We start from the raw sequence: 57,671 nt of genomic DNA on the forward strand, positions 1-57,671 counted from the left end.
TGGAAGACTATTCAAACGGACTAACGAATCCGTATAAACGTTCGTTTGCTGAGCAGCAGCCGGTAATCCAGCTAAAGCTTCATCCAGCGGAAAAACACAGAGAACAAATGCAGCAATCCAATTAGCACCCCAATGACCGCCAAAACGGTAGGATCCCCAGACTACTAATGAAATAATAACCAGGAGAATTAACATTTGGAGAACGAAGTCACGGAAATTATTGAAGCGGTGCATCTTTTGTTGCGAATTCAGCAGCTTTTTTTCGTCATTATCATGCCGTTGAAGATACTTACTAGAATTCCCTGAAAGCACCCAATCTGTAATTCCCATCACATTATCAGTTAAATCGGAATAAAGCTTGTTAGTTGCTTCCTTTTCCTGTTCTTGACGTGCCCCATTAACTAAGATTGACCAAACCGGGATTCCAAAAATAATTAACCCAAATAAGATTAACATTAACAATCCCATCCATGGTGTTAAGGCCCCCAATGCAATTACAATAATAAGGTAAAGACCACAAGCAACCAACATTGGAAAAATAGTTCTCAAGTATAGGTTTTGAATATGGGCAACGTCTTCGGAAAGCAACCCTAAGATATCACCAATCCGGTATTTACTATTGAAAAATACTGCATCCTTCTCCAACGAGTCATAGAGTCGCTTACGAAACATTGAGGTCATCTTAAAAACCCAATTATGGCTCGTTAACCGTTCAGCATAGTGAAGGACGGGACGAAAAATTCCGAAAGCCCGCGTTAATACTATTGGAACATAAACAAGTAAGATGTTAAACGGCATCGTTGCACACTTACTGATTAGGTAACCAGCAGTGAACATTAACCCCCCAGCACAAACAAAGGTTAAAATTCCCAATGAAATAGCCAGCACTAGTGTCCAGCGATATTTTTTGAGAAATGGGCGAACCCACCGGTCATGACGGAGGGCTTTCAATAATGGAATTTTATTCATTAATCTTCCCCCTTCGAACGGTCAAACACCAAATCTGTAAAATATCCTGGTTTAGCCATTAATTGATCATAGGTTCCCTGTTCGACAATCTTACCGTGGCGCATCACAATAATGTAATCCATCTGTCGCATCCAGTGCAACCGGTGAGTAGCGAACAAGACAAGGTGATCCTTCATAATTGGAATCATCCGTTCCTTCAACTCTAACTCGGTTTCAATATCTAAGTGAGCAGTTGGTTCATCTAAAATCAAAATTCGCCGCGACTGATCTAGGAAGGCGCGAGCAAGCGCTATTCGTTGTGCCTGACCACCACTTAATTGCCGGTGTCCCTTACCAATCATTGTGTCAAGTCCATCCGGCAATTCAGCAACCAGTGATGTAAGGCCCATCATTTCAATCGCTTTATCAATTTGTTCTTGGCTGACATCCGGCGTATAGAAACAAATATTATTTCGTAAAGTATCATCAAAAATATATGGATCCTGGAGAATATAGATAATCTGTTTTTGCCAATCTTCAATATTTAAGGTCTTAACAGTTTGTCCCTGAATCTTTATTGTCCCGGATGTGGGATGGAGAAAGCCACCTAAAAGATTAATTAAAGTGGTTTTCCCAGCACCACTCATTCCCACAATTCCTACTTTCTGGAAGCCATGAAGATTGATGTTAACTGGTGCTAATTGACTTCCGTGCTCATATTGAAACTCCACATTATTTAACTCCAACTTACTATCCGCTTGCCATTTTTTGAGATCGACATGGGGTTCGGGCGGAACTTCTTCTTGCAAAATTTTCTCCACTGCATGAAATGAGTTCTTCCCGTTAAGTGTTGCGTGATAGTCATTAGCGAAATTACGAATCGGCATGAAATATTCTGGAGCTAAAATTAGGATTCCTAATGCTGGGAATAGTAATAGGTGGCCTTCAATCAACCGCAAGCCCAAGAAAACCGCTAAAACCGCAATTGACAGAGTAGTGAAGAAATCGAGAGCGAACGTAGATAGCATTGCCACCCGAATAACACTCATCGTCGACTTTCGGAAACGTTCGCTTGAACGAAAAATACTCTTAGAATATCGTTTGCTTAGGCCAAAATACTTTAACGTGTCAATTCCCCGCAACGAATCAATAAAGTGATTTGACAGAACTTGAAAGTTAGCATATTGACGATCAGCTTTAGCCTTAGCAGCGTAACCAAGAATAATCATAAAAAGAATTATTAACGGGTAAACAAGTAGCATTACCAGGCCAGAAATCCAGTCTAACCAAAAGCAGACAATAAGAAGCATCACTGGAATAATCATCATGCTGACAAACTTACTAAACAAAAGATTAATGTAGTTTTCCACTTCAGAAATCCCATCTAAAGTCAACGTAACAATATTCCCCGTTCCTTGTTGTTGAACTAGTTGCGGGCCAAGCTTAAATAGTTTAGCTAGTAATTCTTGCCGCAAATGCTGTGCAGTTTTCCGAGCATAGTTATCAAGCAATACAGTATCAAGCCAATTAATAATGTGACGACCAATGAAACAGCTAATAAATCCGACTAGCCAGCCCCATTCACTTGCCAGGGAATGACCAGCCCAAAGATTTGTTAATAGTGAAGCTAGCGAGATTGCTTGACCAATGATAAGAAAAGCTTGCAGGACATAAAACCCTACAAGCTTTATCATGATCTGTTTGCTCCCCTTAAGCGTGAAGAGTAATCGATCAATCATAATGCTTACTTAGCCTCCGTAACAACTGGCATTGCAATCCGCTTACGGAAGATCCAGTATGCCCAGATCGTGTAAGCAAGGACAAATGGCAATAAGCAGCATGTAGCAATTGTCATTACTGTCAATGTGTACTGAGTTGATGATGCATTCTGAATCAACAAGTCATACCGTGGGCTAATTGAACTGATTAGTACCCGTGGGAATAGACCGACAAACAGAAGAACGACCAATGCAACTAAAGTTAAACCACTAGCAATAAAGGCGGTTAATTCCTTTCCTTTAATAGCAGCTACTTGAGCAATGATGGTTAAGATAACCATTACGACTAACATTGTAATCGTTGCAACTGGGTGAACCTTCATGAAGTCGGTCATAAAGATTAGCATCAGTGCGAAGACAACTAAGCCAACATAAAGAACCCAGTAGAGGAACTGAGCAACATTGTTTGCCCGTTGACGAATATCCCCAGCAGTCTTTAATGCAATGTAGTTGAGCCCGTGAAGATATGTTAAAAGGGTTAAAGCAACCCCACCAACAACGGAGAACCAGTTAATGTAATCAAAGAAAGTAGCGTGGAAGTTACCATTAGCGTCAATTGGCATTCCTTGAATCATGCTGATAAACATAACACCCAGGAAGAATGGTGCCATAAAACTTCCGATACCGAGTGCCCAATCCCAAATCCGCTTTCGTGGCATTGGTGACTTTGCACGGAATTCAAAAGAAACCCCACGAATAATCAAGCCAACCAGAACTAACATCAAAATAATGTAGTAACCGCTAAATAAACTTGCGTACCAGTATGGGAAAGAGGCAAACATTGCCCCACCGGCAGTAATTAGCCAAACTTCATTTCCGTCCCAAACAGGTCCAATCGTCCGAACCATTTGATCACGTTCTGCTTCGTCATTACTTAACGTAACGGTTGCCATCCCAACACCGTAATCAAATCCATCAAGAAAGAAGAAGCCGGCAAAGAGGACACCAATCAAAATAAACCATAATAATTGGAGAAAACTCATTTAGAACGCCTCCTTATCAAATGGATCAAGAACCTTCTTGAACTTTGGCTCGATCGCCTGAGTTGGATCCTTCTTTAATTCGTGAACAATCAAGCCGATCAACGTAATTGCAAGAGCTGTGAACAATACAAAGTAAACAATGTTAGAAGTTAGCAGCGAAGCAACAGAAACGTTTGGCGAAACACTTTGTTGGATAGTAAAGAGTCCATAAACAGTCCATGGAACACGACCAAATTCTGTTACAAACCAACCAGCAGTATTACCAATAAATGGCAAGAAGGTGGTTAGTGCCAAAATCCAAAGTGCCCACTTATGCTTGTATAGGTATCCCGACTTCTTACGACTCATAATCAAGCCAACGAATGAAACTAGAATAATCCAAGCAGAAATTGCACACATAATCCGGAAACTATAGAATAGTGTATTTACTGGTGGATAATAATCAATATTCTTGCCATACTTCTTCTTGTATTGTGCATTCAGTTCATTCATCCCGGTAACGGCTCCGGTTGTCTTGTGATAAGACAAAATACTTAACATATCTGGAATATCAATGTTATTTTGAACCTTATGTTCTTTTGTGTTAGCGATTCCGACAACAGTCCATGGAGCATGTTCACCAGTTGTGGTGTAAACATCTTCAGTAGCAGCAAACTTCATTGGCTGTTCCTTAACAAGATATTGCATTTGCATATCACCAAGAACAAGACCAAAGATTGCAAAAATTAGTGACATCCACAAACTAAGGCGCATCGTCTTCTTGTAAATAGTTCGTGCTTCATTGGAAATTTCACGCTTCTTCAATAATTGAAATGCGGTTAATCCAGCAAAGATTACCCCACCCATCATAATTGCGTTCAAGATAACGTGACCAAATTCAAACCACAATTGAGGGTTTTTCAATAGAGCACCGAAATCAACCATTACTGCACGACCACCACGAATGGCGTAACCAACCGGGTGCTGCATAAATGAGTTTGCGGTAAGAATCCAAAGAGCAGAAGTAAGTGAACCAAAGCTGATCATCCAAATAAAGAAAGCATGGAGTCCTGGTTTTACCTTATCCCAAGTAAACACCCAGAGACCAATAAATGTAGATTCAATGAAGAATGATAGCAAAGCTTCCAAAGCTAATGGAGCACCAAAGATGTCCCCCATGAACCGTGAATAATCAGACCAGTTCATCCCAAACTGAAATTCTTGAATAATACCTGTAACAACACCAACAGCAAAGCTCAGCAGGAAAATATTTCCCCAAAACTTTGTCATCTTTTTATATGATTCATTCTTAGTATGAACATACATTGATTCCATAATTGCAACAATGAAGGCTGTTCCGATAGTAAATGGAACAAAGAAAAAGTGGTAGACAGTCGTCATTGCAAATTGAAACCGAGCAAGACTAAGAATACTCATAATAAAGGCCTCCCTCCGAAAAAGAAATAAACGTGAAACCGTTACCGTGTTTCATTCACCTTTAATCATAATACTGTTGATAAATAATTACAATTTTTATTCCAAATTATTTTAATCTTTTTTCAAATCTAATCGCTTGACTTAGCTGTATTTTTCATCTTATCAAATGATATGCAATTCATAAAAATAAAGAATTGAAATTTGAACTAGGCGACCTGTTCTTCTGCCTATTCTGTAAGGGTAGCTTAATTAGTCAATCGCTAATTTCAGGTATAACAAAACCCCATAATTAGATTTTTTCATCCAACTATGGGGCCTTACATTATAAATAATAATTTAAGCATCCTGAAGTGAAGCTAAACGATCCTTAGCAGCATCAAGTTTTTGTTGCCATTCTTTAGCCTTGGTTCGTTCTTCTTCCACAACTTTTTCTGGTGCGTTCTTAACAAAGTTCTCGTTACCTAACTTCTTCTCTGAACGCTGAACTTCTTTTTCTAAGTTAGCAATTTCTTTCTTCATCCGTGCCCGTTCTTCATCCAAGTCAACCAATTCCGCCATTGGAATGTCAACTTCTGCTCCGGTCAAAATCCCGGACAAGGCAAGCTTAGGTGTTTCAACGTCAGTTCCAATAATTAATTTTTCTGGATGACAGAAGCGGTCAATGTAATCCTTGTTTGCTTCAAACATCTCAGCAAGGTGATCATTTTCAACTTTGATGATCAGATCTACTGGCTTCGACATCGGAGCATTTGCTTGGTTCCGAATATTCCGAACTGCAGTAATCAATTCAATTAAGTGACTCATTTGTTCAGTTGCGGTATCATCATCAAATTCATCATGAGCAACTGGATATTTAGCAACCATAATTGACTTGCCATCATGTGGCATTGATTGCCAAAGCTTTTCTGTAACAAATGGCATGATCGGGTGCATTAACTTCAGAATTTGGTCTAAAACATAGCCAAGGATATTCTTCGTGTTAGCCTGTTCCTCGGCAGTCCCATTATTGAGCTTTTCCTTGGTCATTTCAATGTACCAGTCACAGAAGTCATTCCAAATGAAATTGTAAAGTGCTCGACCTGCTTCACCAAATTCAAACTTCTCAAACTGAGCATTAACTTGCTTAACAGTCGCGTTTAACCGACTTAAAATCCAACGATCTGCCAGATCCCACTTACTCTTCTCTGGAAGAACAGGAGCCGGCATGTCGCCAAGGTTCATAATAACGTAACGACTGGCATTCCAAATCTTGTTAATGAAGTTCCAGGCCGCATCCATCTTGGTATAGCTAAAACGAATATCCTTTCCAGGAGTTGAACCGGTAATTAAGAACCACCGTAAAGCATCGACACCATACTTTTTGATTACGTCCATTGGATCGATTCCGTTACCGAGAGACTTACTCATCTTCCGTCCCTGTTCATCACGAATTAGTCCGTGAAGAAGAACGTTTCTAAATGGTGCCTTACCAGTAAATTCAAGTGATTGGAAAATCATCCGGGAAACCCAGAAGAAGATGATATCGTAACCAGTTACCAAAGTGTTGGTTGGGAAGTAACGCTTGAAATCCGCAGAATCAGTGTCTGGCCAACCCATTGTCGAGAATGGCCAAAGAGCGCTTGAGAACCAGGTATCAAGAACATCCTTATCTTGTTCCCAATTCTCAGCATCTTTAGGTGCTTCCATCCCAACATAAACTTCGCCAGTCTTCTTGTTATACCAGGCTGGAATCCGGTGTCCCCACCATAGTTGACGAGAAATAACCCAATCATGAATGTTTTCCATCCATTGTGTAAAGGTATGTTCAAAACGTCCAGGAATAAAGTTAACGCGATCGTCAGTTTCCTGGTTCTTTAAGGCAGATTCTGCTAATGGCTTCATCTTAACAAACCATTGAGTCGAAAGCCGTGCTTCAACCTGAACCCCAGTCCGTTCTGAGTGACCAACTGAGTGAACAATTGGATCAACTTTAAGCATGTAGCCTTGATCTTCCAAATCCTTAACCATCGCTTTTCGAGCTTCAAACCGGTCCATTCCTTCGTATTTCCCGGCATTTTCGTTCATTGAAGCATCTTCATTCATGGTATTTAGTTCAGGAAGATTATGACGCTTACCAACCTTGAAGTCGTTTGGATCGTGTGCTGGAGTAATCTTTACCATCCCAGTACCAAAGTCAGGAGTTACATAATCATCCGCAATGATTTCAATCTCCCGGTCAACTAACGGAACACGCACATGCTTACCAACTAAGTCCTTGTACCGTTCATCATGCGGGTTAACGGCAACTGCTTCATCACCAAACATCGTTTCCGGACGAGTAGTAGCAATTTCAATGTAATCCTTACCGTTAAACTTAGTTCCATCAGTAAATGGGTATTTAACGTGATAGAATGCCCCTTTATCGTCTTTGTGGATCACTTCAATATCTGACAATGCGGTCCGTGCTTGTGGATCCCAGTTAATAATGTAAGTTCCTCGGTAAATCAATCCCTTATTGTAAAGATCAACAAAGACTTTCCGAACAGCCTCGTTCAGCCCTTTATCAAGGGTAAACCGTTCCCGATCATAGTCAACGGAAATCCCCATTTTGGCCCACTGCTTATGAATAATGTCAGCATATTCATCTTTCCAGTCCCAAACTTGTTGAACAAATTTTTCGCGACCTAAATCGTAACGTGAAATTCCTTGTTTGCGTAGCCGTGCTTCAACCTTTGCCTGAGTAGCGATTCCGGCATGATCCATCCCCGGAAGCCAAAGAACATCGTATCCCTGCATCCGCTTTTGACGAATAATCATATCCTGTAATGTTGTATCCCATGCGTGACCCAAATGAAGCTTCCCGGTAACATTTGGTGGTGGAATAACAATTGAATATGGATGTGCCTTTTTATCTCCACTAGGCTTAAATAAGCCTTGATCAATCCACCATTGATAACGACCAGCTTCGACAGCTGTTGGGTCATACTTAGTGGACATATCTTTTTCAGTACTCATTATGAGTCCTCCTCTAAGTAGTTAATTAACAAGTATTTTACGTTGAAAAAATAAAAAAACTCGCCCTAGCATATAGGACGAGTTCCGCGGTACCACCTATTTTAGACTATCTAGTTATAGTCTCACTCATTCATTTTATAACGGTAAAATGAACCGTTCTAACCTACTATTATTTCAGTTAGAGTGCTACCAAACTACTTTCAATAACTATTTTCTAGGAATATCCCATCAACTATTCCCTTTCTGCAAAGAAAATAGCTACCTACTCTTTTGATCAACGCATTTACTATTTGTTTGTAATAATAGCCAATTTAAAAACGATCGTCAAGCAGAAGTTTAAAGAAGTTCTGCAAAAACGTCCTCATTCTGGTTTAAGAAATCCTCGCCAGAATGAATTTCAGTAATTTCAATCCCGTCTAACGCCCGTTTGATTAAGCCGTCAATATCCAAACGTTCTTCGTATTTCCGTGTTTTTTCAAGATCAGGTTTAGTCTTTGGCGAAGGTGGTGTGAAGACGGTACAGCAATCTTCATATGGCAAAATCGAAAGATCGTAAGTGTCAATTTTCTTCGCTACATCAATAATTTCGGTCTTGTCATAGGAAAGAACCGGTCGCAATACTGGAAGGCTAGTAACATCATTAATTACTAACATACTTTCCATCGTTTGCGATGCCACTTGTCCTAAAGATTCACCATTAAAGATTGCTAAGCCATGACGTTTCATCGTTAGCGCGGCAGCTAATCGCAGCATCATCCGTCGCTGAACAGTCATTAGATAGCCTTCAGGGACCTTTTCCTTGACGGTTTCCTGAATTTCAGCAAATGGTACCTGAATAAACTTAATACTCCCACTATACTTCGCAAGCTTTTCTGTCAATTGCTTTGCCTTAGCAAGGGCTTGAGGACTGGTATACGGCGGGCTGAAGAAGTGAACCATTTCCATGGAAACGCCCCGCTTCATCCCCAGATAAGCAGCAACCGGCGAATCAATTCCACCTGAAAGCATCATCATCCCTTTACCAGCGGTGCCGACGGGGAGACCACCAGCGCCCTTAATGGTTTCACTTGAAAGAAAGATTCCATTTAAACGAATTTCCACCCGAAGTGTTAAGTCTGGATGGTGAACATCGACCTTCAAGAGATCTGGAAACTTCTTCAAAAGGTAACCACCCAGCTGATCATTCATTTCAAAGGTATCAATTGGAAATTTATGATCGGAACGACGGGTATTAATTTTAAATGTAATTGGAGACTTAACCTGTTCACGAATCATTTGTTCAGCAGCCTTAGCAGTTGCTTCAAAACTTTTCTCAACCCTAACTGATGGCGAGAAATTTTGAATTCCAAAAACATCCTGCAATCGTTCCATTACTTGATTGTAATTAGCCCCATTTAATTCGACGTGAAGACGATCCCGCTGAGCATGAACTTTAACCTGTTCAAAGCGATGAAGCGCCTTCCGCACATTAGTACCAAGGCGGTCAATGAAGTTTTTCTTGTTATGGCCCTTGGTTGATAATTCACCATACCGAACCATAATCTCAGTATAATCCACTAGTATCGCTCCCTCCTATTCAATAATTTTCTTAAATCCTGCATAGAGCTTATCAAAGGTTTTATTAAACTGATCTGCTTCTTCCAGCGTATTCTGATCACCTAAACTAATCCGGACCGCACTCGTTGCTTCGTTTTCTGGAACTTTCATTGCGGCTAGTGTTCCTGCTTCAGCATGTTTCTTTGATGAGCAAGCACTAGTCGTTGAAATGTAAATTCCTTGATCCTCAAACGCGTGAACAATTGTTTCACCACGAACACCAACAATTGCAAAGCAAAGGATGTGCGGGGCAAATCCCTGATCACGTCCCGAAAAGATCTTAACGTGGTCAAACTGCTTAATGTGATCATAGATTCGTTCCTTAATGGCTTGCTCACGCTTGACAGCATCAGCCTCGCCCTCTTTAACTAACCGAATTGCCCGGGCCATTGCAACGTCACCAGGAGTATTTTCAGTTCCGCTCCGTAATCCTCGTTCCTGACCACCACCAGCTACTAGCGGTGCTAACTTTCGACCAGCCTTAACATAAACAAAGCCGGTTCCTCGAGGGGCATGAAACTTATGTCCAGAGAATGTAGCAAAGTCAACCCGATCACTAAAAACAGCGTCATCAATTCCCTTGCCAATTGCTTGAACCGCATCAACATGAAAATGGATATTTGGATAATCCTTTAATATTTCACCAACTTCTTTAATCGGTTGGATTGTCCCAATTTCATTATTCACTGCCATAATTGAAACCAAAATTGTGTCTGGACGAATAGCAGCTTTTAAATCTGCTGGATTAATTCGTCCTTCCTTATCAACGGGAAGATAAGTCACATCAAAACCAAGTTCCTTTAGCTGTTCCGTTGGGTTACGAACAGCGGCATGTTCAACTGAAGTCGTAATAATGTGCTTACCAAAGCGTTGTTTTGCCATCGCAGTTCCTTTAACTACCCAGTTATCTCCTTCAGAACCACCACTGGTAAAAATTATTTCGCCTGGATTAACGTGAAATAAGTTAGCAATTTGTTGTCGTGCTTGTTCCAACAGGTTCCAAGCTTCTTCACCAAAATTATGAAGGCTGCTTGGGTTACCCCAAATTTTTTGGCTAACCGTATTATAGGTTTGGAGAACTTCAGGTGCTACCTGAGTTGTCGCACTATTATCAAAATAGATCATGCTTATTTTCCTTTCATCAAACAAAGCTTGATTATAAATATTATTAATGCGCTAAAAATTGGATAGATGTTTTGGTTGCGACGCCAATAAACCAGTTTTTTATTATAGCAGATAATAATTAAGAGGGTGAGAAAAACATCTGCTTTTTCTTACCCTCTTAATTATTGTTACTTTTCATTATAGTAGCTATCTTCAATCCGCTTATAACTACCAGGTTCAGCCTCTTCCAGAGCCGTTGCGATTGTTTCCAAACTTGTTGTGTAATTAAACTTATTAAACTCTTCCTGGGACTTTGCCGCTGCAGCAGCGATTTTCGGATCATCACTAAAGCGATTAGCATATTGTTGAAGTCGCTCGGTTAACTCAACACTATCACGAATATCATTAGTCTTTTCGCCTAGAGTTTCTAAGTCTGATTCAACAATGATAAGTTGTTTAGTAACTTCATCCATATTAACTTTGTATTTTTGCAGTTCATCCGCCAACCGCTTAATTTCATCACTAACCCCAAAGAAGTAGTTTAGATAATCCTTTGGCAATCCCGGCAAGTTCAGCTGCTCAACTTGTCGCCGCGTTGTCCGCAGTTTTGTTGAGTACTTTTGCAGCATCTGTTCAGCCCGTTGCTGATCGCCTTGCAGCTTAGCAACCTCATCATTAATCTCTGCCTGCTGCTTTTCGATTTCAGTTAAGGAACGTTCATTTTTATTTTGCCGTGCAAGAACTTGACTATAAATTGCACGATGATCATTGATCGCAGCTTGGTCGTCCTTATATTCCTTCTCAATATTAATAATCTGTTCATTTAATGAACGCGCGGTTTCAATTTCGTGGTTATTCAACGTGTAATTAACGCTTAGCCGCTCAAGTTCATTACTCAACTCGTTATTTTGGATTGCAGCATGGTTAATAAACTTCCCTAAGACTTTCATCAGATGTTCAACTTGTGGTCGAGCATCAATTTCACTTTGCATTGTTGCATATAAATCATCAATCTGATCAGCAATGTCTTTAATCGAATCCTCAACCCCATCAAGCTGAAGGCTATTAATCTGTTTGAGATCTTCTTGGCATAACTGCCGAAGCTGATTAACCTTTTCAGGAATGTTATCCATAGTAAAACGATAATTTTGCTTAGTTAGCTGTTTATAGCCGCTTGCTAATTCATTTAACTGAGTAGGAAATTCAGCAATCAATGGTTTATAAAGCTTAGGAACTTGTTCAATCAAGTCTGCTAACTTTTGATTGTTCTGCTTTAAATCAGTTAATACTTGTTGTGCAGCATCAAAGTCTCCCGTCTGACTTAGCTTAGAAAACTGATCATATTCATGTTCAAGCTCATCAAGACGATCATTAAGCATTTTAATGCTATCACCATATTCAAAACTCTTTTCATCAAGGACGTGATGAAAATGACGATAACGTTGCTTGATCTGATCAATTGCTCGCTTATGAGACTGATGTAGCTCTTCTAAATGCTGAAGTGAAGAGTTTATCTGTAAACACTGATCATTTAATTGCTGAACTGCTAGTTCCAAATCACTCAACCGCTTAGAAAGAGAGAGTGCCTTAATTGTATGAACTAGTGATTTAATTGTCTCTAACTCGTCCACTAGTTTCTTTTCTTGAGGAACAACCTTATCTTGATAGTTCTTTTTAAGCTTCTCTAATTGCTCCTGAGAATCACCAGTTGTTTTCAATTGCTCAACTTTTTTAAAATGTTGAGCAATTTTCATTTCTTGTAACTGCTTAACTTGCGCATTAATCTGCTCATACTGACGAATTAACCGTTTTTGGTAGTAATATAATGCCGCCAAGATAATTGCAAGAACAATTAAAATTCCAATTATTATTTGAAAAACCAATTTATCCACCTACATTTTTAAGCCGTCATTGACAAATTATATCTATCGGCTCTAAAATTCTATGAAAATTATACCATAATGGGCTACCATTACTGGAGTCAATTTAATACTTAGAAGAAAGAAGGAACAATTATGACGGAATTATCCCTACTAAATGAACAGCTTTCCGCACTGTTAACTAACGAACATTCAGCAATTGCTAACTTAGCAAACGCAAGTGCATTAATTAATGAAAGCATAGATAATCTAAATTGGGCTGGCTTTTATCTTTACAACTCTAAAAATAATCAGCTTGATCTTGGACCATTTCAAGGTAAGGTTGCTTGCATGCATATTGAACTCGGCAAGGGAGTGTGTGGGGTCGCTGCCTCAACTAAAAGAACCCAAATTGTAGATGATGTTTCTAAGTTTTCTTCATATATTGCCTGTGATAGTGCTGCTAAGTCAGAACTTGTTGTCCCAATGTTAAAGCAGGATGGCTCACTCTATGGTGTCCTTGATTTAGATGCGCCAATCCTCAATCGGTTTAATCAGTCATTTGCTAACGAAATGGAAGAATTTGCTAGTCGGCTCATGGTGACTATTGACGAATAAGGAAGAATTGTTGTATATTATTCTTTGTGTAAAATAATGCAGCAGTGAGGGGCAAGCTCGTCAACAGACTGGTGCCATAAGGTGTTTTTAGTAACCCAGCTGCAAGGGTGAACAATTCAGATCAGCCTGCACGAATGTCAATCTCACATCGGATTATTTTACTCCAACAAAAATATTGGAGGATTTTATTTATGTCACGTTATACAGGTCCTAGCTGGCGTCTTTCACGCCGCTTAGGTGTTTCACTTTCTGGTACTGGTAAGGAATTAGCTCGTCGGGCTTACGCTCCTGGTGATCATGGTCGTGATCGTCATGGCAAGCTTTCTGAATACGGTACTCAACTTCGTGAAAAGCAAAAGCTTCGTTTCATGTACGGAATGACTGAACGTCAATTCTCAAACCTTTTCGTACGTGCCGGTAAGATTAAGGAAGGTACTCACGGTGCCAACTTTATGGCCTTACTTGAACGTCGTCTTGACAACATGGTTTACCGTCTTGGTTTGGCTACTACTCGTCGTCAAGCTCGTCAATTGGTTAACCATGGTCACATTACCGTTGATGGTAAGCGTGTTGACATTCCTTCATACGAAGTTAGTGTTGGTCAAGTTATCGCTGTTCGTGATAAGTCAAAGAACCTTGATGTTATCAAGAACGCTGTTGAAGCAGTTGTTTCTCGTCCATCATACGTTGACTTCGATGCTGACAAGCTTGAAGGTAAGTTAAACCGGATCCCTGCCCGTGAAGACATGGATGCTGATATCGACGAATCACTTATCGTTGAATTCTACAACAAGTAATCTTTAAGATTGCTAAGTTCAAAAAGAGAGTCGGAATTTCCGGCTCTCTTTTTGTTTAAACTATCCTCTTTTCTAGTTACGAAAAGGATACTTCCTGGTGAACTATCGATTGATACTAAAGATCTGAATCTACCGATTGTTTTATTTGATTAAATATTAAAAATATTATATATTCATAACTGTAAATAGTAATTATTATTTATATTTGATTAACGTAAGTGGATTATCAATATAATCTGTTATTTTCGCCTAGAAGCCGCTGCTTTTTCCATCCTTCTACCGTTCAGATTATATTGAACTAATTAAAATACTCATGTTCTAAAATTACTTCACGATCTTGTAGGTTACCTTCAGATACTAAAATGGCAGGTTCCTGCTTAACTGCTTTTTAAGGTCCTCAAGTTAATTAAAGGACAACTAATTATTTATTATGCTGATTTTGGAGTGTGTCGTGTCCAGCAGTTTATTGATGATCTAAAACGTGGTATTCAAAATTAAACAATCTAAATTAATTGAACATAAGAATAATACATTAAGAAATTAGAGATTATCTCACTAGTGAAAAAGTACATTGAATCTGGTACTATTTCAATTTAACCTACTTTCCCTTCCCACAATTATTAAGTACAGGTTCATGACTACTAATCTTTAAATCGAAGGCCGCAAGTTTGACGACGTCAAACTTGCGGCCTTCATTTTGTTATTAACTCATTTTTTATGCTTCTGAAGTTCAAAATAAAACTTTTCAGTTGTAGAAAGATCTGCGCGAAACTGATATCCACCAACAGAAAACTCTTTTAGCTCATTCGCCCTAGTTGCGCCAGTTTCTGCTAAAAAGCGAACCATATTTCCCCGAGCCATTTTTGCCAAGGTCGCTTTTTGCTTAATCTTACCGTTAACTTCTTCACCAAAGATGCAGGTTATCATTCGATCTTGCGACTGTAAGAACGGTTTAATTGCCTTTGAATATTCGTTCGAAGCAAGGTTAATCACTAATTGATTATCTCGAAATAGCTCCTGGTATAAACGGTCACCCCAAAATTCATATAAATTCTTAGTATGATTAACCGTTGCTCGATCACCCATTCCCAGACGGTATTGAGAAATTCCATCAAACGGTTTAAGAATTCCATAGAACCCTGATAAAATTCGTAAATGTTCTTGAAGATAATCTAACTGACGATCGGTCATTACTCCTGCACCAATGTACTGATATTGAAGTCCCTGAAAGGCTAAGACCGCTGGCGTAAGATTATCAGTGAGGTTCATTTCTTTAACGCGTCGATAATTAGTTTGCGCAAGCTGCTCACTACAATTCCACCATAACTGGTGTAATTGCTTAAATGTTAATTTCTTTAACCACTTCAATATTTCCTGGCTCTGTTCCAAGTATTGAGGTAAGGCGTCATACGGTAAAGAATCAGGATCGCTTTTCATTCTTCGTGCTGGTGAAATAATAATTTTCATTATCTGCCTCCTTCTAATCAAAATAACTGAAAATTTTTTTATTTGCAATTTTTGTTTTTAAAATCACTTATATGTTAACCGGTTAACATATAATTTAATAAATTTATTTATAAAGGACTAATATGTCGTAATTGCACTATTGACAACCCTTTCAGAAGGTTGTAAATTTATTTTCCGTAATAAGCGTGAATATTTTCACGATTGTAAGTTTACAGATCAAAGGAGCATAATTATGAACGATGATATTCCGACACAAGGACAAGTACAGCAGCGGACGATTTCTCTGGCCGCTAGTTGGGCTTTCTTTGCTTTCTCAATTGTAATCAACTCAATGGGGAACGTTCTGACTCTAGTAACTAGTTCACACATTCATCCCCAATTTCTTGGTTCAGCATATTGGACAGCTGCCGAAAATAACCTTGGGATTGCTGTTCTTGGAAACAAGCCGACTACTCTTTTCTGGGCATTTATGGTACTAGGAATGTTAACTTCCGTCCTTAATGCTATTTTGATGCATAAATGGGATTGGCGACGGATCAGTGGTAACTTTATCTTCATGTTGCCATTCTCACTGTTTATCCAATGGTTTTCAAATATTTTCAATCGGATTATGCCTGATGCAACCACCCTACCAATGATTATTCTTTACGTATTCATTAACTTTTTGGGGGTTGCCTTTATCGGGACAGCCATTTCAATCTATCAACGGGCCAACTTAGTTCTGCACCCAGCCGATGACCTTTTCCAAATTATCCGTTTCCGTTACTGCAAGGGAAATGCAACGGTTGCGATGTGGTTATCATACATTCCACCGACAATCATGGCAATCATTGCCGCTGTTATGCAAGGTGGAATCTACAACTTTGGTCTGGGAACCTTGTTTGCCCTTGCTTTCCAAGGAGCAATTACTGGCTGGGCCGATGAGAAGATTTTCCCTAAACTAAAGCACCAAGCTCTCGATATTGGTAATTAATTACTGATTAGACTGAGAAAAACGAATTGTTTTTCTCAGTCTTTTACTATTACTAGTAATTTCCAAAATTACCGAGTCTAATCGCGCAAATCAAGCTTCGTCCTTCAGTTAATGCTCTTCTCTACCACCGGCTAGCCATTATTGGTATAATAGTTAAATACATCATCAACGGGAGGTTAAGCCATGGCAGAAGATAAATCAGCAATGGAACAACGGATTGATAACGCGATTTATGGTCCACCAAAAATCAAACCAGACGAACAACGAAAATATCTTGGTACTTTTCGTGAACGGGTCTGCCTCACAATTAGTGTTGCCGAGCTACAAGAACGGAACTGGTCATTTGCCGTCTCTAAAGAATTACAGCGAGGGATTGGTACCCAAGTTTTTCTTAATGGTAACCTTCCCCATGCTGAGTTACGCGATTACATTAAAAGCGCTACTGCTGCTAATGCTAACTTTACATTAAAAACCGAACCAGAATTTCGAACTGAACCAGATTCATTAGCTGTTGTTGTAGCTGCTAAAACAGCGGTTTATCAGTCACCAGTAGATGTCAAAAAGAGATATCCTAACCTCCAAGCTCGACCATTGACAAACCAGGAACCGATAAAAAAGCATTTTTGGCAAAAATTATTTAAAAGGAAGGACGAATAGCTTTGCAACCGTTGGCATATCGAATGCGACCACGAAATCTTAGTGAGGTCGTTGGCCAGCAACACCTCGTTGGCCCTAATAAAATTATTTCCCGAATGGTCAAAGCAAAAATGTTGTCATCACTAATTCTTTATGGGCCGCCTGGCACTGGAAAAACAAGTATTGCTAGCGCAATTGCTGGTTCAACCAAGTATGCATTCCGTAAACTAAACGCGGCAACGGATACAAAGAAAGACCTCCAAGTAGTCGCTGAAGAAGCAAAAATGAGCGGAACAGTAATCCTCTTGCTTGATGAAATTCATCGTTTAGATAAAGGTAAACAGGATTTCTTACTTCCTCATTTAGAGAGTGGTCGAATTATCCTTATTGGGGCTACAACTGAAAATCCTTATATTAGTATTAATCCGGCAATTCGAAGTCGAACCCAAATTTTCCCGGTACATCCCTTAAGTATTGATGAGATGAAAGTCGCGGTTAATCGCGCCCTCACTGATTCAGAACGTGGGTTAGGTAAAATACCAATTAAATTAGATCCCGCTGCCGAAGAACAACTATTAACCGCAACAAATGGTGACTTACGAAGTGCTCTAAACGGCCTCGAATTAGCAGCTAAGTCAACTGATCCAGATAAGGACGGAATAATCCACCTAACCCTCCCAGTAATCGAAGAAAGCGTACAAAAGAAAGCAATTGCTAGTGATCGAGATGGGGATGCTCACTATGATGTGATTTCCGCATTTCAAAAGTCAATCCGCGGTTCTGATACCGACGCCGCTCTCCACTATCTTGCCAGACTCATTGAAGCTGGGGACCTAATTAGCATTTGTCGGCGACTAGTTGTTATTGCTTATGAGGATATTGGTCTCGCTAACATGCCAGCTGTCCAGCGAGCCGTTACCGCTGTTCAAGCTGCCCAACAAATTGGCTTCCCTGAAGCACGAATTCCCTTAGCTGACGTTGTAATTGAACTTTGTCTTTCACCAAAATCAAATTCGGGAATTAGTGCCATCGACAGTGCGTTAGAACAAGTCCGGGCTGGCGGAACTGGCGAAGTCCCTGATCACTTGAAAGATGCTCATTATAAAGGTGCTAGTAAACTTGGTCATGGTAATCACTACCTTTTCCCTCATGATTACCCTCAAGATTGGGTTGCCCAACAATACCTTCCAAAAAGAATTCAAAACGCCCAATACTTCCACCCGAAGAAGAATGGACGCTTTGAACAAGCACTTGGCAATCAATATTGGCAACTTAAAAATGCCCAAAAGAATGGGCTTCGTCAGCATTCACAACGCCCTTAATTAATTGCTAATTCAAGTAGATCATGCTAATATAAATGGTGAAAATTCTGTGGTGTACGCGTTGTCTAAACGCAGGTTTGCCTTACAGTCTTATAAAATTGGGACTAGTGCTTCGTTAGTTGGCCAGTATGCCTTTTCACTTGGTAACTGAATAGCTAACAGTCGTGTCCCACCTGTCTTAAACACAGGTCAACACTGAATGACAATTAACGGCACTAACGGAGTTTTCGTACATAATTGTCAACTGGGCGTCAATGTTCGTGAAAGGGAACGTTGACGCCCATTGATATCTTATTAAAAATACGAGGTTTATCTATGCTATTATCAATTTTAATGACGCTTTTTGGCTTAATTGCAGCGTTTGAAGGTTGTTTCTTTCTTACCCATCTCCACAAGCCATTTCTAATCTTTCATCCTGACCGGCAAGCTCCCCTCTCCAAAGCGTTAATTGTCTGGGGGATCCTGCTATTAATCATCGGTGTTTTAGCGATGATCGCAGCCTGGACTGACTCAATTCTCTTTATCGTTACAATGGTCGTTATCGGTTGCGTTGGTGAGACTTTAATGGCTTATTCATTAATGGGCTATTTTCAGGCAGAACAACGAAAAAACTAGACGCTTGAGTCTTTACTGTCATTTTTGTTTCAGTGTATAATAGAGGTAAATAATTAAGGAGGCACCACAATATGGCTCAACAATACAAACATATTTTGGTTCCAGTTGACGGTTCTGAAGAAGCTGAATTAGCTTTTAAGAAGGCTGTTGCTGTTGCTAAGCGGAACGGTGAAGAAACAGAATTACGGTTATTACACGTTGTTGATACCCGGGCATTCCAAAACATCTCCAGTTTCGATAGTTCAATGGTTGAACAAGTTACTGAGACCGCAAAGAAGACTCTTGATAAGTATATTGATTATGCTAAAGACAAGGGCGTTAAGAATGTCAACTACTCAATTGAATATGGTGCACCTAAGACAATTATTGCCCGGGATGTGCCAAAGGAAATGAACGCCGACCTAATTATGATCGGTGCTACAGGGTTAAATGCTGTTGAACGGATCCTAATTGGTTCTGTTACCGAATATGTTACCCGGACAGCGATCTGTGATGTATTAGTTGTTCGGACCGACTTGGATAACAAGCCAATTGAAGTTGACAAAAAGAAAAAGAAGTAACTCTAATTAAAACTAACAGGAACTCCGTAATTATTAATACTAGTTATGGGGTTTTTAGTTTATAGCTAAAGATAGGAGCATTGATATATTTTCTGGTATTGACGAGAAATCAATACCAGTTTTTTACATAAAAAGTGTAACTTCCAGATATCCCAAAATAATTTACACCTATATCTTCTTGGAATTGAAGACCAGAATATTAAAGTTCTTAATATTAAATCTATTCTTAAACCTAACAAACAGATCAAATTAATCCAGGCTACGTTATCTTATCCGATTATCCGATGATACACTGTAAAAAAACAGTCATTCATACATGCTACCAAGTATGAATTTCCAACGGCCTCCTAGAAGGAATTAACTGTAAAATTAAAACACTCAAACGAACCTGTACGAGTTTACCAATCAAGAATTTTTCTTTTTAAGAATTGATTATCTATTTACATAAAAATGCCACCCACATTTCTGTGAGTGGCATCAATATCCGTCAATACTAGTTGACAGATACTCTTTTTTAATTCAATTTTTCTAATTCAGCAGCAATTTCATCCTTAACGAAGGATTCACGACGCGCTACGCTAATACTTCGGGCAATTTCCAAAGTTTCCTTTGCCTGTTTATCGTCACCCAATGCTAGTTCATCTTTTCCTCGAATAAGGTATAATTCGTCCAAAATGAAAAGTGAATCATGCTCACGACAAAGTTCAATTCCACGTTCAACAATGTCTTTTGAATCCTTATAGTTACCTAAGTTACTATAAAGTTCACCAAGTTGGCAGTAAATTGATGCCCATTGGCGTAAGCTCCCGATCAATTTCTTATTATCAATCAATCGTACTGCCCGATCAGTTAACCTTGCTGCCCGTTCTGGATCATCACGTTTATAGTATGCCAACGCCATTCCCGCAGTAGTCATTGCAAGGTAGATGTTAGCACTTGTTGTCGCAAACTGGGTTAACACCAATTCAAAGTTGAAGATTGCTTCATCAATCTTATTAGAGTTAACCTGAACCATTCCTAATAGGTAATAGTACCGTTGCTTATCAAAATCACTCTCCAGCTTCTTTACTGGAATCTTATTTAATGCTTCTGTAGCGGTTTCAAATTTACCCGCAACCAAATCATTTACAATTGTATTAAATTGGTCATTAATGCCGCTTCCACTATTCTCCACAATTCGTTCTGTGGGAATATTTAGCCGTTCACAAATTGCAGTCAGAATATTCATTTTGGGCAACCGGTTCTGTTTTTCCATTAAACTAATCGTTGCCTGGGTACAGATACCTTCTGCTAATGCTGTCTGTGATAACCCTCTTTTGCGGCGAATTTTCTTTAAGACGTCTCCTCGGAGTTTCATTTTCTTCCCTTCCTCAACTTATTAATAATATGACTAAAATTATTAGAAAGATCAAATGATCTACAAACCATAGTTGAAAATATCCTTATGCATTATAGCACTAATCATGGCTTTATGCGAAGAAATCTGGAACAAAAAAGACTGGTAAGACTTATTTTGACCAGTCTTTATTTTCTTATTCTTTTTTCATAAATTAAATAGACATTTTAAATAAAAATGAATATAAAGTGAATGCTCTAATCTTCATTGTATTTTTTAGTGCCGACTTTTTCTTCACCGAGTTTACGGAAATCATACTTAATCTTACTATTCCGATCAAATTCTTCTAACCCAAGTTGGATTAAGCGGTCAATCAAATCGGAATAACCGATTCCTGAAACTTCCCACATTTGTGGATACAAACTAATATTAGTGAATCCTGGTAAGGTATTTGGTTCACCAAGGTATGGTACATTATTTGAATCAACCAAGAAATCAATCCGTGCCATTCCCTTCATGCCGAGAACCTTGTACGCTTTTAAAGCCATTGAAGTAATTTCTTCAGTTAAGTATTCTGGTAACTTTACTGGTAATTCAAAAACAACCCCACTAGCATCCACAAATTTATTTTCATAGTTGTAGAAAGAATCGCCTTCAGGAACACGAACAGCACCAAGCTTAGAAGCAACTGGATGCTCATTCCCAAGAATCGAGATTTCAACTTCTTGTGGATGATCAATTCCTTGTTCTACAAGAATCTTGTAGTCATATTTAAAGGCATCATCTAACGCCTTTTCGTACTCTTCAGCGTTTGTTACCTTATGGATTCCAACAGAAGATCCTTGCTTGGCTGGTTTTACGAATGCCAAGTCGCCAATCTTTTCCTCAACCTTAGCCCATGGATAATCTGCCCGGTTTTCAGGTGTAACCACTACGTAAGGAGTATTTCGAATCCCAGCTTCTGTAAGGATCTTCTTTGTTAAATCTTTATCGAATGCCATCGCACTAGCCGCAATATTAGAACCAACATATGGTTTCTTCAGGAGCTTAAAAAGTCCCTGAACGGTCCCATCTTCTCCAAGGTTACCATGAATTACCGGGAAGAAGAGATCAACAGCCTTCATCTCGTTTAATGCCATAATTGGTGCTAACGGTTGATTCAGATCCATCTTTTGGTATTCTTCTTGAACAACTTGATCTTCATCATCACCATTAAAGATTCGCTGTGATGCACTATTACCGAGAAGAACCCCATCCTTGGTGAACATAAATAAGCTAACATTATACTTATCTTTATCAAGGGCATCATAGATATTATGCGCCGAACGTTTTGAAACATCATGTTCAGATGAATTGCCACCAAACAGCAATGCGATGTTTAACTTTTTAGTCATTGCGTGTACCACCTTATTTAGTTTAATTTTATTTATTACCGTTTTCCTAGAATCTTTAGTATATCATGAATTAGTTCAGCTTACTAGATTTGAGCACGAATGACTTAAATTAACATCCCCCGTACTTTGCGTTATAATAAAAAACACTTTTTCGCATTTTGCAAGTTTAAATCAAAGGAGTTATCGTATGGCAGAAAAGAGAATCCCAATTTGGCAACGAAACTTACGTGTTCTTGCAATTGCCGTCTTTATTGCCGGAATTGCCTTTTCCGAAGTAATGCCATTCTTGCCACTCTATATTAACACCCTGGGACATTTTTCCCACCAACAATTAAATATGTGGGCTGGATTAGTTTTTTCAGGAATTTATTTTGTCTCTGCTTTTGTTTCTCCTTGGTGGGGAAAATTAGCAGATCAAAAAGGACGAAAACTAATGATCCTTCGTGCATCCCTCGGCATGGCAATCGTCTTAGCAGCAATGGGACTTGTCACTAATGTTTGGCAATTGTTTATACTCCGAATGACTCAAGGTTTCTTTGCCGGCTTCGTTTCTAACTCCAATGCCCTAATCGCAACAGAAACGCCAAAAGAAAAATCAGGTCAGGCACTGGGAACCATGGCTTCCTCATTTACGGCCGGCAATCTTCTCGGTCCCTTTATCGGTGGCGCCCTTGCTTCGTTATTTAGTTACCGGGTTACTTTTTTTATTACTGGTCTTTTACTTCTGATTGCTTTCTTCTTAGCCCTCTTTTTTGTTCATGAAGACGATTTTCAACCGATAACCAATAAGAAGCTTGGAAGCTCACGTGGCGTGATTGCTGCACTTAAGAATCCACGATTGATCTTTGGTCTTCTCCTCACTACCCTAATCATTCAAGCAGCCAATAATTCGATTAACCCGATTGTCTCCCTCTACGTTAACCAGCTAATGCATCACCAGGGAAACGTTGTCTTCGTTTCTGGAGTAATTGCAGCCCTCCCTGGAATTGCCACTTTTCTTGCTGCTTCACGGTTTGGTGCAATTGGTGACCGTGTTGGTACCCAAAAAGTTATCATCGCTGGCTTTGTTGGCGCAATTATTCTCTTCTTTCTGACTGCCTTTGTCCAAAACTCGTTTGAACTTGGTATTCTTCGCTTTCTGGTTGGCTTTACGGATGCCTGTCTTTTTCCTCAAGTGCAAACCCTTCTTACCAAGAACACTTCTTCCATGATCACTGGACGAATCTTTTCCTGGAACCAAAGTGCAATGTACATCGGGAATATTTTTGGCCCATTACTTGGATCTACCATTGCTGGAGTTTCAAGTTATAATATGGTATTTATCATTACGGCTGTAATTGTTACTCTTAACCTCCTCCTCTTCAAATTCAATGTTGTTAATTCACTGGATTAAAATTTAAAATATTAATAGCTCCAAGCTTTCGGTAAAGCCGAATTCTTGGAGCTATTTATTTATATTGAAACGATTATTCTTTTAGTGATTAACCTTTATTTACCATTAGGGTAAACCGCAACGACACCACCGTTGTAGTGCTTATTAATCCATTGTTGAGTTGACTTAGATTGAAGAGCCTTAACCAACTTCTTAATTGCTGGATTATTCTTGTTCTTCTTTTGCACTGCAATTAAGTTAGCGTAAGGTGAAGTGTTCTTTTCAAGAGCGATTGAATCCTTCTTTGGATTTAGTCCTGCTTGAACAGCATAGTTGGCATTGATAACAACTGCGTCACCTTCACCACGCTTGTAGAATTGGGTCATGAGTTTTGGTTCAAGGTCTGTCTTGAACTTCAAATTCTTCTTGTTAGTTTGGATATCATTGAAATTAGCTGATTCAATCTTGGTTCCTGGCTTCAATGTAATTAAACCAGCATCCTTTAAGATTTGCAGAACCCGACCATAGTCCGCAACGTTATTTGAAACCAGAATCGTTGCCCCATCAGGCAAATCAGATAACTTCTTGTACTTCTTAGAGTAGAAGCCAATTGGTTCCAAGTGAACATTTCCGACACTAATCAAGGTTCCATGATTCTTCTTGTTCCAGTTATCCAAGAATGGCTTGTGTTGGAAGTAGTTAGCATCCAAGTCACCACTTGCTAGCTCCTTGTTTGGCAATACATAATCTTGGAATGTCTTAATTTGAAGGTTAACCCCTTCCTTTTTTAATTGGGGTTGAACATGCTTCAAAATTTCAGCGTGAGGAGTTGAAGAAGCCCCCACAGTCAAAGTTGTTTCCTTTTGCTTTCCGCATCCGGTAAGGACTAATGCCCCTAATGCTAATGTTGCAATTGCTGCTAACCATTTTTTCTTCATAAGTATTCCCTCCGTTTTCTAATTAACGCTTATCAATTTGCTTAACAACTGTGTCACCCAAGAATTGGAAGACAAAAACAATTATGACAATAATAATCGTGGCCATCATTGTAACGGCATTGTTGCTTGCCTGGAAACCATCTAAGTAAGCAAGGTTCCCTAAACCACCGGCACCAATTGCTCCGGCCATTGCAGTGTAACCAATCAATGAAATGGTAGTAACCGTAATTCCCGAAACTAAGGCTGGCGAACTTTCTGGAATTAAAACCTTAGTAACAATCTGCCACCGAGTAGCTCCCATCGCTTTAGCAGCCTCGATAACACCATGATCCAAATCATCAAAGGCAATTTGAACTAATCGGGCATAGAATGGTGCGGCTGAGATAATCAGTGACGGTAGGGCAGCCCGTGGTCCCATAATCGTTCCAACAAGTGCTTGAGTTGCTGGGAGCAACAGAACGATCAAAATAATGAATGGAATTGACCGGAAGATATTTACCAGCGCTGCAACTACCCAGTTAACAATCTTGGCAACAATTGAGTTACTATTCTGGGTTTCAAACAAAATCAATCCAAGAATAATCCCCAAAATTGCTACCGCAACCATAGAGACAACCGTCATCCAAATGGTCTCCCAAGTTGCTTGACCCATCTTTGTCCAATCAACATTATTAAATTCAAAGAATGAAGCAAATCCACTATTGTTCACGGTTAATCACCTCTGTTTCTACTCTCATTGTCTTCAGATAATCTAAGGCGCCCTTAATTTGATCCTGGTTGTCGTTATCAACAGTTAATTGAATATACAATGAACCAATTGATCCTTCTTGTGTTTGGTGAATATTCCCTTCAATAATACTCATATTTGTTTCGGGGAATTGGCGTAACATTTCAGAAACGATTGGCAATTTTGCCTGGTCACCGTGGAAGGTTAATTTAACAATTACCCCATCAGGATGGGATTCCAATAATTGCTTAACGACAACTTGGGTATCATCGGCAGAACCAGTAGATGTTTCTTGGTTAACAAACCGTTTCGTAATTGCTTGTTGTGGGTGCTTAAAGACATCCAAAACCGGGCCTTCTTCAACAATCGTTCCAGCATCCAGTACCGCAACATGATCACAAATCTTCCGAATAACATGCATTTCGTGAGTAATTACAACAATTGTTAATCCTAAACGACGATTAATATCAACAAGAAGATCCAAAACCTCATCCGTGGTCTTTGGATCCAAAGCACTTGTCGCTTCATCAGACAACAAAATCTTAGGATCATTAGCAAGGGCGCGGGCAATCCCAACCCGTTGTTTTTGCCCACCAGATAATTCTGAAGGATAGGCATTTTCTTTTCCTTGAAGACCGACCAGTTTAATTAGTTCTTCCGCTTTTTGCTGGCGTTCTGCCTTATTTCCCTTTTTAGAAATTTCTAACGGAAATTCAACATTTTCCTGAACGGTTCGTGACCACAACAAATCGAAGTGTTGGAAAATCATGCCAATTTTTAATCTGGCTTCCCGGAGAGCCTCTCCTTTTAGTTGACTAATTTCTTGACCATTAACGGTTACAGAACCAGTAGTTGGCGTTTCCAAACCATTAATCATTCGGATTAGAGTACTTTTCCCAGCACCTGAATAACCAACGATCCCATAAATTTTTCCATCAGGGATTGTCAGGTTAACGTCTTTAATTGCCTTTACCGGGCCTTCTTTACCGTCATATGTTTTTGAGACATCCTTAAACCGAATCAATTACTCTTCCTCCTTTTCAATAAAAAAGCCTTTCGTTCGTTCAATAAACAAATTATTAAACGGACGAAAGGCTTCGTGGTACCACCGCAGTTTATGATCACTTCACAATGATCACCTCAATAAGTGTCAGTAAACACTCACCTGCGATAATGGGCAGTAACCAATATTAGCTTATCATCAGACTCACTAACACACTTTAATCAAAGACCATCTTCGGTACCATCAACCAATTCTCTTTCACCAATCAAGAACTCTCTGAGTGATTAATTAGCATCTACTCATCTTTTCAAATAGTATTCTAATATTTCGATTGATATTATAATACTAAGTTCACTTTTTATTGTCAATACCTAATTCAAATTAATTTTAAAAATGAAAAAGGCTCGGTCTCCCTAAGCCTCTTACTATATAGCATTAGAATGTTATGCCTTAACTTCAACAATCCAATTATCATTTTTGTCACTTGAACCAAGTAATTCCGGTTGATCAATTACTTTTTGGTTTACCGCAACAATTTCACCGTCAATTGGACTATCGATATCAGTTACTGCCTTTTCAGCTTCAACAGCAACAAACTTGCCACCATTAGTTAATTTTGTTCCTACGGCAGGAACATCAATAAAACTAACTTGGCCAAGGTCATCACGACCGTTATCATTTAATCCTAAACGTGTATTACCGTTATCTTGTTTTTCTGTCCAAAAATAACTTTCAGTAGCCATCTTCAACTACACCCCATCTATCTAAATTCTTTGTTATTACTAAACATGTAAGAGTGATGGTGATATCTCATCGACATTACCATCCCGATTCCGATCAGGTTACCAATCAGGGACGAACCACCAGCACTAATAAATGGTAATGGGATACCAGTAAGTGGTAGCAATCCAATGTTCATTCCAATATTTTCAAAAACGTGGAATAAAATCATCATAATTACACCTGTTGAAATATATGCATAGAATTCATTCCTGGTATCAAAAGTTACCCGGATCATTAAATAGATTAATAACAGGTAGAGAAGAATCAGTAGGGCACTTCCTATAAAGCCAAAGTTCTCACCAATAACTGAGAAAACCATATCTGACTCACGAACGGGGACGTATACTTTAGAGTTATCAAAGCCAGTTCCGGTAATTCCTCCCGAACCCACTGCTTTGATACTTTGCCACAATTGATAGCCCTGGTTACTCGTATCTTGTTCCGGATGAAGCCAAGTATCAACTCGGTCAAACTGATACGCTTGAAAACCGATATGCTCTAAAATCGTTCGGCCAACAGAACTTGTTACCATTGCCAGTGCTGAGCCACCAACAACGATTAGTCCAATTGCGGTTGGCGCAATAATCCGCCAAGTAACTCCGGAAACTAGGATCATTCCACAAAAGATTGCAAAGAAAACCAGTCCTGTCCCAAAGTCATTTTGTAACTTTAATGAAATTAAAATTGGTAATAACCATAAAAACATTGTCCCAATTAATCGCCAATCAGACTTAACCGTATGAACATTATAATGGTTATTATGAGTTGTAATCACCCGGCCCATCATCAAAATATAAGCCGGCTTCATAATTTCTGATGGTTGGAAAGTGAATGGTCCAATTGCAAACCAACTCTTGGCCCCTGTGTTAGCATAATATGCTCGGCTATAAAATACTAGGATCGCAAACATTAAAAATATTCCAACCCAGTAAACAAGCGGGGCAACCTTCCACAGTTGTTCTGAGTCGAACTGCATGATTATGATTACCAGGATTGTCCCGACAATATACCAAACCAGTTGACTTACTACTTGACGCATCACACTAGTTGATCCACCAGTATCATGAACAGCCGCAACATAAATCGATGCTAAACCGATTAAAGCTAACAGTAAAACACAGAAAATGATTCCCCAGTCAATTCGACTCTCATCATCACTTTGAGAACGTTGCATTCTTGAGCTCCTTTTTTGAGATTTTTAGCAACGCTGCTGCATCGCATTATCCTTGATGTAAATGGTATTGTTGGAGGACAACCTCTAGTCCTTCTTCTTGAGAACGAACATAAAACTCGCTTTCGTCAGCGGTTAGCAAGGCTTTGAATCGATTGCCGTCCGCTAATACTTCACCAATCAGCCGCTTGCCAATGAAAACTTGCTGAACTGGTTGATGACGACGTTCAATATCCTTTACATTAACTTCAATTTTTTTATCTTTTTTTGCCACTTTTTCACCTTTATTATTTTATAACTCGATGGAAAGTAAATTTTGCTGGAACTGGATCGTAACCACCACGGGCAAAAGGCTGACACCGCAGTATCCGAACTATTCCAAGCAGTATTCCCTTTATTCCAAAGCGCTGAATTGCTTCTAACGTATACTGAGAACAAGAGGGATAGTACCGACAAGCTCTAAATGATCGCTTTGCCGATATGTTTCGTTGATACCACCGAATCAGTCGACACGCGAAATCACTCACTAGTCCTTACCTTTTTTGCTATTTTCGGTCTTTTGCATCCGTTCTAGCATTTCACCAGCACCTTTAGCAACATTATCAAGCGGATCCTGAGAAACAACAACAGGAACCTTTAACTGGTCGCTAAAGAGTTGATCAATTCCCTTAAGAAGTGAAGTTCCTCCAGTAAGCATAATTCCCCGATCAATAATATCGCTTGCTAACTCAGGCGGGATAGTTTCAAGAACACCAATCGTTGCCTTAACGATTTGATCGAGAGTACCGTGAATTGCCTCTTCAATTTCATTTTCATCAGTTGTGATTTGCTTTGGCATTCCAGTAGCAACATCACGACCACGAACATCCATCTTCTTAGGTTCATCAACTGGCAATGCAGTTCCGATCTCCATCTTAATTTGTTCAGCGGTATGTTCACCGATAATTAAGCCATGACGATCTTTGATATATGCAGTAATATCATTATTTAACTTATCACCAGCCATCCGAATTGATTGACTAGCAACAATATCACCTAGTGAAAGGATAGCAATATCACTAGTACCGCCACCCATATCAATAACCATGCTACCACGTGGCTTAAAGATATCGAGACCTGCACCGATCGCAGCAACCTTAGGCTCGTATTCAAGGTAAACCTTACCCCCGCCTGATTGCTCAGCTGCTTGAATAATCGCCTTTCGTTCAATTTCAGTAATATTAGTTGGGGCACAGATCATGATGTCTGGCTTTGACATAAAGCCCTTAACACTCAATTTGCCGATAAAGTATGAAAGCATTTCTTGAGTAACATCGAAGTCGGAAATAACACCATTCTTCAATGGACGAATAGCGCGAATATTACTTGGTGTCCGTCCCACCATTCGATATGCTTCTGAACCCACAGCTAATACTTTATTAGTTTGTGTATCAATTGCAACAACTGAAGGTTCATTCAAGACAATTCCTTTGCCCTGAACATAAATTAGAACGTTTGCGGTTCCTAAATCGATTCCGATATCCTTTGCCATTTATGTAATTTCTCCTTCCGGCCAATTCTTTATAATAACGTTGGTAATTATACCACATAATTGAAAAATACTAACCACGTTCAGGATGGTTAACCGCTTCAGTAGACGCTAACTCAATTTGGTCATCAATATTAACCCGATCAATCTGGGCACCAAGCCGCGCCAACTTTTGATGGAGGTGATAGTATCCACGGTCAAGATACTTTAAATTACGAACTTGAGTAATCCCTTGAGCAACCAATCCGGCAATGACCAAAGCTGCACCAGCACGCAAATCGGTAGCAGCAACTTCCGCCCCACTAAACTTTGCTGGCCCACTCAGTACAGCTGTTGAATTTTTAATTTGGTACTCTGCATTCATTCGTCGTAATTCTTCAAGGTGCATAAAGCGCTTTTCAAAGACAGTTTCATTCATCATGCTTGTACCATTTGCTAACAACTGTAAAACCGTCATTTGTGGTTGTAAATCAGTTGGAAAACCAGGATATGGTGCTGTTTGGACAGTGGATGGCAACAAAACTGATGTTCCTAATACCCGAATTCCATCATCCTGATCAATCACTGTAACACCCATATCCTGTAGCTTGGCAATTAACGGTTCATTATACTTGCTCTCAGCGTTTTCAATAACAACATCACCGTTAGTTGCGGCAGCAGCAATCATAAAGGTTCCTGCTTCGATTCGATCAGACATTACCCGGTAGTCACAGCCATGTAAGAAGTTAACTCCCTGGATACGGATGACGTCAGTTCCAGCCCCATGCACTCGTGCACCCATTTTATTTAAGGCGTTTGCTAGATCAACAATCTCTGGTTCACGTGCGCAGTTTTCGATTGTCGTAATTCCCTCAGCCAATGTTGCTGCCATCATAATATTCTGGGTAGCACCAACACTTGGAAAGTCTAAATAAATATTCGTACCAACCAATCGATCAGCACGTGCTTCAATGTAACCATCATGCTGTTCAATAACTGCGCCTAGCTGGCGAAGACCTTTAAGATGAAGGTCAATTGGCCGAGACCCGATTGCACAGCCACCTGGAAGAGCAATCTTAGCATAACCAGTTCTTGCCAATAATGGGCCCATGACTACCATCGAAGCACGCATTTTACTTACATACTGGAATGGCGCTTCCGATGAAATCTTTTGACTAGCATTCAAATCAATAACGTGATTCTCCTGATTAAATTGAACCCGAATATTTAAAAATTTTAATAATTCATTCATCATTAGGACATCTGATAATACCGGAACATTAGTTAAGTGGAGAGTTCCGGTAGAGGCAAGGATTCCTGCTGCCTGAAGCGGTAAAACAGCATTCTTTGCTCCCTCAACGGCAATGCGCCCAAATAAACGATGACCACCCTTAATAATTATCTTTTCCATAATTTAACTCCTTATTAAGTCAACGCAATAAACCGGGTAGTTGGCTAACTGCATTAATGAACCCGATGAAAAAACTGGCGCATAAGTAACCGATCGCTGTAGAAAATAAGACAATCGCTAACGGTAGTGTCTTCGGGGGATGACGAAAAAGACGTTCAAGTCGAAATCCCTGAATTGCGGTAAAGGTTAGCCAGATCATTCCGAGTTGGATAACTATTTCTACTAAAGCTTTAATTCCTGTTATCTGCACCTTTTCACCCTCTTTAAAACCAACTACAATTTTATCATACCAACTAATGAGTGATCAGTCATCATTAACAACCTTTAGACTAAGTTAATAATCAAAAAAGGACATTTAACGAGTCTTTTACTCATTAAATGTCCTTTTATATTGTTAAAAGTAAAGTTACTTTTGCTTAAACTTAGAAACCTTAAGACGGTTAACAGCACGCTTTAAATGAACCTCAGCACGAGCAAGGTCGTTTTGGCGGTGTGCTTCCTTCGCTTTCTTAATTGCTTCTTCAGCGCGTTGCTTAGCTTCTTCAGCACGAGCAACATCAATCTTTTCGGGCATTTCAGCACTATCTGCAGTAATTAAGGCAGTCTCACCATCAAATTGCATGATTCCACCGTTAACAGCAGCAATCTCATCAGTACCCTGATCATGTTTAATTCGTAACTCACTAATTGTTAATGATGCTAATACAGGTACGTGTTTAGCCATGATCCCCATTTGACCACCAGAAGTGTTCATAATAACCATCGTGGCATTATCATTATCATAAACCGTACCATCAGGAGTGATAATGGTGACTTTAAACTTAGTATCAGCCATAATTATCCCTCCTACTCTGCAGTTTCTTTAGCAGCATCAGCCTTCATTTTCTTAGCTTTTTCAACAGCATCATCGATTGTACCAACTAACCGGAATGCTTCTTCTGGCAAGTCATCATACTTTCCTTCAAGAATACCCTTAAATCCTTTAATAGTATCCTTCAATGGAACATACTTACCTGGCGTACCGGTAAACTGTTCGGCAACACTGAAACTTTGTGATAAGAAGTTTTGAATCCGCCGAGCACGAGCAACAATTACCTTTTCATCGTCAGACAATTCATCCATCCCTAAGATAGAAATAATATCTTGCAATTCATGGTAACGTTGCAAAACGTGTTGAACTTCAGTAGCAACTTCATAGTGTTCCTTACCTACAATTTCAGGAGTTAACGCTGTTGAAGTTGATGCTAATGGATCAACGGCAGGGTAAATACCAATTTGAGTCAACCGCCGCTCCAAGTTAGTGGTGGCATCCAAGTGAGCAAATGTTGTAGCTGGAGCAGGGTCGGTATAGTCATCGGCTGGAACATAAACGGCCTGGATCGAGGTAATTGAACCCTTCTTAGTAGAAGTAATCCGTTCCTGTAACTGACCCATTTCAGTAGCCAATGTTGGCTGATAACCAACGGCAGAAGGAATCCGGCCTAACAAGGCAGAAACTTCTGACCCAGCCTGGGTAAACCGGAAGATGTTATCAATGAATAGCAAAACATCTTGACCCTTTACATCACGAAAGTATTCCGCAATGGTAAGCCCGGTTAAGGCAACCCGCATCCGGGCACCAGGGGGTTCGTTCATCTGACCATAAACCATGGCAGTCTTTTCAAGAACTCCTGAAGCCTTCATTTCGTAGTACATATCGTTACCTTCACGGGTCCGTTCACCAACACCCGTAAAGACAGAAATACCATTATGCCCTTGTGCAATATTGTGGATCAATTCCTGAATCAAAACGGTCTTACCAACACCGGCACCACCGAATAACCCAATCTTACCACCACGAACATATGGGGCTAACAAGTCAATAACCTTAATCCCAGTTTCAAGGATTTCAGTATTGTTGTTTAATTCATCATACTTAGGTGCATCACGGTGAATAGGCATCCGCTTTGCATCTGGTCCAAACTTAGGGCCGTTATCAACTGGTTCACCCAAAACGTTGAAAACACGTCCCAGAGTATCGTCACCAACCGGCACACTAATAGGTGCTCCGGTATTTTCGACTTCCATTCCCCGTTGAAGACCATCGGTACCGTCCATGGCAATTGTCCGCACTACTCCATCACCCAATTCAAGGGCAACCTCAGTAGTTAAGATTTTGTCATCACTTTCCTTAATCTTTAACGCGTCATTAATCTCTGGTAGCTTTTCATCTAAGGGGAACTCAATATCAACAACTGGTCCGACAACTTGAACAACTTTACCAGAACTCATGTTGTTTCCTCCTCAGTTAAATTTTATTCTTGTGCTGTCATACCACCGGTAATTTCAGTAATTTCAGTGGTAATGGCAGCTTGACGAGCACGGTTATATTGCAACTCCAATGATGAAATGATGTCATCTGCATTATCAGTGGCAGACCGCATTGCGTTTGCACTTGATGAGTGTTCTGACGTCTTTGCATCAAGGATGGCTCCATACAATAAGCTTTCGGCATATTGTGAAACAAGTCCAGCAATAATTTCCGTATCCGAAGGTTCAAATTCATATTCAGCCGTAATCGGTGACTCATCTTGAGTGGATTCTGCGGATTTTTCCTCATCCTCCATCAATGATTCAGCCGTAATTGGTAATACATCATGAACCCGAACTCGGGACGTAATCCGATTAACGTAATGGCTGTATGCCAAGTACATTTCATCGAATACGGCATCGTCATACATCTGAACAGCAGTCTTTACAATTTGATGAACTTCACGGAATGTTGGTACATCGCTAATTCCTGAATACTCGTAGACGACGTTCATCCCACGTTTCTTAAAGAATTCAGTCCCGGTCTTACCAACAGTTAAGAATACTGTATTTTCTGCAGTTAAATTCTTGTCCTTCATTAACTGTAAAGTTTGCTTGATAATATTGTTATTATAACTACCAACCAAGCCACGATCAGATGTAATAACTAAAATTCCAGTCTTTTTAACTGGACGCTTCTCAAACAACGCAGCATAAGCGTCATGACTGGCGCTAGCTGCAGATGCGTTGTGAGATTTAACCAGATCGGACAACATCTTCTTAACCTTCTCAGCATATACTTCATATGACTGAGTATGGTGTTGAATTTGATTCAATTTTGCAGTTGAAACCATTTGCATGGCAGCAGTAATCTGGCGCGTGCTCTTTGTGGATTCAATCTTATGCTTAACAGCAGCAAGTGAAGCTGGCACTAAATCTCACCGTCCTTTCGACTAGTCATTATTAATTTTTTTGTGCGGCTTTTTTCTTGTCATCACTGGTTTGGAAAGATTTCGTGAACTCAGCAACAGCATTCATTAAGTCGTCACCTTCTGGTAACTTACCAGTTGACTTAATCGTGTCATAAAGGTCTTGGTGATTAGCATGCATAAATGAAGCAAGTTCGCTTTCATAACGTGGAACATCATCTACCGGAATTTTATCAACAAAACCGTTTGACAGAGCAAACAACGTTACAACTTGTTGTTCAACAGGCTGTGGTTGGTGCAATCCTTGCTTCAAAAGTTCCATAGTGTGCTTACCACGTGATAACTTGGCTTGAGTTGCTTCATCCAGATCAGAACCAAATTGAGCAAATGAAGCTAATTCATTATATGATGCAATATCCAAACGCAATGTCCCGGCAACTTTCTTCATTGCCTTAACCTGGGCATCACCACCAACACGAGAAACTGACGTACCAGCATCAATAGCTGGCCGTTGACCTGCATAGAATTCATCAGAGTTCAAGAAGATCTGTCCATCAGTAATTGAAATAACGTTGGTTGGAATGTAGGCAGAAACATCACCGGCTTGGGTTTGAATAATTGGTAATGCAGTCATTGACCCACCACCAAGGTCATCAGATAACCGTGCAGCACGTTCTAGTAACCGTGAGTGGGTATAGAAAATATCACCAGGATAAGCTTCACGACCAGGAGGCCGCCGAAGAATCAATGAAAGTTCACGGTATGCATCGGCCTGCTTTGAAAGGTCATCATAAACAATCAAAACATCTTTACCACCGTACATGAACTCTTCACCCATTGCGGCACCAGCATAAGGGGCAATGTAAAGCATTGGTGCAGGGTTAGAAGCACTAGCTGAAACAATAATTGTGTAGTCTAATGCTCCGTAACGCCGCAAGGTTTCAACGTTTGCCCGAACAGTTGATTCCTTTTGTCCAATGGCAACGTAAATACAAATTACGTCCTTGCCCTTTTGGTTAATGATGGTGTCCAATGCAATGGCAGTCTTACCGGTCTTCCGGTCACCAATGATCAACTCACGCTGACCACGGCCAATTGGTACTAAGGCATCAATAACCTTAATACCTGTTTGCAATGGTTCACTAACACTCTTCCGCTCCATAACACCTGGAGCTTTCTTTTCAATTGGACGTGTCTTGTCAGTCTTGATTTCACCAAGTCCATCAATTGGTCGACCTAATGAATCTACTACCCGTCCTAACAATGCTTCACCGACGGGAACTTCCATGATTCGACCCGTCCGCTTAACGGTATCACCTTCACGGATGCCAGAAAAGTCTCCCAAAATAACGATACCAACATCGTTACTTTCGAGGTTTTGTGCCATTCCGTAAACACCGTTACTAAATTCGAGCAACTCACCAGCCATGGCATTTTCCAAGCCGTCGGCACGAGCAACACCATCACCAACGTAGGTAACAGTACCCGTTTCCTCGACAGATACTTTGTCTTGGTAGTTGGCAAGTTGTTTCTTGATGAGTGAACTGATTTCCTCAGTTTTAATGCTCATAAAGGTCTCACCTCTTCGAAATAAGATAATTTATCTAACTAGTAAACGACGAATCTGCTTAATCTTTGAACTTAAGCTACCATCCAATGTCTTATTATTAAGATGAACGATAACTCCGCCCAAAATTTCGGGATCAACTTGTTCGTGAAGAACAACTTCCTTAGCGCCAAATCGTTGGGCCAGGTTAGCCTTAAGTTGATCACGTTGTTGTTTATCAAGTTGGATCGCTGTAACAACGTCGGCATGAACACGTTTCATCTTAGCGTCATACCGTCGCTCAAACTCATCAATGATTGCAACTAGATCGTTAATCCGGCCATAATCAAAAGTCATTTGAATTAAATTTGAAACTGGTTGAGAAAAACCTTTCTTCAAATCATCAATAAGGGACTTCTTTTCACTGAGTGATAATTGAACTCCTGATAAAACAGGAGCCAGTGCAGCGTTGTCCTCAAAGACTTGACGTAGAGCAGTCAATTCTTGATAAGTTTGATCGAGTGTATTGTCTTCATCGACCAACTCGAACAGTGCTTTCGCATAACGATTTGCAACTGTTTGCTTATCAAGACTCATGATCTACCAACCCTTCAATATACGAATCAATCAATTCTTTTTGGTCGTCCGCATTTAATTCTTTATGGATGAGTTTGGAAGCAATCTCAATAGATAAGTTTGCAACGTCATCCTTTGCACCATTCAACGCATCACGACGAGCCTGCTTAGCATCTTCTTGTGCGCGTTGCTTGAGTGCTTGAGCGTCATTTTGTGCAGCTTCAACAATTTGAGCACGTTGCGCTTCACCAGACTTTTTGGCATTGTCAACAATGTCAGCAGCTTCTTGGTGAGAGTTTTGTAACTCAGCTTGTCGTTTAGCAGCCATCTTTTCAGCGTTTTCACGTGATTTAGCAGCATTGTCAATATCACTAGCAATCTTATCTGCACGCTTTTTCATCATATCCGTAACTGGCTTCCAAGCAAAGTGCTTGATAAGTAACATCAGGATAATGAAGGTAACGATGTAGAATACCAAATCACCAACGTATAAGCTATTAGATTCAGCTAAAACACTGTTCACAAACATCTATTGACACCTCCTTGTTCTCTAAAATAAAAATTATTAATCAAAATAATTACTTGTTCATAACAAGGAAGCCGATAACAATAGCGATGATAGGCATGGCTTCGATCAAACCAACACCAATGAACATCGTTGCTTGTAATCTACTTTGTAATTCTGGTTGACGTGCGATACTGTCAACAGTATGTCCGATTAAGATACCATCACCAATACCACCACCGATAGCGGCACCCATAGCCGCGAGTCCTGCAGCAATTGCTCCTAATGCCATTTTAAAATTCCTCCTTAAGAGATAGATTATTATTCGGAAACCTTCCGAGAAATATAAACTGTCGTTAATGTTACAAAAACATATGCCTGAATTGAACCGATAAATACTGAGAATCCTTGCCAAAGCAACTCAAGTAAGAATCCTGGAATGATTGTTAAAGCACCATGTGAAAAGGCTACTCCAGCAACCAACTTTAATAGCAATTCACCAGCAAAAATGTTACCAAAGATCCGCAAACCCAAAGTTAAGAAGTTAGCCAATTCTTCAATGATATTGACTGGCAACATCAATGCAAATGGCTTTACATACCCCTTCAAGTAACCGCCAAGACCCTTATTCGCAATTCCTGCAAAGTGAGCCAATGTAATTACCATCAGTGAGAATGTTAAAGTAACAACTGGATCCGCCGTTGGACTTCTAAGAATTTCTTGGTTATTCCAACTAAGATTAAAAATCAAGCCAAACTGGTTGGCAAAGAAGATGAAAACAAAAAGAACAAAGGCCAAAAAACTGTAATGACCAGTCTCTTCATTTGGCATTTGACTACGAACAATTCCGTTCGTAAAGTCGATTAGCCATTCCAAAACATTCTGCGCACCCTTTGGCTTCATTTGAATCTTTCGGGACATGCCAAATAATACAAAGAATACGATTGCATAAATAACAAGACCTGAAATGATGTTAGTTGCATTAAACGTTAAGCCAAGAAACTTAAAAGTAAAAGCATCACCGCCCATTCATATTTCACCTCTTTCCTTAATAACAATAATTTGGCTGTAAATTGGATGAACGTCGTATACTAATACGAACTAGCCCAATATACGAGTATTAATATATCATCATTTGAAGCAACATTCAAAAAGATTTCTTGCTTTTTTAAGAAATAAACCGTTAACAAAGACTGTTCTAATTAGATTTTCTATTTAATAATTCATTTCCTCTCGTGATCCTTTAATCATCTTTTAATAAAAAAAGAAGCTTAACGTAAGCTTCTTTAACTGAATTATTTAACTTTGTTGACTTTTTCAGAAATTTCTTTTTCACTCCGCGCTTCTTGGGGAAGAATAAGGTTTAATGCAATTCCCAAAACAGCTGCAACTGCTAATCCAGAGAATTGGTACTGTCCTAATTTCAAGTAGGCATTTCCAATTCCAATTACCAAAATTGCTGAAGCGATCATTAAATTACGCTTCTTGTTAAAGTCAATTTGGTCTTCAATCATTACTCGTAAACCACTAGAGGCAATTACCCCAAAAAGAAGGAAGGAAATCCCACCAATAACTGGCATTGGGATCGTTTCAATTAAGGCACTTAGCTTTCCAATAAAACTGAAGAAGATTGCAAATGCTGCAGCCCCAGCAATAACATAGACAGATTGAACCTTAGTAATGGCAATAACACCAATGTTTTCACCGTAACTAGTAACTGGAGGACCACCAACAAATCCAGCAATAATTGATGCGGTACCATCCCCTGCTAAGGTATGGTTTAATCCTGGATCCTTAAAGAAATTCCGCTCGGTCAATTCGTTTAATACCATAATATGACCTAAGTGTTCAGTCATCGTTACAAAGGCGATTGGCGCCATACTTAAAATTGCTCCCCAATAAAATTGTGGATGGTAGTTAATGAACGGAATTTGGAACGCAGGCAGACTGAACCAGTGAGCTTTTTCTACCGGTGTAAAATCAACGATCCCAAATAAACAAGCAATAATGTAGCCAAAGACAATCCCCATCAAAATTGGGATCAATCCCATGAACCCCTTAAAGTACATATTAAAGGCAATTGTCAGTAGCATTGTAATCATTGCAACTGCAAAGAATTTAAGATCATACTTTCCCGTTACTGAATTAATGGTGGCATCCTTAGCCGCTGTACTAGCTAATGACAGCCCAATAACAACCACCACGGGGCCAACGATAATCGGCGGCAAGATCTTATCAATCCAATCCGAACCAATTAAACTAACAACTATTGAGACAATCAAGTAAACACACCCAACGGCAATTGTCCCTTGTGCAATCCCTGGATAACCAGTTGACTTCATTAATGCCATCATTGGGACAACAAACGAGAAACTGGAGCCCATATATGCTGGAATCTTATGTTTCGTAATTAAAAGGTACATTAACGTACCAACACCGGAACTAAAAAGTGCAATCCCTGGATTCAACCCAACAAGAATTGGTACCAGAACAGTAGAACCAAACATGGAAAACATGTGTTGGAGTGAAAGTCCAATCCATTGACCTGTTTTTGGCTTTTCATTAACGTCTAAAACGACATCATCACGATGAGCCATGAATATTTCCCTCCCCTAAAAAATAAAGCAGCTTTGAGTGAGGCCTCAAAGCTGCTTTAGTAAATATTCTCCTACAACCATGTAGTGTCATTTCACCGCACCTTTGAGGCCTCACGGGACCTCTTTTAAAGGTTTTAATTTCAAAAAGTATCTTACTTCGTTTCTGCCGGTTTGTCAATGACCCGATTTCGCCGTTTAACCATCACTAACGAAGTAATCGGAACAGTTAGGAGGACCCCAAGAAACGAAATCAAAATTTCAATTAGCTCGGCAACAAAGATCTTATTGTTAAAAATCATTCCAAACGAATAATGTAACCCCGCAAACCAAATAAAGAGAGAAAGGAATCCACCGAAGAAGCCGAAAAATAGAGTATTCAGAGTAGTTCCGATAATTTGACGGCCAATTCCCATTCCCCCCTCAATTAAGCGGGAATTACTAATTTGCGGATGAGTTTCCAGAATTTCCGTTAGCCCTGCGGAAATCGCCATCGCTGCTTCGGCAATAGCTCCTAATGTACTAATAACAATTGCGGTAACTGAAACCTTTAAATAACTAATTCCAATTAAGATTGACATTCCCTCAAGGTCATCACTATCCTCAGTGCCAAATCCTTGAACCATTGCCCAATGGCTGACAAACAAAATAAGTAGAATTAGAATTGCTAAAACAATCAATGAAGCATAAAAAGCTGTCACCGTTGTTCGCAAATCATCCTCCCCCATAAAAATCGTGATTGCTAAAATAGTAATTCCCGTAGTCGCAGTAACAAACATTGGCGGAACATGAAATTCAATCAAGACAATGGCAAAAAACAAAAAGCCAAAATTCAATAATAGACTAAGGAAGGAACGCCATCCCTGCTTACCGCCGACGAGAACCATCAAACACAGTAATACTATCCCTAATGCATAAATCGCACTCATTATCTGTTCCTCCTTCCTAGTAGGATGGCACCAAGGATACTAACTACCGGAACTGCTAACACAATTCCAATTCCGCTAATTAAGCTTTGTACCATCCCTAAGCTCATGTTCATGCTGAACGTATACCCCCATGAGTTACCATTTTTTAGGTAAAGTAAGCTATTCGTAAAGGTATCTGCCATAAAGATCAGAAAGAGGACATTTACTAACGGTCCCATGATCGATTTACCGACACTCCTTCCAGACATAAACAGTTGCATTCGTGTGACGGTTGGATCAATCCGTTTCAATTCAAATAATGTGGCTACAATGTCACTCGATTCATCCATAACTGCACCTAATGATCCCAGTAAAATTTCAGCAATGAATAACGGTCGCGGTACTTGAGTCACATATTGCATAGATTCATAGTAGACTCCTCGATTATGAGTAAGGTGAAGAACCAGGACCCCAATTAAGATTGCCACTGCTGTTCCGATAATCGTTGCACCTAGTGTGGCTAGCATTTTTTTAGTCGGCCCAAGAACAAGTAAAAGACTAATAAAGGTAAAAATTAAAGCTAACGTTGAAAAAATCAATAGAACATGATTCCCCTGGTTATGAAGGTCTAGTGAAACTGCAAGCAAGAATAAAATAGTATTAATTACTACACTAATAAGCGCAAACGTCCCTGCTCTCCCCATTGTTAGCAGTAAAACTGTAATAACAAGCCAGCTTAAAAAGACAACCACTGTGTCCCGTTTTGGCCCTGCTGGATTAGCTGATAATTTCCCGTGGTTTGTTTTTAATTGAGAAAGAAATAACTGATCACCAACCTTATACTGCTGATCCATTGGTTGCGAATCACTAAATGTGTTTTGAACCTTAACTTTATTCCCACGTCTTTTTCCGTTCATCAGGATTGTTATAAGCTCCTGATTAGTCTGGTGATCAACGTTTTTAAACTGGTCTTCAGTTCGTTGAGGCTTTTCATTAGTTACTTGCACAACCTGAGCAATTGGTTGCCGATAAAGGCGCTGGTTATGAGTAACAAAAAGCATTGCTGCAAGACCACAAATAATCATCCCAATTAATAAGAATGTTCTCTGGCGTGACCACTGAATTGTCACGATTTTCACTTCCCTTTTTTACAATCACCCAATATTTTACTATTCATTTAAAACAAAAAAAGAGCTGACAAAAATCTTATCTTTATCATAAGCTCTTCACTATTATTTACCTATTTATTTTTTAACCATTCTTCGACTAAATCATGAACTTGATTAGCGGTTTCACACTTTGTCACTGCATCATGGTATAGCTTTTGGCATTCATTAATGTCAAGATTCCTCATCATTGAACGAGTGCGTAAGATCGATGTTGCACTCATCGAATACTCGTCTAATCCCATTCCCATTAAAAGTGGCAAGGCGAGACGATCACCGGCCATTTCACCACACATCGCCACCGTTGTATTATGCTGGTGACCTGATTTGATAATGTGATCAATTAGTTTTAAAAACGGTGGGTTCAGTGGCTGATAAAGGTAGGAAACCGCTGCATTCCCCCGATCGGCCGCAAAACAGTATTGAATCAAATCATTGGTTCCAATGCTAAAGAAGTCAACCTCCTTGGCTAATCGCTCTGCATATAGTGCAGCCAATGGGACCTCGATCATAATTCCTAATTTAATATTTGCCCCAACATGCGGATAATCTTGACGCAACTTTTCTCGCTCTTCATAGTAAATCTTTTTGGCTGCCCGAAGCTCTTCTAAAGTCGTAATCATTGGAAACATAATATTAATTTGACCAAACTGTGAAGCCCGAATTAGTGCCCGTAATTGTGTACGAAACATTGATGGGCGATCCAGCGAAATCCGAATTGCACGATAACCTAAAAACGGATTCAGTTCATGGGGGAGTGGCATGAAGGTTAATGGTTTATCGCCACCAATATCAAGCGTCCGCACCACAAGTGTCTTGCCAGCCAAACTTTCAACAGCATCCTTATATGCCTGAAACTGCTCATCCTCTGTTGGCAAGTGTTCACTTTTCATGTAAAGGAATTCAGTCCGGAAAAGGCCAACTTCATCTGCTCCGTTACTAACCGCTGCCGGGATGTCATTAGACGAACCAATATTAGCAGAAATTGTTAACTGCTGACCATCCTTAGTAACTGAAGGGCTATTAACCAACTTTGCCCAGCGAAGTTTTTCTGCTGCATACTGACTTGCTAACCGTTGATAATGTTCTACCTGTTGGGCAGTGGGTTCAACAATTGCCGTTCCTGAAAAGCCATCAACAATTATCCGCTCGCCATTTTTTACCTGGTGAGCAATTTTTTTACACCCCACAATTGCCGGAATTTGCAATGAACGAGCCATTATCGCAGCATGACTGGTTCGACCGCCAACCTCAGTAACAATTCCTTTAACATACTTTGCATTCATTTGGGAAGTATCCGAGGGCCCAATCATGTGGGCAACCACGATTACCGGATGATCAAGCGTTTGCAGGTTAGGCAGTTGTTTTCCTTCAAGCTTTGCCAATACCTGATCCCGAATGCTAGCAAAGTCCGTTGCCCGTTCCTGCATGTACTTGTTTCCCGTCATTGATTCAAACTCATGAATAACCCGAGTAATCACTTCTTCAAAAGCCGTTTCCGCGTTAATCCGCTGACTTCGAATCCGAGTAACAACCTGATTAAACATTTCTGGATCATCTAAGATTTCAATATGAACATCAAAGATCGCAAGCTCATCTTTTGATAACTTTTTAGTAGCTGCTTTTTTTAGTGCCCTAAGATCATTACTAATCGCCAGTAAGGCATTTTTAAAGCGCTGAATTTCCACAAACGGATCACTAATCCGTCGTTTTTCAAAACTCAGATCTGGTTTATCTACGATGTATGCTGGTGCAATTCCGATACCATTACTAGCCGCTGTCCCTGTCATTTTTAAAGTCATTTCTATCTGCTTACCCTCTTTAAAGAAACCGGTTTACACCTATTATAGGAGAATCTTTTCTTAATGACCAGTTCAATGAATACACATTTAACTTTGAAGAAACAAAAAGAGACCCAGAAAAAGCTATCTTGCTTTTTCTCGATCTTTTTCTATAATTTGGTATTTTTTACTTTGTACCAAAGAGACGGTCACCAGCATCACCTAATCCCGGAACAATGTAACCGTCCTTATTTAAGTGATCATCAAGTCCAGCAGCGTAGATATCTACGTCTGGGTAAGCTTCACGAACAGCTTTAACCCCTTCTGGAGCAGCAACTAAACATGCAAACTTCATGTTCTTTTCAGAACAGCCGCGCTTCTTCAACGCTTCAATCGCCATCATTGCTGAACCACCTGTTGCTAACATTGGATCAACAATAAATAATTGCCGTTCAGTAATGTCATTTGGTAACTTTACAAAGTATTCATGTGGCTTTAGTGTTTCTTCGTCACGGTACATTCCGATAAAACCAATCTTAGCAGCTGGAATCAAATCAGTCATTCCGTCAACCATTCCTAAACCAGCACGAAGGATTGGAATAATTGCTACTTTCTTCCCTGCTAATTCCTTCTTAGTTGTCTTAGCGATTGGCGTTTCAACTTCAACATCCTTTAATGGCATATCACGAGCAACTTCATATGCCATCAATGTCGAAATTTCCTTTACCGTTTCGCGGAAAAACTTTGTCCCAACGTTCTTATCCCGAATCATTGTCAATTTGTGTTGAATCAATGGGTGATCCATCACTTCAAATTTACCCATGCCTAATACACTCCTTTGAATTTCTTCCCTATTTTACCAAAAAAAATGCCTATTTGATAAACAAATAGGTATTTTTTTTATTTTGTTGCAAAATGTTCGCCGCCAGCTGACTTATTTAACCGGTTCATGTATGCCCGACCAAGATCTTTTGCCGGGAATGCTTGGGTAACAATTGCCTTAACATTCGGTTGATCATCAAACTGACGTAGGCCATCAAATAGGCGAGCACTCGCATCAGCAACATTCTTTCCCAATGAAAATTGAATTGCATTCATCGGTAAGGTTGCCTGTTGCAAAATTTTTTCTTCTGCCATCATCCCAACATCAAACGGTTGTTGCTTAATCCAATCAACAACTTGTTTCCAGTCGGTTCCCTCATCAACAATGTAAACCTGAGCGTTAGGAGCGTAGTGCTTATACTTCATTCCCGGCGCCTTAGGGGTTTCGTTTTTACCAACATGGTGGTGATTCAAATCAATTAAACCAATTACTTCTTCGATCTGATGCTTTGTTACCGCTCCAGGACGTAAAATAACGGGCTGTTCAGTTGACATGTCAAGAACCGTTGACTCAACCCCCACCCGAGTAGGACCATTATCAATTATCCCCGCAATTTTTCCGTGAAGGTCATGATAAACGTGCTGGGCAGTTGTTGGACTAGGCTTCCCAGAGGTATTAGCTGACGGACCAACAATCGGTACTCCAGCTTCCTTAATTAACTCAAGGGTTGGTTGACAATCTGGAAAACGGAAAGCTACCGTTGAAAGACCACCAGTAACGGTTTTTGAGAGAACCCCCTTCTTAATATTTAGGATAATTGTAAGCGAACCCGGCCAAAATTCCTTCATCAATTTTCGGGCATTATCCGGAATCTCACTTGCATATTTTTCTACCATTTCAATTGAGGCAACGTGGACAATTAGCGGATTGTCGCTTGGTCGTCCCTTTGCCAAATAAACATTTTTTACTGCCGCTTCGTTAGTTGCATCTGCGCCTAGTCCATAAACAGTTTCAGTAGGAAATGCAACTAATTTACCGTCTTGAATGGCTTTAGCTGCCTGATTAATTTCATCTAAATGAAAAATCCTCGTATCCATTCTTTCTAGTTTCCTCCTACGTTTGAAAAATCCCATACGTGTATCATCCTCATCTTCCCAGCAACATCATGCCGTGGTTCAATCCGGGCAGTACTATCTACCCGATGCAATAATTCTTGAATTGCTTGTTCCTGATCAAAACCGGTTTCACCAAATAGCTGCCCTTGCAAAGTCAAATGACTAGCAATCGTTGCAAACAAACGATGATAAAATCCTAACCCGTTTTCATCAGCAAAGAGTGCTAATTCAGGTTCATACTTCAAAACTGACCTATCCATCAACGCAGTAGCATCATGAGAAATATATGGCGGATTAGTAACAATCAAATCATACTTTTCATTAATCAGGTTAGTAAAAAGGTCACTTTGCACCAGCTTTAAATTAAGCTTAAACCGTTGCATATTTTTTTGTGCAACCATCAAAGCCGCAGATGAGACATCACTTAATGTAACATCCCATTGCGGGCGCTCTAAAGCTAAGGTAATTCCGATTATCCCGCTTCCAGTTCCTAAATCAAGAACTTTTAACGGGGCAGAAGAAGTTGCTTTCAAAACCCAGTCAACTAGTTCTGCAGTCTCTGCTTCTGGAATTAGGACATCATGGTTAACCATGAATGTTCTTCCGTAAAACGGGGCACTCCCAATAATATACTGGGCGGGCTCATCATTCAGCAAACGGTTAACTGCCTCTTGAAACCATTGCCATTCATCATTTGGCATCAATTCACGATTATGAACCAGCAGGTGAGTATCATCCCAACCATGGCGCTCTTTTAAAAGAAATTGAGGCGAGCCGGGATCAATATTTTGTCCACTTAATTGTTCCTTTGCCCAGCGTTGTGCAGCAAAATAAGTTTGATTATTCATTCCGTAGTTGTTCCAACTTCTTGGTTTGGTCAGCAACAATTAATGCCTCAATAATCTCGTCAAGATCACCCGACATAATTTTATCAAGCTTATTCAGAGTCAAACCGATTCGGTGATCCGTAACCCGATTTTGAGGATAATTATACGTCCGAATCCGTTCAGAACGATCACCCGTTCCAATTGCATCTTTTCGCTTGGCATCATATGCGCTTTGCTCTTTTTGTTGATAGTAGTCGTAAACCCGGGATTTTAGAATCCGCATCGCCTTAGCGCGGTTTTGTTGCTGTGACCGTTCATCCTGCATGGCAACAACAATTCCCGTTGGCAAGTGAGTCATCCGCACTGCTGAGGAAGTCTTGTTAACGTGCTGACCACCGGCACCACTAGAACGATAAACATCAACCCGAATATCTTTTGGATCAATGTCAACGTCAACGTCTTCTGCTTCTGGCATTACCCCAACAGTAGCGGTAGAAGTATGTACCCGTCCAGCAGACTCGGTAACTGGCACCCGTTGAACCCGATGAGCCCCGTTTTCAAATTTTAGTTTTGAGTAAACCTTATCACCAGTAATCATCAAAGCAATTTCCTTAAAGCCACCGACTTCCGTTTCACTCTTATCAACGACTTCAACCTTCCATCCCTGGTTTTCAGCGTAGTGAAGGTACATGTTGTAAAGGTCAGCCGCAAATAGGCTCGCTTCATCCCCACCAGCAGCACCACGGATTTCCATAATAATGTTCTTATCATCATTGGGATCCTTTGGAATCAAGAGAATTTCCAACTCTTTTTCTAATTTAGCTTGCTGATCCTTAGCACTACTTAACTCATCTTTCGTTAATTCAGTTAGATCAGGATCATCACTCTCCCGTAACAATTCCTCATCATCACTAATTGTCTGCGTCACCTTTTTATACTCATTATACTTTTCAACAGTTTCCCGGAGACTCCCCTCTTCTTTAGAAAGTTTCATAAACCGTTGTGAATCAGCAATCACTTCAGGATCACTAATCAGCTCATTTAATTCGTCATATCGGTCAGCTACAGCTTGCAGCTTATCGAAAATTTCAGCCATTTCCATAGGTTACTTTTCTCCTTTTTCCTGTATTTTTGGATGGAAATAATGGTAACGACAAACTGGATAATACGACTCATTACCACCAATTTGAACCTGCTCACCTTCATAAACTGGTTGTCCATTATGAACCCGTAAATTCATCGTTGCCTTTTTCCCGCAGAACCAACAAATTGTCTTCATTTCTTCAATTTTGTCGGCGTAAATTAGTAAGTACTTTGACCCCTCGAACAATTCATTTTTAAAGTCATTCTTTAAGCCAAACGTCATTACCGGAATGTGAAGCTCGTCAACAATCTTGATCAGCTGAAGAACATGTCTCTTCTTTAAGAATTGGGCCTCATCAATTAAAACGCAATAAATTTTTTCGTTCATTCGACGAACATAGTCATAAATATCCGTGTCCGCCATTACAGGTTGAACCTTCCGTGAAAGACCAATTCGACTTGCAATTACACCTCTTCCAGAACGGTCATCAACTCCGCTGGTTAGTAAGACTACCCTTTTACCTTGTTCCTCATAGTTATGAGCAACCTTCAGAATATCAATAGACTTTCCGGAATTCATTGCGCCATACTTAAAAAATAGTTGCGCCACAATTCGCACTCCTTTTATACACATAGATAAATCTATTATATCTGAAAGCATTTTTCATTTAAATACTTAGCTAGTGAGTAATGGTTTCTTAATATTAATCCGAAACACTTTTCTTTTAATCAATTAAAGATTAAAATTAGTCGTAATCTAATTTCGGTGAAAGGATTTTTTATACATGTCATTACGCAGTTCATTTGCTGAAGCAGCTGGTCGATCAAGCTACTGGTTTCTCCACACTTTCATGAATGGCGGGAGTTCATTACCCGGGAAATTAACATTAAAGCTTGACCCTAATATTCTACAAGCATTCAGTAAAAAGTATGATTTAGTAATTGTCACTGGTACTAACGGCAAAACCTTAACCACTTCTTTGAGTGTTAGGGTTCTCCGCGAAAAATACGACCATGTTTTAACCAACCCAACTGGTTCAAACATGGAACAAGGAATCGTTACTACTTTCATTACGGCACCACGACCAAAGAAAAAGGGGTTGGCAGTGCTTGAAGTTGATGAAGCAAACGTGGTAAAGGTCACTAAGTATATCACACCAATTGCTTTTATCTTCACTAATATTTTCCGTGATCAAATGGATCGATATGGGGAAATCTACACTACATACCAAAAAATTCTTAACGGGGTTAAATTAGCTCCAAAGGCAACGATTATTGCTAATGGTGACGAACAGTTGTTTAATTCTCACGATTTACCTAATCCCATTATTTACTATGGATTTAATCACGAACAACGGGAACCATTCGATGCGCCAGCTAACACGGATGGCCTTCTTTGTCCTAAGTGTCAGCACATCCTTAAATATCGAATGCGAACTTATGCTAATCTTGGTGATTATTTCTGTCCTCATTGTGGATTTAAACGGCCAAAGCTGACTTATGCTGTCACAAAAATTGATCAACTGACGCCAACTAGCTCAACCTTTGAACTTGATGGTGAGAAATACAAAATCGGTATCGGTGGTCTCTATAATATCTATAATGCCTTAGCAGCCTATGCGTTAGGAAGATTTCTCGGGGTTAGCCAAGCCCAAATTAAAGATGCCTTTGAATCTGATGAACGGGTCTTCGGTCGTCAAGAAGTCATCAATGTAGATGGCAAAGAAGTTACGTTAATTTTGGTTAAAAATCCGGTTGGGTTAAACCAGGTCCTTGATATGATTGAAACTGATCCCCAGCCCTTTAGCTTTGCTTTTCTTTTAAATGCTAACTATGCCGACGGGATTGATACTAGTTGGATCTGGGATGGTAACTTTGAAAAGCTGGTTCAGCATAATATTCCTCAATATATGACCGGTGGTGAACGTTATAAAGATATCACTACCCGACTTACAATGGCTGGCGTCGACAGCATGTGGCACGAGCCTGATTTAACTCACGTAATTGCTAAAATTAAAGGAATGCCGACAAAGCATGTCTATATCCTAGCTACCTACACTGCAGTTCTGCAATTACGAAAACAACTGGCAGAAAAGGGCTACATTAAGGGAGGAATGGATTAATGGCAAAATATCATCTTAATCTTGCACACCTGTACGGAAATCTACTAAACACTTATAGTGATGTCGGTAATATTATTGCTTTACAGTACTATGCTAAACAGATGGATGCTGACATTACAGTTCAAGTTATCAGTATTGGTCAGGAATTTGATCCAGCAAAGTTTGACCTGGCCCTTTTTGGTGGCGGTCAAGACTATGAACAATTCGTTGTTTCAAAGGATCTGCCAAATAAGAAGACTGGGATTAAACAATTTATTGATGATCAAAAACCACTACTTGCAATCTGTGGTGGTTACCAATTACTTGGTCAATATTATATTGGTGCTAATGGAGAAAAAATTCCCGGATTAAATATTCTCCCTCACTATACTCTTAGTCAGGATCATAACCGTTTCATTGGTAATATTACTATTAAAAACGAGCAAACGGGTGACGAATATCACGGCTTTGAAAACCATAACGGAATGACCTTCTTGGGCGATGGTGAACGACCACTCGGTAAAGTAGTATCTGGCCACGGAAATAATGGTCAGGATAAAACTGAAGGAGCAATCTATAAAGAAGTTTATTGTTCATACTTTCATGGGCCAATTCTTACCCGGAATGGTGAAATCGCAAAGCACCTTTTATTAGCCGCCCTTCACAAAAAATACCCAAATGAGGATTTTAGTAACCAAGAACAGTTAATAATTAAACCAACATTTTAGCTAATAAAAACAGGCCCTGAGAATGAATGTAAGCATTCTCAGGACCTATTCTCATTAAAAGTTAATTCCTCCACGAAGGATCATTATTAGAGCTAGAATTCCCGCTAAGCCGATTACTAACGCAATTGCTTTTTCATATTTTCTCATTTTTGGTTTTGCAGCTAAATAAACTGGAATACCTAATGAAAAAATAATTGCACTTGCAAAGGCATATTCAATCCCAGTAGCAAATAATGTATAAATCGCATAGGCAGACGCGATTAACGCAACGATCTTAAACCCAAAACCATATGATTCCTTAAAAGCTAGTTTGAGTCCATACAAAGACGATAATAAATATGCTACTAAGGTCGTTGTTGTCGCCAACGTATAAGCAATTGTATAAGCAGTTTGTAACTGCGGTAATAGAAGGACCATTAGGAGTACCTGCATAATTAACGTATAGATAATTAATGCAAATCCCGGAACATTATGCCGGTTGACTAACTTAAATGGTTTGGGCATTGCATGATCCATGCTCGTAACGTAAGCAATTTCAGGACCAATCATAAACCAACTCAACAATGCTCCTAACAACGAAATTAGTAATCCGACTTTAATAATTAATGCACCCCAGCTACCGATGACACTTTTACTAAGCACAGTTGCCAGTGGCACAGAAGAAGTACTTAATTCGGGTGCCGAAACAATCCCCATTGGTAAAAGCGAAACTAAAACATACAAGCTCCAAACGATGACAAAGCTAATCACCGTTGCCAAACCAACTTCTGAATGTTTCTTTGCTCGCCGTGACATTGAAACTGCTGCTTCAATCCCCACAAAGCACCAAACAATCGTACTCATTGCTTGACCAATTTGCTGAGAAAGATTAGCAGTTTTCCCAGTTGATACCAATTGCTGTGTCCAATGCGGAACGCTAAAAATGTGTGGCTGGAATAGCGTAATTCCGATAATAATTACTAAAATCAGTGGTAAGACTTTAGCAATTGTAATAACTGAATTAAGAATACTAACTTCGCGAACACCATGCCACACGATTAGCGTGTATCCCCATAAAATAATGGAACCACCAATAAAACATCCAAAAGGCGATAACTGATGTGGCAACATACTATTTAGGGTCTTAAAGAAGAGAGAAATAAAGGCAATATTGCCAAAAATTGCTCCTAACCAATAACCCCAAAACGAATTAAAACCAACATAATTACCAAATCCTTCTTTTGCATAGGTATAGATTCCACCATTAAGATCTGGTTTGACAATTGCTAGCTTATAGAAGACAAGTGCTAGCATTAAAATTCCGAATCCGCCAATTCCCCAAGCGATTAACGCTGCTAATGGATTAGCCTTTAAAATAAGGTCGGTGGGACTATTAAAAATTCCACCGCCGATTATTGTTCCAACAATTAAGGTGATTAAGAGGAATAGATTTAACTTCTTTTCCTTCACCTTAATCACCTCACTTGTTTTTTACTCAATTATTATATCACATTAACCCACAGTGATTGTACCATTAGCAACAAGCCAAATAGCAACAACACTAAGTACAAGAATTAATACCATAACCCACTTTTCAGCAGTGCTCATCTTGTGGTCGTTTTCACGGCAGGCAAGGTAGTAGATGATGAATCCAGGGATGAAACTGATGGAAACAAGTAATACTTCTTGCCAACCAGCCAAGAACATGCATGCGAACATGAATGCGGCTGAGAGTAAACCAATAGTGAATTGACCCCATTCTTTATGTTCTGAACTGTACTTCATTTGGTAAAGACCAACGAATAAGTATGAGAACAGAATAGCAGCAGAACAAAGTGAGTAAGCAAATTCATATGCCTTATCAGTGAAAAGCAATGAGAAGAGGAAGATGGTTTGCAACACGGCAGTAATCATCAAGGAAGCAGTAGGTGCGTTTTTTGAGTTAACCTTTCCCCAAACCTTTGGCATTGCCTTATCTTCAGCAACCAGCATTGTAGTTTCAGCTGGAAGCATCGTCCATGATAACCATGAAACAATAGTTGAAATAATCAAACCAACGTTAATCAGAATTGAACCCCAAGTACCTACAGTTGCTTGAAGAACATGACCAATAGCAGGTTGACCCATTGAAGCCAATTGTGCACGAGTCAAAGCACCATAAGGCAAAATAGAAATCAAAACATAGATAACAACTAAGGTTACAAAGGCAATGATTGATGCTTGTTGAGCAGCAGAACGTGACTTAGCACGGTGAGCCATAACAGAAGCACCTTCAACACCGATAAATACCCAAATCAGGGTCATCAATGTTCCTTGCATTTGTGACCAAACAGAACCAGTAGTAGTTCCCTTTGAAGCATTGTTAGCAACACGGCCCCAGAAATCTACAGTAAACATTCCAGCCTTGAAGCAAACAACCATAATAACGATGAAGATAACAAGTGGTAAGACCTTGCAGATTGTCCCAATCATGTTTACGAAGGACGCACTTTCCACACCATTGTTAACAAGGATTGTCAAAAGCCAGCAGAAAACAATTGCAACAATAATTGATGGTAGGTTTTGACCACCCTTAAAGGTTGGGAAGAAAGTACCAATTGAACTCATCAACATTGTCGCGAAGGCAATGTTACCAAGCCATGCAGATAACCAGTATGACCAACCGGAAATAAATTCACCCATTGGTCCGAAACCGGCACCAGCATATGAGAAGATCCCAGCAGTTAAGTCAGGACGCTTTTCAGATAAGTTATTCAATGAAAGAACAAGCATTAAGAATCCGATACCAACGAAGACCCATGCTAACAGAGCAGGACCTGGAGCAGCGGCAGCAGCAACATCACTGGTAATTCCAAAGATACCAGTACCAATACAGGAACTAACAATAAGGGCAATTAATTCGCCTTTACCGATCCCTTTCTTTTCATTTTCCATCTTTACACCCCTTTTAGTCTAAATGTGAGCTAATGTGCTTCATTATTAAATTGTAAATTGCACGCGCATCATTACTATTTTTACTAATAATAATTAATGTATCATTCCCCGCAATTGTGCCAACAACTTCAGGAATATCCAGTTCATCAAACATCCCACCGAGGATCGTTGCGTAACTAGAATTCAAGGCCGTTTTTACAACATTAATAAATTGCACGGTTTCAATCGTGCGAACATTCTCACGAATTCCCGTATACAATCTACTGAAATCATGCTCCGGTGCTAATTGTAGTTGGACATAGTAGGTATGGCCTTCACCATCATTAGCCTTAACAATATTGAGCGCATGAATATCACGAGAAATCGTCGCTTGGGTGGTTTCGATCCCCTGTTGGGTTAATAAATCCAACAATTCATCCTGGGTTTCGATTTTGTGATCACTAACTAACTGTTCGATCACCTTTCGTCGCGCCTTACGATTCATTCACGTTCACCCCTAATCACAATTTAACAAATTAATTATACAACAATGTTATTTCAGTACAATAAAAGCAGCAAGAAACACCTTTAACTGAACCATTATTCAGCTTCCAAGTGCATTTGCTGCTTTCAAACTAACTAGTTTTTAAGATCTTCACGTACAATTGGGCAGGACATGCAACGTGGACCACCACGACCACGAGACAATTCACTTGAACGAACCTCATGAACGAGAATTCCGTGCTTCCGCAGCAAATCATTAGATACATAGTTACGGTCGTAAGTAACAACCTCGCCTGGTGCAATTGTTAACGTGTTAGAACCATCGTTCCATTGTTCACGTGGAGCAACGATTGGATCACCATTACCAGTAGGAATCAAGTCGATTTCAGGCTTGTCCAATACTTCTTCAAGAACCTTTTGAAGGTCTGTCCGGTGTTGGATTTCAATTTCGCCATCCTTACCTGGGTGGAGAATGTAAGTATCAATCTTACCACCATCCAAGATTTGCGGATGAACAGTAAATTGATCGTAATTAATCATTGTGAAGACCGTGTCAAGGTGCATCATAGCATGGTTATGTGGAATGTGGATAGCAACAACAGTGTCGTAGTTGGAATCCTTGAATAAGTTCCGTGCGATGTCCATGATTGCATCTGCTGAAGTACGTTGAGAAATACCAATAGCAAATACGTGGTCGGAAAGAACTAATTCATCCCCACCTTCGATCCGAGTGTCATGGTAACGGTCACGCCATACATGAACACCCTTGTTAGCGAACCGAGGGTTGTGCTTAATGATGTATTCAGTGAATAGTGATTCACGTTGACGAGCCTTAAATGTCATATGGTTAATGGTAATACCATCACCAATTGAGGCTTGTGGGTCACGAGTGAAGTATGCGTTTGGCATTGGATCCATGAAGAATGGGTAGTCTGCATCTTCAGCCATTTCAGCAAGTGAAACGAACTTAGTGTGGATTTCATCCTTCCGTACCCCAGCAATAATCTTGTCAACCATTGCTTGAGTATCCATGCTAAGCAAGTATTCCTTCAAAGCGTCATGAACAGCACCAGCAGCGTGGCCAGATTCTGCTAACATTTTTTCAAGGAATTCATTCTTTACTTGATCATCTGCTAAAGCTTCAGCAGCCAACTTAGCGAAGTAAAGTACTTCGATTCCTTGGTCCTTTAATGTCTTAGCAAAGTAATCATGTTCTTCTTGTGCGATTGGCAGGTATGGGATGTCATCAACAAGCATGCGGTGAAGAATGTCAGGGTAGACATTTTCAATTTCATGACCAGGTCGATGAAGCATAACTGTCTTAAGCTTACCAATTTCAGATGTTACGTGAATTGGACTTTGCATATACACTCACTCCTTTTGTGTGCTTTCATTTGATTACGTGTATATAATAACTAGTTTTGAAACCGTTGTCAAACCCTATTTTAACGCAGATTTGTGTAATTTTATCCTTAGATGAATTTTGGCAAAAATTATACATTTTTATATGCAGTCAAGACCACAAAAATGCATAATCTGTCCGTTTAATTTGCATAAAATTGAATAATAATTTCACAAAGTTTTTTGAAATTAATTAAGCGTTTTCTTTTTCACGAAGATAAGTGGCGAAAAGTTGATCCCGGGCACGTAAATAAGCATCATTCTTAGCTGTTGGGTGGACCCTGTTAGTTAAAGCGATCATTCCCTGATCCTCTTCCCGGTCAAGGATTAACCATGTTCCTGTAAACCCAGTGTGACTAATGATTAAGTGCCGATCACCTATTGCGTGAAGAAGTTTCCACCCTAACGAACGACTATGCTCCCCCGGAATCACCGTCTGATCCTTAAATAGCTGGTCAACCATCCAATTGTCTAGCAGACCATTCAGGTTAGTCTCAATCAGTGCGTGACTATAAAGCAACAAATCATCTAACGTTGAAAACATTCCGGCACACCCACATTCGGGCCCCAGAATATATGCTTTCGGATCATGAGCAGTTCCGCGAATTAATCCTCGTTCTGCCTGCACTTCAGTTGGAACACTATTCCTTGCAAATGGTTTGAACGTTGTTTCCTTCATTTTCAGAGGATCTAACACTCGTCTTTGGATTAATGACTGAATTGACTGTCCATAAGTTCTCTCTGCAATCCAACCAAGATAAAGAAAATTAACGTCGGCGTACCTAATTTGACGATTTAGACTAGAATCAACATGTTGTTGCGTTAAGTATGCCTTTTTAAGCTCTCTTGCTGTTAATTCATCACGATGCGGAATATATCCACAAATTCCTGAAGTATGCGTTAGGAGGTTCTGAATAGTCGGTCGAGAGTCCTTGAACTCTGGTAAATACTTTTGTACCGGATCAGTTAGCTTAAGTTTTCCCTCTTGAATCGCGATTGCAATTACTGGAACAGTCCCAATTACCTTTGTTAGTGAGGCTAAGTCATATTGCATTTTTGCCCGCAACGGTTCTCTCTTTGGCTGTATTTCTGCATTACCTTTCACTTCTCGATATTCTATTCCGTGATCAAAAAGTACATAGCTTATTCCAGGAACAATTCCCTGTTCAACCAACCTATTCAATCCGGCAATTGTTTCTCGATATTGATTTTTCATTCCTATTTCCCCCATCCATTCCATTCAGTCCACACTATTGTAGCGCAAATAAAAAGGGGTTGTGACATAAGTCTTATTACTTAGATAAAACACGAACAGCGCAGTACACAAATGAGCTCCAGTGTTCGGTAAGATCCGAACTCTGGAGCTCTATTTGTGCTTGCGGGGGCGTGAAGACGAAGTCATAAATGACTTCTGTCACGCTCCCTCTTCAAAAATTTTAATTCTTCATTAAAGGTTGTTACCAACAAACTGACTATTGTAAAGATCAGCATAAAAGCCGTTTTTCTTCATCAGGGACTTATGGTTTCCCGTTTCCAGAATATGACCATGATTTAACACAATAATTTTATCCGCATTCCGAATTGTCGACAAACGGTGGGCAACAACAAAGCTTGTTCTTCCCCGTTGCAATTCATTCATTGCTTTTTGAATTAGTTCTTCTGTCCGTGTATCAACAGAACTCGTTGCTTCATCTAGAATTAATACTTCTGGGTTTGCCAAGAACGCCCGGGCAATCGTTAATAGTTGACGCTGCCCCTGTGAAATGTTGGATGCTGACTCATCCAATATGGTGTCATATCCATCTGGGAGTTCGCGAATAAAGTTATCCGCATGTGCTAAACGAGTAGCCTGGTATACCTCATCATCACTTGCATCATTTCGGCCATACTTAATATTATCAAAAATCGTCCCAGTAAATAACCAGGTATCTTGAAGAACCATTGCAAGGCGGCTCCGCAGTTCATCACGCGACATCGACTTGGTGTTTTGTCCATCAAGGTAGATCTTACCACCCTTAACCTCATAGAACCGTTCTAAAAGATTAATAATAGTTGTCTTCCCTGCACCAGTTGGCCCGACAATCGCTACCATTTCGTTTGGCATCGCCTTAAGGTTAAAGTCTTCAATTAATGGTTCGTCATTATAGCTGAAATCAACATTAGCAAACTCAATCTTTGGTAATGGCTTCTCTTTAATTAATGTCGGATCCGCGTCTGAAGAAACCATTTCTGGGGCATCAAGCACCTCAAAGATCCGTTCCGCGGAAGCAATCGTTTGCTGAATTGTACTACTCAAGTTAGCGATTTGAGTAATCGGTTGGGAAAACTGGTTCGTATATTGAAGAAATGCTTGAACATTACCTAATGTAATCTGTCCATGAATAACCTCAATTGCTCCTACTACTGCAACCATTAAGTAGCCAAGGTTCCGAACAAAATTCATTAAAGGAAAGATCAAAATTGAGAAAAATTGGGCTTTCCAGGCAGCCTGATAATAGCGGTGATTTTTCTCTGCGAATGTTTTCTCTTCATCTTTTTCTTTATTAAAAGTCTTAACAATCGTGTGCCCAGCGTAGGTTTCTTCAACCTGACCG

54 protein-coding genes, 1 other RNA gene, 1 pseudogene and 2 other annotated features (2 of these 58 cut by a window edge) are annotated in these 57,671 nt (G+C 39.8%); of the genes and pseudogenes, 12 read left to right on the forward strand and 44 right to left on the reverse strand.

The window, feature by feature from the left end; all coding sequences use genetic code 11:
- The 8 genes from cydC to ezrA all read right to left on the reverse strand — a co-directional run.
- Positions 1–969: the 5' portion of a thiol reductant ABC exporter subunit CydC gene (gene cydC / locus MR181_RS00295; RefSeq protein WP_242333604.1), read on the reverse strand. It extends 771 nt beyond the left edge of the window; 969 of the gene's 1,740 nt are visible here — the first part of the coding sequence; its start codon is at positions 967–969; its stop codon lies beyond the left edge, outside the window.
- On the reverse strand, positions 969–2,687 hold the full coding sequence (cydD, locus tag MR181_RS00300; RefSeq protein ID WP_242333607.1) for a thiol reductant ABC exporter subunit CydD: 1,719 nt from the start codon (positions 2,685–2,687) through the stop codon (positions 969–971). The genes cydC and cydD overlap by 1 nt, the downstream gene beginning before the upstream one ends.
- Positions 2,688–2,692: 5 nt before the next feature.
- A complete protein-coding gene (gene cydB, locus MR181_RS00305) occupies positions 2,693–3,709 on the reverse strand; it encodes a cytochrome d ubiquinol oxidase subunit II (protein WP_191911739.1) in 1,017 nt (338 codons plus the stop codon).
- Positions 3,710–5,125: a cytochrome ubiquinol oxidase subunit I gene (locus tag MR181_RS00310; RefSeq protein WP_242333610.1), complete on the reverse strand. Its 1,416-nt coding sequence runs from the start codon at positions 5,123–5,125 to the stop codon at positions 3,710–3,712.
- A gap of 336 nt (positions 5,126–5,461) precedes the next feature.
- A complete protein-coding gene (locus MR181_RS00315) occupies positions 5,462–8,119 on the reverse strand; it encodes a valine--tRNA ligase (protein WP_277956473.1) in 2,658 nt (885 codons plus the stop codon).
- 70 nt (positions 8,120–8,189) lie between these two features.
- Positions 8,190–8,406: a binding site (T-box leader), on the reverse strand.
- 49 nt (positions 8,407–8,455) lie between these two features.
- Complete coding sequence (gene thiI, locus MR181_RS00320; RefSeq protein WP_242333613.1) at positions 8,456–9,676, reverse strand: tRNA uracil 4-sulfurtransferase ThiI; 1,221 nt, start codon at positions 9,674–9,676, stop codon at positions 8,456–8,458.
- Between the two features lie 15 nt (positions 9,677–9,691).
- The gene (locus MR181_RS00325; RefSeq protein ID WP_003717697.1) at positions 9,692–10,840 is read right to left on the reverse strand and encodes a cysteine desulfurase family protein; all 1,149 of its coding nucleotides are present in this window, start codon (positions 10,838–10,840) and stop codon (positions 9,692–9,694) included.
- A gap of 167 nt (positions 10,841–11,007) precedes the next feature.
- The gene (gene ezrA, locus MR181_RS00330) at positions 11,008–12,702 is read right to left on the reverse strand and encodes a septation ring formation regulator EzrA (RefSeq protein WP_283584635.1); all 1,695 of its coding nucleotides are present in this window, start codon (positions 12,700–12,702) and stop codon (positions 11,008–11,010) included.
- Positions 12,703–12,834: 132 nt separating this feature from the next.
- Between ezrA and MR181_RS00335 the strand changes: the two genes are divergently transcribed.
- A complete protein-coding gene (locus MR181_RS00335) occupies positions 12,835–13,296 on the forward strand; it encodes a GAF domain-containing protein (protein ID WP_242333619.1) in 462 nt (153 codons plus the stop codon).
- A 191-nt stretch (positions 13,297–13,487) separates the two neighbouring features.
- Positions 13,488–14,093 carry a 30S ribosomal protein S4 gene (gene rpsD, locus MR181_RS00340; RefSeq protein ID WP_191911745.1) on the forward strand — a complete coding sequence of 202 codons (606 nt, stop codon included), beginning with the start codon at positions 13,488–13,490 and terminating at the stop codon, positions 14,091–14,093.
- Between the two features lie 708 nt (positions 14,094–14,801).
- Here rpsD and yaaA read toward each other — a convergent pair.
- Entirely contained in the window at positions 14,802–15,560 is a 759-nt protein-coding gene (gene yaaA / locus MR181_RS00345) for a peroxide stress protein YaaA (RefSeq protein WP_242333622.1), read from the reverse strand.
- A 232-nt stretch (positions 15,561–15,792) separates the two neighbouring features.
- Here yaaA and MR181_RS00350 point away from each other — a divergent pair, with 232 nt between their 5' ends.
- From MR181_RS00350 to MR181_RS08820, 7 genes and pseudogenes are all read left to right on the forward strand, one after another.
- The gene (locus tag MR181_RS00350) at positions 15,793–16,533 is read left to right on the forward strand and encodes a DUF6198 family protein (protein WP_369807493.1); all 741 of its coding nucleotides are present in this window, start codon (positions 15,793–15,795) and stop codon (positions 16,531–16,533) included.
- A gap of 183 nt (positions 16,534–16,716) precedes the next feature.
- Entirely contained in the window at positions 16,717–17,190 is a 474-nt protein-coding gene (locus tag MR181_RS00355; protein ID WP_242333625.1) for a YueI family protein, read from the forward strand.
- Between the two features lie 23 nt (positions 17,191–17,213).
- Positions 17,214–18,491, forward strand: coding sequence for a replication-associated recombination protein A (locus tag MR181_RS00360; RefSeq protein ID WP_242333969.1), 1,278 nt, complete (start codon positions 17,214–17,216; stop codon positions 18,489–18,491).
- 41 nt (positions 18,492–18,532) lie between these two features.
- A non-coding RNA gene (gene ssrS / locus MR181_RS00365) (6S RNA) lies at positions 18,533–18,720 on the forward strand.
- An 86-nt stretch (positions 18,721–18,806) separates the two neighbouring features.
- Positions 18,807–19,106 carry a hypothetical protein gene (locus tag MR181_RS00370; protein ID WP_191911748.1) on the forward strand — a complete coding sequence of 100 codons (300 nt, stop codon included), beginning with the start codon at positions 18,807–18,809 and terminating at the stop codon, positions 19,104–19,106.
- A 71-nt stretch (positions 19,107–19,177) separates the two neighbouring features.
- Positions 19,178–19,666, forward strand: coding sequence for a universal stress protein (locus tag MR181_RS00375; RefSeq protein WP_102168078.1), 489 nt, complete (start codon positions 19,178–19,180; stop codon positions 19,664–19,666).
- A 335-nt stretch (positions 19,667–20,001) separates the two neighbouring features.
- Positions 20,002–20,114, forward strand: a pseudogene (locus tag MR181_RS08820) (transposase); the annotation flags it as partial.
- Between the two features lie 66 nt (positions 20,115–20,180).
- On the opposite strand, the gene MR181_RS00380 reads toward MR181_RS08820, so the two are convergent.
- Positions 20,181–21,023 (reverse strand): helix-turn-helix domain-containing protein, encoded by an 843-nt coding sequence (locus MR181_RS00380; RefSeq protein ID WP_191911749.1) that lies wholly within the window; start codon positions 21,021–21,023, stop codon positions 20,181–20,183.
- Between the two features lie 236 nt (positions 21,024–21,259).
- Positions 21,260–22,396: a D-alanine--D-alanine ligase family protein gene (locus MR181_RS00385; protein ID WP_242333628.1), complete on the reverse strand. Its 1,137-nt coding sequence runs from the start codon at positions 22,394–22,396 to the stop codon at positions 21,260–21,262.
- A 187-nt stretch (positions 22,397–22,583) separates the two neighbouring features.
- On the opposite strand from MR181_RS00385, the gene MR181_RS00390 reads away from it, so the two are divergent.
- The gene (locus MR181_RS00390) at positions 22,584–23,789 is read left to right on the forward strand and encodes an MFS transporter (RefSeq protein ID WP_242333631.1); all 1,206 of its coding nucleotides are present in this window, start codon (positions 22,584–22,586) and stop codon (positions 23,787–23,789) included.
- 95 nt (positions 23,790–23,884) lie between these two features.
- On the opposite strand, the gene MR181_RS00395 is transcribed toward MR181_RS00390, so the two are convergent.
- From MR181_RS00395 to MR181_RS00525, 27 genes are all read right to left on the reverse strand, one after another.
- Positions 23,885–24,706 carry a MetQ/NlpA family ABC transporter substrate-binding protein gene (locus MR181_RS00395; protein ID WP_102168074.1) on the reverse strand — a complete coding sequence of 274 codons (822 nt, stop codon included), beginning with the start codon at positions 24,704–24,706 and terminating at the stop codon, positions 23,885–23,887.
- A gap of 22 nt (positions 24,707–24,728) precedes the next feature.
- Positions 24,729–25,358 (reverse strand): methionine ABC transporter permease, encoded by a 630-nt coding sequence (locus tag MR181_RS00400; protein WP_242333972.1) that lies wholly within the window; start codon positions 25,356–25,358, stop codon positions 24,729–24,731.
- A 46-nt stretch (positions 25,359–25,404) separates the two neighbouring features.
- The gene (locus tag MR181_RS00405; protein ID WP_242333634.1) at positions 25,405–26,457 is read right to left on the reverse strand and encodes a methionine ABC transporter ATP-binding protein; all 1,053 of its coding nucleotides are present in this window, start codon (positions 26,455–26,457) and stop codon (positions 25,405–25,407) included.
- A gap of 56 nt (positions 26,458–26,513) precedes the next feature.
- Positions 26,514–26,756, reverse strand: a binding site (T-box leader).
- 123 nt (positions 26,757–26,879) lie between these two features.
- Positions 26,880–27,179 (reverse strand): glycine cleavage system H family protein, encoded by a 300-nt coding sequence (locus MR181_RS00410; RefSeq protein ID WP_191911753.1) that lies wholly within the window; start codon positions 27,177–27,179, stop codon positions 26,880–26,882.
- A gap of 17 nt (positions 27,180–27,196) precedes the next feature.
- Positions 27,197–28,393 carry an FtsW/RodA/SpoVE family cell cycle protein gene (locus MR181_RS00415; protein WP_191911754.1) on the reverse strand — a complete coding sequence of 399 codons (1,197 nt, stop codon included), beginning with the start codon at positions 28,391–28,393 and terminating at the stop codon, positions 27,197–27,199.
- Positions 28,394–28,439: 46 nt separating this feature from the next.
- Entirely contained in the window at positions 28,440–28,664 is a 225-nt protein-coding gene (locus MR181_RS00420; RefSeq protein ID WP_003717674.1) for a DUF2969 domain-containing protein, read from the reverse strand.
- 13 nt (positions 28,665–28,677) lie between these two features.
- Positions 28,678–28,917 (reverse strand): membrane protein insertion efficiency factor YidD, encoded by a 240-nt coding sequence (yidD, locus tag MR181_RS00425; RefSeq protein WP_191911755.1) that lies wholly within the window; start codon positions 28,915–28,917, stop codon positions 28,678–28,680.
- Positions 28,917–29,921 carry a rod shape-determining protein gene (gene mreB / locus MR181_RS00430; protein ID WP_191911756.1) on the reverse strand — a complete coding sequence of 335 codons (1,005 nt, stop codon included), beginning with the start codon at positions 29,919–29,921 and terminating at the stop codon, positions 28,917–28,919. Before mreB ends, yidD begins: the two co-directional genes overlap by 1 nt.
- Positions 29,922–29,991: 70 nt before the next feature.
- Positions 29,992–31,308: a UDP-N-acetylglucosamine 1-carboxyvinyltransferase gene (murA, locus tag MR181_RS00435; RefSeq protein ID WP_242333637.1), complete on the reverse strand. Its 1,317-nt coding sequence runs from the start codon at positions 31,306–31,308 to the stop codon at positions 29,992–29,994.
- Between the two features lie 19 nt (positions 31,309–31,327).
- A complete protein-coding gene (locus MR181_RS00440; RefSeq protein ID WP_191911758.1) occupies positions 31,328–31,558 on the reverse strand; it encodes a DUF1146 domain-containing protein in 231 nt (76 codons plus the stop codon).
- A 156-nt stretch (positions 31,559–31,714) separates the two neighbouring features.
- On the reverse strand, positions 31,715–32,143 hold the full coding sequence (locus MR181_RS00445; RefSeq protein ID WP_191911881.1) for a F0F1 ATP synthase subunit epsilon: 429 nt from the start codon (positions 32,141–32,143) through the stop codon (positions 31,715–31,717).
- 11 nt (positions 32,144–32,154) lie between these two features.
- On the reverse strand, positions 32,155–33,579 hold the full coding sequence (gene atpD / locus MR181_RS00450) for a F0F1 ATP synthase subunit beta (protein WP_242333640.1): 1,425 nt from the start codon (positions 33,577–33,579) through the stop codon (positions 32,155–32,157).
- 23 nt (positions 33,580–33,602) lie between these two features.
- Positions 33,603–34,529, reverse strand: coding sequence for a F0F1 ATP synthase subunit gamma (locus tag MR181_RS00455; RefSeq protein ID WP_191911883.1), 927 nt, complete (start codon positions 34,527–34,529; stop codon positions 33,603–33,605).
- A gap of 31 nt (positions 34,530–34,560) precedes the next feature.
- Positions 34,561–36,096: a F0F1 ATP synthase subunit alpha gene (gene atpA, locus MR181_RS00460; protein ID WP_242333643.1), complete on the reverse strand. Its 1,536-nt coding sequence runs from the start codon at positions 36,094–36,096 to the stop codon at positions 34,561–34,563.
- 30 nt (positions 36,097–36,126) lie between these two features.
- Positions 36,127–36,669 carry an ATP synthase F1 subunit delta gene (atpH, locus tag MR181_RS00465; protein WP_191911885.1) on the reverse strand — a complete coding sequence of 181 codons (543 nt, stop codon included), beginning with the start codon at positions 36,667–36,669 and terminating at the stop codon, positions 36,127–36,129.
- Complete coding sequence (gene atpF, locus MR181_RS00470; RefSeq protein WP_242333646.1) at positions 36,659–37,177, reverse strand: F0F1 ATP synthase subunit B; 519 nt, start codon at positions 37,175–37,177, stop codon at positions 36,659–36,661. Before atpF ends, atpH begins: the two co-directional genes overlap by 11 nt.
- 49 nt (positions 37,178–37,226) lie before the next feature.
- Complete coding sequence (atpE, locus tag MR181_RS00475) at positions 37,227–37,445, reverse strand: F0F1 ATP synthase subunit C (RefSeq protein WP_003666561.1); 219 nt, start codon at positions 37,443–37,445, stop codon at positions 37,227–37,229.
- A gap of 29 nt (positions 37,446–37,474) precedes the next feature.
- Positions 37,475–38,182 carry a F0F1 ATP synthase subunit A gene (gene atpB / locus MR181_RS00480; protein WP_102168060.1) on the reverse strand — a complete coding sequence of 236 codons (708 nt, stop codon included), beginning with the start codon at positions 38,180–38,182 and terminating at the stop codon, positions 37,475–37,477.
- A 266-nt stretch (positions 38,183–38,448) separates the two neighbouring features.
- The gene (locus MR181_RS00485; RefSeq protein WP_242333649.1) at positions 38,449–39,750 is read right to left on the reverse strand and encodes a solute carrier family 23 protein; all 1,302 of its coding nucleotides are present in this window, start codon (positions 39,748–39,750) and stop codon (positions 38,449–38,451) included.
- Positions 39,751–39,902: 152 nt separating this feature from the next.
- Complete coding sequence (locus MR181_RS00490) at positions 39,903–40,676, reverse strand: YibE/F family protein (protein ID WP_191911887.1); 774 nt, start codon at positions 40,674–40,676, stop codon at positions 39,903–39,905.
- Entirely contained in the window at positions 40,676–41,788 is a 1,113-nt protein-coding gene (locus MR181_RS00495; RefSeq protein WP_242333974.1) for a YibE/F family protein, read from the reverse strand. Before MR181_RS00495 ends, MR181_RS00490 begins: the two co-directional genes overlap by 1 nt.
- Positions 41,789–41,895: 107 nt before the next feature.
- Entirely contained in the window at positions 41,896–43,623 is a 1,728-nt protein-coding gene (gene ptsP / locus MR181_RS00500; protein WP_242333652.1) for a phosphoenolpyruvate--protein phosphotransferase, read from the reverse strand.
- A gap of 166 nt (positions 43,624–43,789) precedes the next feature.
- Positions 43,790–44,425 (reverse strand): uracil phosphoribosyltransferase, encoded by a 636-nt coding sequence (upp, locus tag MR181_RS00505; protein ID WP_102168056.1) that lies wholly within the window; start codon positions 44,423–44,425, stop codon positions 43,790–43,792.
- A gap of 77 nt (positions 44,426–44,502) precedes the next feature.
- A complete protein-coding gene (locus MR181_RS00510) occupies positions 44,503–45,522 on the reverse strand; it encodes an L-threonylcarbamoyladenylate synthase (protein ID WP_242333655.1) in 1,020 nt (339 codons plus the stop codon).
- 5 nt (positions 45,523–45,527) lie between these two features.
- Complete coding sequence (gene prmC, locus MR181_RS00515) at positions 45,528–46,388, reverse strand: peptide chain release factor N(5)-glutamine methyltransferase (protein ID WP_242333658.1); 861 nt, start codon at positions 46,386–46,388, stop codon at positions 45,528–45,530.
- Positions 46,381–47,463: a peptide chain release factor 1 gene (prfA, locus tag MR181_RS00520; RefSeq protein ID WP_178696161.1), complete on the reverse strand. Its 1,083-nt coding sequence runs from the start codon at positions 47,461–47,463 to the stop codon at positions 46,381–46,383. Before prfA ends, prmC begins: the two co-directional genes overlap by 8 nt.
- 9 nt (positions 47,464–47,472) lie before the next feature.
- Complete coding sequence (locus tag MR181_RS00525) at positions 47,473–48,060, reverse strand: thymidine kinase (protein ID WP_191911891.1); 588 nt, start codon at positions 48,058–48,060, stop codon at positions 47,473–47,475.
- A 175-nt stretch (positions 48,061–48,235) separates the two neighbouring features.
- Here MR181_RS00525 and MR181_RS00530 point away from each other — a divergent pair, with 175 nt between their 5' ends.
- Positions 48,236–49,573: a Mur ligase family protein gene (locus MR181_RS00530; protein ID WP_242333661.1), complete on the forward strand. Its 1,338-nt coding sequence runs from the start codon at positions 48,236–48,238 to the stop codon at positions 49,571–49,573.
- On the forward strand, positions 49,573–50,280 hold the full coding sequence (locus MR181_RS00535; protein ID WP_242333663.1) for a type 1 glutamine amidotransferase: 708 nt from the start codon (positions 49,573–49,575) through the stop codon (positions 50,278–50,280). The genes MR181_RS00530 and MR181_RS00535 overlap by 1 nt, the downstream gene beginning before the upstream one ends.
- A 54-nt stretch (positions 50,281–50,334) precedes the next feature.
- Here the strand turns inward: MR181_RS00535 and MR181_RS00540 are convergent, their stop codons facing one another.
- The 6 genes from MR181_RS00540 to MR181_RS00565 all read right to left on the reverse strand — a co-directional run.
- Positions 50,335–51,729 (reverse strand): amino acid permease, encoded by a 1,395-nt coding sequence (locus MR181_RS00540; RefSeq protein ID WP_242333666.1) that lies wholly within the window; start codon positions 51,727–51,729, stop codon positions 50,335–50,337.
- A 42-nt stretch (positions 51,730–51,771) separates the two neighbouring features.
- Complete coding sequence (locus tag MR181_RS00545; protein WP_191911895.1) at positions 51,772–53,193, reverse strand: basic amino acid/polyamine antiporter; 1,422 nt, start codon at positions 53,191–53,193, stop codon at positions 51,772–51,774.
- A gap of 13 nt (positions 53,194–53,206) precedes the next feature.
- Positions 53,207–53,677, reverse strand: a complete 471-nt coding sequence (locus MR181_RS00550; RefSeq protein WP_102168048.1) for an arginine repressor — start codon at positions 53,675–53,677, stop codon at positions 53,207–53,209.
- Between the two features lie 134 nt (positions 53,678–53,811).
- A complete protein-coding gene (arcA, locus tag MR181_RS00555) occupies positions 53,812–55,041 on the reverse strand; it encodes an arginine deiminase (protein ID WP_098044677.1) in 1,230 nt (409 codons plus the stop codon).
- Positions 55,042–55,270: 229 nt separating this feature from the next.
- Positions 55,271–56,293: a serine hydrolase domain-containing protein gene (locus MR181_RS00560; RefSeq protein ID WP_242333669.1), complete on the reverse strand. Its 1,023-nt coding sequence runs from the start codon at positions 56,291–56,293 to the stop codon at positions 55,271–55,273.
- 231 nt (positions 56,294–56,524) lie between these two features.
- A protein-coding gene (locus MR181_RS00565) for an ABC transporter ATP-binding protein (RefSeq protein WP_242333671.1) crosses the window boundary here: on the reverse strand, positions 56,525–57,671 show its 3' portion. 683 nt of this gene lie beyond the right edge of the window; the window shows 1,147 of its 1,830 coding nt (coding positions 684–1,830); the start codon falls outside the window, past its right edge; its stop codon occupies positions 56,525–56,527.

Source organism: Limosilactobacillus urinaemulieris, from assembly GCF_932750685.1.
Classification (GTDB): domain Bacteria; phylum Bacillota; class Bacilli; order Lactobacillales; family Lactobacillaceae; genus Limosilactobacillus; species Limosilactobacillus urinaemulieris.

Coding starts and splice junctions, on each gene's coding strand:
- cydD (WP_242333607.1), bottom strand. CDS start 2,687: ATGATTGATCGATTACTCTTCACGCTTAAGGGGAGCAAACAGATCATG.
- cydB (WP_191911739.1), bottom strand. CDS start 3,709: ATGAGTTTTCTCCAATTATTATGGTTTATTTTGATTGGTGTCCTCTTT.
- MR181_RS00310 (WP_242333610.1), bottom strand. CDS start 5,125: ATGAGTATTCTTAGTCTTGCTCGGTTTCAATTTGCAATGACGACTGTC.
- MR181_RS00315 (WP_277956473.1), bottom strand. CDS start 8,119: ATGAGTACTGAAAAAGATATGTCCACTAAGTATGACCCAACAGCTGTC.
- MR181_RS00325 (WP_003717697.1), bottom strand. CDS start 10,840: ATGATCTATTTTGATAATAGTGCGACAACTCAGGTAGCACCTGAAGTT.
- MR181_RS00335 (WP_242333619.1), top strand. CDS start 12,835: ATGACGGAATTATCCCTACTAAATGAACAGCTTTCCGCACTGTTAACT.
- rpsD (WP_191911745.1), top strand. CDS start 13,488: ATGTCACGTTATACAGGTCCTAGCTGGCGTCTTTCACGCCGCTTAGGT.
- yaaA (WP_242333622.1), bottom strand. CDS start 15,560: ATGAAAATTATTATTTCACCAGCACGAAGAATGAAAAGCGATCCTGAT.
- MR181_RS00350 (WP_369807493.1), top strand. CDS start 15,793: ATGAACGATGATATTCCGACACAAGGACAAGTACAGCAGCGGACGATT.
- MR181_RS00355 (WP_242333625.1), top strand. CDS start 16,717: ATGGCAGAAGATAAATCAGCAATGGAACAACGGATTGATAACGCGATT.
- MR181_RS00360 (WP_242333969.1), top strand. CDS start 17,214: ATGCGACCACGAAATCTTAGTGAGGTCGTTGGCCAGCAACACCTCGTT.
- MR181_RS00370 (WP_191911748.1), top strand. CDS start 18,807: ATGCTATTATCAATTTTAATGACGCTTTTTGGCTTAATTGCAGCGTTT.
- MR181_RS00375 (WP_102168078.1), top strand. CDS start 19,178: ATGGCTCAACAATACAAACATATTTTGGTTCCAGTTGACGGTTCTGAA.
- MR181_RS00380 (WP_191911749.1), bottom strand. CDS start 21,023: ATGAAACTCCGAGGAGACGTCTTAAAGAAAATTCGCCGCAAAAGAGGG.
- MR181_RS00385 (WP_242333628.1), bottom strand. CDS start 22,396: ATGACTAAAAAGTTAAACATCGCATTGCTGTTTGGTGGCAATTCATCT.
- MR181_RS00390 (WP_242333631.1), top strand. CDS start 22,584: ATGGCAGAAAAGAGAATCCCAATTTGGCAACGAAACTTACGTGTTCTT.
- MR181_RS00395 (WP_102168074.1), bottom strand. CDS start 24,706: ATGAAGAAAAAATGGTTAGCAGCAATTGCAACATTAGCATTAGGGGCA.
- MR181_RS00400 (WP_242333972.1), bottom strand. CDS start 25,358: ATGGGTCAAGCAACTTGGGAGACCATTTGGATGACGGTTGTCTCTATG.
- MR181_RS00410 (WP_191911753.1), bottom strand. CDS start 27,179: ATGGCTACTGAAAGTTATTTTTGGACAGAAAAACAAGATAACGGTAAT.
- MR181_RS00415 (WP_191911754.1), bottom strand. CDS start 28,393: ATGCAACGTTCTCAAAGTGATGATGAGAGTCGAATTGACTGGGGAATC.
- mreB (WP_191911756.1), bottom strand. CDS start 29,921: ATGGCAAAGGATATCGGAATCGATTTAGGAACCGCAAACGTTCTAATT.
- murA (WP_242333637.1), bottom strand. CDS start 31,308: ATGGAAAAGATAATTATTAAGGGTGGTCATCGTTTATTTGGGCGCATT.
- MR181_RS00445 (WP_191911881.1), bottom strand. CDS start 32,143: ATGGCTGATACTAAGTTTAAAGTCACCATTATCACTCCTGATGGTACG.
- atpD (WP_242333640.1), bottom strand. CDS start 33,579: ATGAGTTCTGGTAAAGTTGTTCAAGTTGTCGGACCAGTTGTTGATATT.
- atpA (WP_242333643.1), bottom strand. CDS start 36,096: ATGAGCATTAAAACTGAGGAAATCAGTTCACTCATCAAGAAACAACTT.
- atpH (WP_191911885.1), bottom strand. CDS start 36,669: ATGAGTCTTGATAAGCAAACAGTTGCAAATCGTTATGCGAAAGCACTG.
- atpF (WP_242333646.1), bottom strand. CDS start 37,177: ATGTTTGTGAACAGTGTTTTAGCTGAATCTAATAGCTTATACGTTGGT.
- atpE (WP_003666561.1), bottom strand. CDS start 37,445: ATGGCATTAGGAGCAATTGCTGCAGGACTCGCGGCTATGGGTGCCGCT.
- atpB (WP_102168060.1), bottom strand. CDS start 38,182: ATGGGCGGTGATGCTTTTACTTTTAAGTTTCTTGGCTTAACGTTTAAT.
- MR181_RS00485 (WP_242333649.1), bottom strand. CDS start 39,750: ATGGCTCATCGTGATGATGTCGTTTTAGACGTTAATGAAAAGCCAAAA.
- MR181_RS00490 (WP_191911887.1), bottom strand. CDS start 40,676: ATGAGTGCGATTTATGCATTAGGGATAGTATTACTGTGTTTGATGGTT.
- ptsP (WP_242333652.1), bottom strand. CDS start 43,623: ATGACTTTAAAAATGACAGGGACAGCGGCTAGTAATGGTATCGGAATT.
- upp (WP_102168056.1), bottom strand. CDS start 44,425: ATGGGTAAATTTGAAGTGATGGATCACCCATTGATTCAACACAAATTG.
- MR181_RS00510 (WP_242333655.1), bottom strand. CDS start 45,522: ATGGATACGAGGATTTTTCATTTAGATGAAATTAATCAGGCAGCTAAA.
- prmC (WP_242333658.1), bottom strand. CDS start 46,388: ATGAATAATCAAACTTATTTTGCTGCACAACGCTGGGCAAAGGAACAA.
- prfA (WP_178696161.1), bottom strand. CDS start 47,463: ATGGCTGAAATTTTCGATAAGCTGCAAGCTGTAGCTGACCGATATGAC.
- MR181_RS00530 (WP_242333661.1), top strand. CDS start 48,236: ATGTCATTACGCAGTTCATTTGCTGAAGCAGCTGGTCGATCAAGCTAC.
- MR181_RS00535 (WP_242333663.1), top strand. CDS start 49,573: ATGGCAAAATATCATCTTAATCTTGCACACCTGTACGGAAATCTACTA.
- MR181_RS00545 (WP_191911895.1), bottom strand. CDS start 53,193: ATGGAAAATGAAAAGAAAGGGATCGGTAAAGGCGAATTAATTGCCCTT.
- MR181_RS00550 (WP_102168048.1), bottom strand. CDS start 53,677: ATGAATCGTAAGGCGCGACGAAAGGTGATCGAACAGTTAGTTAGTGAT.
- arcA (WP_098044677.1), bottom strand. CDS start 55,041: ATGCAAAGTCCAATTCACGTAACATCTGAAATTGGTAAGCTTAAGACA.
- MR181_RS00560 (WP_242333669.1), bottom strand. CDS start 56,293: ATGAAAAATCAATATCGAGAAACAATTGCCGGATTGAATAGGTTGGTT.